This window comes from Collinsella sp. CLA-ER-H7 (genome assembly GCF_040092345.1).
GTDB lineage: Bacteria > Actinomycetota > Coriobacteriia > Coriobacteriales > Coriobacteriaceae > Collinsella.
Window position 1 is genome coordinate 56,543 of sequence record NZ_JBBNLT010000010.1, and the last position, 41,692, is coordinate 98,234.

Annotated in this window: 40 protein-coding genes, 1 tRNA gene and 1 pseudogene; 12 read left to right on the forward strand and 30 right to left on the reverse strand. The window is 62.0% G+C overall.

What is annotated here, in order from left to right:
* Positions 1 to 7: 7 nt before the first annotated feature.
* Positions 8 to 1,408: a glycoside hydrolase family 1 protein gene (locus AAAX75_RS07085; RefSeq protein ID WP_117769925.1), complete on the reverse strand. Its 1,401-nt coding sequence runs from the start codon at positions 1,406 to 1,408 to the stop codon at positions 8 to 10.
* A gap of 303 nt (positions 1,409 to 1,711) precedes the next feature.
* On the opposite strand from AAAX75_RS07085, the gene AAAX75_RS07090 reads away from it, so the two are divergent.
* Positions 1,712 to 2,431, forward strand: a complete 720-nt coding sequence (locus AAAX75_RS07090) for a GntR family transcriptional regulator (RefSeq protein ID WP_156598143.1) — start codon at positions 1,712 to 1,714, stop codon at positions 2,429 to 2,431.
* Between the two features lie 68 nt (positions 2,432 to 2,499).
* Positions 2,500 to 3,438 (forward strand): type I phosphomannose isomerase catalytic subunit, encoded by a 939-nt coding sequence (locus AAAX75_RS07095; RefSeq protein WP_195364164.1) that lies wholly within the window; start codon positions 2,500 to 2,502, stop codon positions 3,436 to 3,438.
* Positions 3,439 to 3,875: 437 nt separating this feature from the next.
* Here the strand turns inward: AAAX75_RS07095 and AAAX75_RS07100 are convergent, their stop codons facing one another.
* Together AAAX75_RS07100 and AAAX75_RS07105 are read right to left on the reverse strand one after the other, a co-directional pair.
* The gene (locus AAAX75_RS07100) at positions 3,876 to 6,776 is read right to left on the reverse strand and encodes a UvrD-helicase domain-containing protein (RefSeq protein ID WP_349091591.1); all 2,901 of its coding nucleotides are present in this window, start codon (positions 6,774 to 6,776) and stop codon (positions 3,876 to 3,878) included.
* Between the two features lie 333 nt (positions 6,777 to 7,109).
* Positions 7,110 to 8,090, reverse strand: coding sequence for an undecaprenyl-diphosphate phosphatase (locus AAAX75_RS07105; protein WP_349070464.1), 981 nt, complete (start codon positions 8,088 to 8,090; stop codon positions 7,110 to 7,112).
* A gap of 248 nt (positions 8,091 to 8,338) precedes the next feature.
* On the opposite strand from AAAX75_RS07105, the gene AAAX75_RS07110 reads away from it, so the two are divergent.
* Entirely contained in the window at positions 8,339 to 8,776 is a 438-nt protein-coding gene (locus AAAX75_RS07110; protein ID WP_349091592.1) for a universal stress protein, read from the forward strand.
* 202 nt (positions 8,777 to 8,978) lie between these two features.
* On the opposite strand, the gene AAAX75_RS07115 is transcribed toward AAAX75_RS07110, so the two are convergent.
* The 4 genes from AAAX75_RS07115 to purH form a co-directional block, all read right to left on the reverse strand.
* On the reverse strand, positions 8,979 to 10,022 hold the full coding sequence (locus AAAX75_RS07115; protein WP_349091593.1) for a sensor histidine kinase: 1,044 nt from the start codon (positions 10,020 to 10,022) through the stop codon (positions 8,979 to 8,981).
* Between the two features lie 9 nt (positions 10,023 to 10,031).
* Entirely contained in the window at positions 10,032 to 10,703 is a 672-nt protein-coding gene (locus tag AAAX75_RS07120) for a response regulator transcription factor (protein WP_349091594.1), read from the reverse strand.
* A gap of 183 nt (positions 10,704 to 10,886) precedes the next feature.
* The gene (locus AAAX75_RS07125) at positions 10,887 to 11,618 is read right to left on the reverse strand and encodes a hypothetical protein (protein WP_349091595.1); all 732 of its coding nucleotides are present in this window, start codon (positions 11,616 to 11,618) and stop codon (positions 10,887 to 10,889) included.
* An 81-nt stretch (positions 11,619 to 11,699) separates the two neighbouring features.
* Positions 11,700 to 13,307 (reverse strand): bifunctional phosphoribosylaminoimidazolecarboxamide formyltransferase/IMP cyclohydrolase, encoded by a 1,608-nt coding sequence (gene purH / locus AAAX75_RS07130; protein ID WP_349091596.1) that lies wholly within the window; start codon positions 13,305 to 13,307, stop codon positions 11,700 to 11,702.
* 277 nt (positions 13,308 to 13,584) lie between these two features.
* On the opposite strand from purH, the gene AAAX75_RS07135 reads away from it, so the two are divergent.
* Positions 13,585 to 14,226, forward strand: coding sequence for a GNAT family N-acetyltransferase (locus AAAX75_RS07135; protein WP_055310399.1), 642 nt, complete (start codon positions 13,585 to 13,587; stop codon positions 14,224 to 14,226).
* A gap of 138 nt (positions 14,227 to 14,364) precedes the next feature.
* Here the strand turns inward: AAAX75_RS07135 and AAAX75_RS07140 are convergent, their stop codons facing one another.
* Positions 14,365 to 16,308, reverse strand: a complete 1,944-nt coding sequence (locus tag AAAX75_RS07140; RefSeq protein ID WP_349091597.1) for a DUF2207 domain-containing protein — start codon at positions 16,306 to 16,308, stop codon at positions 14,365 to 14,367.
* 508 nt (positions 16,309 to 16,816) lie between these two features.
* Here AAAX75_RS07140 and gluQRS point away from each other — a divergent pair.
* Positions 16,817 to 17,827, forward strand: a complete 1,011-nt coding sequence (gluQRS, locus tag AAAX75_RS07145) for a tRNA glutamyl-Q(34) synthetase GluQRS (protein WP_349091598.1) — start codon at positions 16,817 to 16,819, stop codon at positions 17,825 to 17,827.
* Between the two features lie 15 nt (positions 17,828 to 17,842).
* Here the strand turns inward: gluQRS and AAAX75_RS07150 are convergent, their stop codons facing one another.
* On the reverse strand, positions 17,843 to 18,568 hold the full coding sequence (locus AAAX75_RS07150; protein ID WP_349091599.1) for a metallophosphoesterase: 726 nt from the start codon (positions 18,566 to 18,568) through the stop codon (positions 17,843 to 17,845).
* Positions 18,569 to 18,653: 85 nt separating this feature from the next.
* On the reverse strand, positions 18,654 to 18,893 hold the full coding sequence (locus tag AAAX75_RS07155; RefSeq protein ID WP_349091600.1) for a hypothetical protein: 240 nt from the start codon (positions 18,891 to 18,893) through the stop codon (positions 18,654 to 18,656).
* A 353-nt stretch (positions 18,894 to 19,246) separates the two neighbouring features.
* Between AAAX75_RS07155 and AAAX75_RS07160 the strand changes: the two genes are divergently transcribed.
* The 3 genes from AAAX75_RS07160 to AAAX75_RS07170 are packed head-to-tail and all read left to right on the forward strand — an operon-like array spanning position 19,247 to position 21,868.
* Positions 19,247 to 19,789 (forward strand): DUF4342 domain-containing protein, encoded by a 543-nt coding sequence (locus tag AAAX75_RS07160; protein ID WP_161144563.1) that lies wholly within the window; start codon positions 19,247 to 19,249, stop codon positions 19,787 to 19,789.
* A 20-nt stretch (positions 19,790 to 19,809) separates the two neighbouring features.
* Positions 19,810 to 20,589, forward strand: a complete 780-nt coding sequence (locus tag AAAX75_RS07165; RefSeq protein ID WP_349091602.1) for a response regulator transcription factor — start codon at positions 19,810 to 19,812, stop codon at positions 20,587 to 20,589.
* On the forward strand, positions 20,573 to 21,868 hold the full coding sequence (locus AAAX75_RS07170; RefSeq protein WP_349091603.1) for an ATP-binding protein: 1,296 nt from the start codon (positions 20,573 to 20,575) through the stop codon (positions 21,866 to 21,868). The genes AAAX75_RS07165 and AAAX75_RS07170 overlap by 17 nt, the downstream gene beginning before the upstream one ends.
* A gap of 75 nt (positions 21,869 to 21,943) precedes the next feature.
* Here AAAX75_RS07170 and AAAX75_RS07175 read toward each other — a convergent pair whose 3' ends face one another.
* Positions 21,944 to 22,318 carry a VOC family protein gene (locus AAAX75_RS07175; RefSeq protein ID WP_055310391.1) on the reverse strand — a complete coding sequence of 125 codons (375 nt, stop codon included), beginning with the start codon at positions 22,316 to 22,318 and terminating at the stop codon, positions 21,944 to 21,946.
* An 11-nt stretch (positions 22,319 to 22,329) separates the two neighbouring features.
* Positions 22,330 to 22,617: a PTS sugar transporter subunit IIB gene (locus AAAX75_RS07180; protein ID WP_006235903.1), complete on the reverse strand. Its 288-nt coding sequence runs from the start codon at positions 22,615 to 22,617 to the stop codon at positions 22,330 to 22,332.
* A 163-nt stretch (positions 22,618 to 22,780) separates the two neighbouring features.
* Between AAAX75_RS07180 and AAAX75_RS07185 the strand changes: the two genes are divergently transcribed.
* The 3 genes from AAAX75_RS07185 to AAAX75_RS07195 all read left to right on the forward strand — a co-directional run bounded on the left by AAAX75_RS07185 (position 22,781) and on the right by AAAX75_RS07195 (position 25,263).
* Positions 22,781 to 23,404 (forward strand): hypothetical protein, encoded by a 624-nt coding sequence (locus AAAX75_RS07185; protein WP_006235902.1) that lies wholly within the window; start codon positions 22,781 to 22,783, stop codon positions 23,402 to 23,404.
* Positions 23,405 to 23,435: 31 nt separating this feature from the next.
* A tRNA-Leu gene (locus AAAX75_RS07190) sits at positions 23,436 to 23,520 on the forward strand.
* 441 nt (positions 23,521 to 23,961) lie between these two features.
* On the forward strand, positions 23,962 to 25,263 hold the full coding sequence (locus AAAX75_RS07195; protein WP_195521173.1) for an AAA family ATPase: 1,302 nt from the start codon (positions 23,962 to 23,964) through the stop codon (positions 25,261 to 25,263).
* Positions 25,264 to 25,381: 118 nt separating this feature from the next.
* On the opposite strand, the gene AAAX75_RS07200 is transcribed toward AAAX75_RS07195, so the two are convergent.
* The 6 genes from AAAX75_RS07200 to larC form a co-directional block, all read right to left on the reverse strand.
* A complete protein-coding gene (locus AAAX75_RS07200; RefSeq protein WP_349091604.1) occupies positions 25,382 to 26,383 on the reverse strand; it encodes a hypothetical protein in 1,002 nt (333 codons plus the stop codon).
* Between the two features lie 20 nt (positions 26,384 to 26,403).
* The gene (locus tag AAAX75_RS07205) at positions 26,404 to 27,165 is read right to left on the reverse strand and encodes a hypothetical protein (protein WP_349091606.1); all 762 of its coding nucleotides are present in this window, start codon (positions 27,163 to 27,165) and stop codon (positions 26,404 to 26,406) included.
* Positions 27,166 to 27,360: 195 nt separating this feature from the next.
* The gene (gene eno / locus AAAX75_RS07210) at positions 27,361 to 28,650 is read right to left on the reverse strand and encodes a phosphopyruvate hydratase (RefSeq protein WP_349091607.1); all 1,290 of its coding nucleotides are present in this window, start codon (positions 28,648 to 28,650) and stop codon (positions 27,361 to 27,363) included.
* A gap of 188 nt (positions 28,651 to 28,838) precedes the next feature.
* The gene (gene mazG / locus AAAX75_RS07215; RefSeq protein WP_349091609.1) at positions 28,839 to 29,699 is read right to left on the reverse strand and encodes a nucleoside triphosphate pyrophosphohydrolase; all 861 of its coding nucleotides are present in this window, start codon (positions 29,697 to 29,699) and stop codon (positions 28,839 to 28,841) included.
* Positions 29,700 to 29,701: 2 nt separating this feature from the next.
* Positions 29,702 to 30,250 (reverse strand): phosphodiesterase, encoded by a 549-nt coding sequence (gene yfcE / locus AAAX75_RS07220; RefSeq protein WP_349091611.1) that lies wholly within the window; start codon positions 30,248 to 30,250, stop codon positions 29,702 to 29,704.
* A 72-nt stretch (positions 30,251 to 30,322) separates the two neighbouring features.
* Complete coding sequence (larC, locus tag AAAX75_RS07225; protein ID WP_346979707.1) at positions 30,323 to 30,808, reverse strand: nickel insertion protein; 486 nt, start codon at positions 30,806 to 30,808, stop codon at positions 30,323 to 30,325.
* 317 nt (positions 30,809 to 31,125) lie between these two features.
* Here larC and AAAX75_RS07230 point away from each other — a divergent pair, with 317 nt between their 5' ends.
* On the forward strand, positions 31,126 to 32,037 hold the full coding sequence (locus AAAX75_RS07230; RefSeq protein WP_349091612.1) for a PHP domain-containing protein: 912 nt from the start codon (positions 31,126 to 31,128) through the stop codon (positions 32,035 to 32,037).
* 27 nt (positions 32,038 to 32,064) lie between these two features.
* Here AAAX75_RS07230 and hisE read toward each other — a convergent pair whose 3' ends face one another.
* From hisE to AAAX75_RS07290, 12 genes and pseudogenes are all read right to left on the reverse strand, one after another.
* A complete protein-coding gene (hisE, locus tag AAAX75_RS07235) occupies positions 32,065 to 32,382 on the reverse strand; it encodes a phosphoribosyl-ATP diphosphatase (RefSeq protein ID WP_117797555.1) in 318 nt (105 codons plus the stop codon).
* A 15-nt stretch (positions 32,383 to 32,397) separates the two neighbouring features.
* A complete protein-coding gene (locus AAAX75_RS07240; protein ID WP_099432266.1) occupies positions 32,398 to 32,625 on the reverse strand; it encodes a hypothetical protein in 228 nt (75 codons plus the stop codon).
* Entirely contained in the window at positions 32,622 to 32,963 is a 342-nt protein-coding gene (gene hisI / locus AAAX75_RS07245; protein WP_117629975.1) for a phosphoribosyl-AMP cyclohydrolase, read from the reverse strand. The genes AAAX75_RS07240 and hisI overlap by 4 nt, the downstream gene beginning before the upstream one ends.
* A gap of 142 nt (positions 32,964 to 33,105) precedes the next feature.
* On the reverse strand, positions 33,106 to 33,888 hold the full coding sequence (gene hisF / locus AAAX75_RS07250; protein WP_349091615.1) for an imidazole glycerol phosphate synthase subunit HisF: 783 nt from the start codon (positions 33,886 to 33,888) through the stop codon (positions 33,106 to 33,108).
* Positions 33,889 to 33,891: 3 nt separating this feature from the next.
* Entirely contained in the window at positions 33,892 to 34,635 is a 744-nt protein-coding gene (locus tag AAAX75_RS07255) for a HisA/HisF-related TIM barrel protein (RefSeq protein WP_349091616.1), read from the reverse strand.
* The gene (gene hisH / locus AAAX75_RS07260) at positions 34,632 to 35,333 is read right to left on the reverse strand and encodes an imidazole glycerol phosphate synthase subunit HisH (RefSeq protein ID WP_349091617.1); all 702 of its coding nucleotides are present in this window, start codon (positions 35,331 to 35,333) and stop codon (positions 34,632 to 34,634) included. Before hisH ends, AAAX75_RS07255 begins: the two co-directional genes overlap by 4 nt.
* Positions 35,334 to 35,411: 78 nt before the next feature.
* Positions 35,412 to 35,999 (reverse strand): imidazoleglycerol-phosphate dehydratase HisB, encoded by a 588-nt coding sequence (gene hisB, locus AAAX75_RS07265; protein WP_346979703.1) that lies wholly within the window; start codon positions 35,997 to 35,999, stop codon positions 35,412 to 35,414.
* Positions 36,000 to 37,115 (reverse strand): histidinol-phosphate transaminase, encoded by a 1,116-nt coding sequence (gene hisC, locus AAAX75_RS07270; RefSeq protein WP_349091618.1) that lies wholly within the window; start codon positions 37,113 to 37,115, stop codon positions 36,000 to 36,002. It abuts the gene before it with no gap.
* A gap of 1 nt (position 37,116) precedes the next feature.
* Entirely contained in the window at positions 37,117 to 38,553 is a 1,437-nt protein-coding gene (hisD, locus tag AAAX75_RS07275; RefSeq protein WP_349091619.1) for a histidinol dehydrogenase, read from the reverse strand.
* 105 nt (positions 38,554 to 38,658) lie between these two features.
* Positions 38,659 to 40,374 (reverse strand): ATP phosphoribosyltransferase, encoded by a 1,716-nt coding sequence (hisG, locus tag AAAX75_RS07280; protein ID WP_349091620.1) that lies wholly within the window; start codon positions 40,372 to 40,374, stop codon positions 38,659 to 38,661.
* 169 nt (positions 40,375 to 40,543) lie between these two features.
* A complete protein-coding gene (locus tag AAAX75_RS07285; RefSeq protein ID WP_346972715.1) occupies positions 40,544 to 41,380 on the reverse strand; it encodes a sugar phosphate isomerase/epimerase in 837 nt (278 codons plus the stop codon).
* A 73-nt stretch (positions 41,381 to 41,453) separates the two neighbouring features.
* Positions 41,454 to 41,692, reverse strand: a pseudogene (locus AAAX75_RS07290) (SIS domain-containing protein); the annotation flags it as partial.

Sequence of the window (41,692 nt, forward strand, 5' to 3'; positions counted from 1 at the left end):
CCGTTCGCTAATCAACCACGTGAGTCGTGGCGACCTGCTTGAGCCAAGCTGCCGACTTCTTAAGGCGGCGCTTGTAGCCGTCCATAAGGTCGACCTCGACAAAACCGTAACGGTTCTTAAAGGCATTCGCCCAAGACCAGTTATCGATGACGGCCCAATAATGGTATCCACGACACTTGGCGCCCTCGGCAATTGCCTTGGCAACCCACTCCAGGTGCTGGCGTACAAAGTCGACGCGGTAGTCATCCTGGATGGTTCCTTCGGCGTCTCGGTTCTTGTATTCGTCCATGATGCCGATGCCGTTCTCGGAAACGAACCACTCAAGATCGGGGTAGTTCTTAGCGCAGTCCATGCCAAAGTCGTAGAGGCCCTGCGGGTAGATCTCCCAGCCGCGGCTCTCGTTCATAACGGCGTCGGGCCACACGTACTCGTCGGCAAAGTGCGGCAGACCGTACTGGTCGATCTTGCTCGCCGGCGCCTGAACGCGCGTGGGGTGGTAGTAGTTGCAACCGAGCCAGTCGACAACACCCTGCTTAAGAATCTCTTGGTCGCCGGCACGGAACGGAAGCTTAACGCCGCCCTCGGCCAGGCTGTCGAGCACGTCGGCGGGAAGCTCGCCCTTGGTAATGAGGTCGAGCCACCAGCGGTTGTTGATGCCGCTGGTCATACGCACGGCCTCGAGGTCCGCCTCGCTGGGGTTCTCCTTGGTGTAGACCGGGGTAAAGCAGTTGATCATGCCGATCTTGGCATCGCTGCGAACGGCGCCCTCGTCATAGGCGCGACGGTAGTTGGCCACGGCCAGCGCATGTGCCAGCGAGATGTGATACTGCACGGTGCGAGCGCGGCTAAAGTCGTGGAGCTGCGGGAACCACACGCCCTCCTGATAGCGCTGCTCGGGCTCGACGATGGGCTCGTTAAAGGTGAACCAGTACTTGATCTCCTGGCCAAACTCGTGGAAGGCGACGTCGGCGTAATGTGCGTAAGCCTCGACAACCTCACGGCTCTCCCAGCCGCCACGGTTAAAAAGGTAGGTGGGCATGTCAAAGTGGTACAAGTTGACAAACGGCTCCAGGCCGGCTTCGCGAGAGGCGCGGAACAACTCGTGATACCACGCGGCGCCCTCCTCATTAAGGTTGCCGTCGGCATCGAGCAGACGGCTCCACTGGATGGAAGTGCGATAGGTATCCAGGCCCAAGTCCTTCAAAATGCGAAGGTCTTCCTGGTACTTGGCCATAAAGTCATTGCCGGCGTAAGAGCCAACGCAGTTGTAGAACGAGCCCAGATCCTGGATGGACCAGGTGTCCCACAGGTTCTCGAGCTTGCCGCCCTGGTTCCACTGACCCTCAGTCTGCGGGCCGGACATAGCAGCGCCAAAGAAGAAGTCGTTGGGCAGCTGATACTGTGCCATCAAAGTCCTCGCTTTCGTGTTCTAGAGCTTCCGGTTGGAGACGGGTTTGCTTTGGCAGGTTATCCGGCGCGGGCGCGCACCGGTCATACCGATATCCAACCCGCCAAAACAAAACCGTCCCCAAACGGTCGATCCTGTTCTGCGGAAAGATTCCGTTCGTTGCTTAAACTATAGCGCTCTGATTCTAAAAGTAAAGCGTCTTTTTCTTTTTTCTTTCTCGAGCTTCTTAGATAAAGGTTATATGGGTGCCTTGTTAAGGGTTATACTTACTTGCGTATTGATATATGTCGGAAAGGAGGTTCAATGATTCCCAAATACGAGGCGATAGCTGCAGATATTCGTCGAAGCATCGAGGATGGCACTCTTAAACCGGGCGACAAGCTTCCCACCGTCGTTGAGTTCTGCGAGCTCTATAGCGTTTCCAAAATCACCGTCAAACGAGCTATCGAGCAAATCACCGAGGAAGGTCTTATTACCAGCCGACGCGGATCGGGTACCTACGTTAAGGACACGGCGGGACTTCCCGGTCAGGCGTTTTTCCAGGGCAAAAACGACCGTGCCCAGGGCTTTTCGTATGAGCACCGCGGGGAGAAGGTGACCTCGGTGGTCTACGATTTCTCGATTGTTAATCCACCAGCGGACATCGCAGCCCAGCTGGGAATTGCCGAGGATGACTTTGCCTATCACATCGTGCGCGTGCGTCAGGCCGATGAGAAGCCCATCGTTATCGAGTACACCTACATGCCCCTCGAGCTGATTCCAGGCCTTAAAAAGAAGGACCTGTACGGATCGGTCTACCACTTCATCCGCGAGCAATGTGGGCTGAAGATTTCGAGCTTCCACCGTACCATTCGCGCCGTGGCAGCAACCGAGGAAGAAGCCGAGCGCTTGGACACCAAGCCTGGCTCTCCCCTGCTCGAGCTCACCCAGATTGGCTTTTTGGACAGCGGCGCCGCCTTTGAGTATTCGGTCTCGCGCAACGTTGGCGACCGCTTTGAGTTGCACAACGTAACGTTGGCATAGGTTTTTGTAGTCATCCGGGCGCTCGCTTTGAGCTGTTTTGTGCAGCGCCCGCGCAACACAATGGGGGTATGAACATGTCCGATTTGATTAAGCTGACGCCGATCTTCCACGAGAAGATCTGGGGCGGTCGCCAGCTCGAAACCGTATTTGGCTACGACATTCCCGATGGACCCATCGGTGAGTGCTGGGCCATCTCGGCCCACCCCAACGGCGACTGCCAGATTGCGGAAGGCCCGTATGCAGGCCACACGCTGTCGTGGCTGTGGGCCGAGCACCGCGAGCTCTTTGGCAACTGCGAGGGCAAGGAGTTCCCACTGCTCATTAAGATTCTGGACGCCAAGGACGACCTTTCGATCCAGATTCATCCCAACGACGAGTACGCCGCCAAGCACGAGAACGGCAGCCTGGGCAAAACCGAGTGCTGGTATGTGCTGGACTGCGAGCCCGGTGCCACGATCATTGTCGGCCAGCGCGCGCACGACCGCGCCGAGGCCGCGCAGATGATCGAGGACGGCCGCTGGGACGACATGCTCAACGTACTGCCGATCCACAAGGGCGACTTTTTCCAGATTGATTCCGGTACCGTGCACGCCATCAAGACCGGCACGCTCATTTTGGAGACGCAGCAGTCGAGCGACGTGACGTATCGCCTGTACGACTACGACCGTCCCGGCACCGACGGCAAGCTGCGCCCACTGCACATTGAGCAGAGCCTCGACTGCATCGACTTTGATGCCCAGGCTCCGACCGACGGCACGGTGACCGCGCCCGAGGTGAACGGCGTGACCGAGCTCGAGTCTAACTCCTGCTACACCGTCGATCGCGTGCGCGTCGACGGCAGCAAAACCCTCGACCAGCGCTGGCCCTTCATGTGTCTGTCGGTCATCGACGGCGAAGGCACCGTCTGCGGCGACCCCGTCCACAAGGGAAGCCACCTGCTGGCCCCGAGCACCGTCAGCTCCATCGACCTCGAAGGCAAGATGGAACTGATCATCAGCCACCTGTAGGCCACCGGTCCCCAAGCGCTCGCCGGGACGGGGCGCGGGGTTTGGTCGCCTGCTCGGACAGTCCTGCTCGCACGGAGAGCACATTAAGTGCTCTCCGGCTCGTGCGGAACTCGCGATCGACCAAACCCCGCATCCCATCCCGGCGAGCCTCCGACTAGCAACAACAATCAAAAACGCAACAAGGGGCTCCCCCGTTCTTTAACGGGGGAGCCCCTTGCCATGTCTAAGTATTCAGCCCACCCGGCTCTCCAGATCAAAAAGCGAACGAGCAAAGCGACGTTCGCAAGCAGCGTTACCCAAGGACCTGGGCGGGCGTATGGGGCAACATCGATCGCGAGTTCCGCACGCAAAGGAGAGCACTTAATGTGCTCTCCGTCTTGCGCAGGACTGCCCGAGCAGGCGATGTTGCCCCATACGCCCGCCCAGATCCGCCGGGATCACGACAGCTTGACGATCGGTGCAAAACCCTTCATCAGCTTTTTGGTCTGGCCGGTCTTTTCGAATTGGACCTCGATCATGTCTCCGGCGACCGAGATCACGGTACCCGTGCCAAAGGTCTTGTGGCTCACGGTATCGCCCGCGGCAAAGTCCTGCGATGCGCTGGCACGATCGACCTTGCGCTCCACCGTCGGGGACACCTTGGACGACGGCTTTTTGGCTCGCGGCGCGCCCGAGCCAAAGGTCGAGGCAACACGGCCGGCGTCGGGCGAGACCCCACGATGGCGCTCGGTCCCGTAGCTGCTGCCGCCAAAGAAATCGTCAAAGCTCGATCCACCGCGCGAACCGGAACCGCCGGTCGAGCGCGTATGCGAGCCAAACACCTTGCCGCCATACATATCCGAACCCATGCCCGAGCCAAAGGTGCCGTGACGGTCGCCGCGCTTCTCCCAGCCCGTGCCTTCAAAACCGGCAGAACCGATACCGCTAAACTCGATATCCTCAAACGGAATCTCATTGAGGAAGCGCGAGCGCGGGTTGGCAGAGGTCGAGCCGTAGGTGCGACGCGTGGCCGCATAGGTCAGGAACAGGCGCTTGCGGGCGCGCGTGATGGCGACGTAGGCCAGGCGACGCTCCTCCTCAAGCTTACCCGGGTCATCGCTGCCGCCAAAGTCGTGCACGTGCGGGAAGATGCCCTCCTCCATGCCGGCCACGAACACCGCCGGGAACTCCAGGCCCTTGGCGGAGTGGATGGTCATCATGGTGATGGCATGCGTCTCGCCGGCCAGGGAATCCAAGTCGGAGCGCAGGGCCAGCCACTCCATGAGTGCCGGCAGCGCCTTACAGGTGAGCGGACCGTAGGTGCGCTCAATCTCGTCGGCATGCACGGCACCCGCCGGCATCTCCGTCGGCGCGGCATACGCGTTGCCCGCGATGGCAGCAGCCAGGGCATCCTGCGGAGACAGCGCCGGAGCAGCCAGACTATCGAGCGGATTGGAGCCCGCGGCATCGCGCGCGCCGACGAGTGCCTCAAACGAGGATGCCGGGGCAGATGGCCCCGGTTCGGGCGCAGGCGCGCTCACCACGACGGGCTCGGGCTCGGCGCCGGCAGGCACGTCGGCAACACCGGCTGCGCGCAGCTCTTCCAAGCTCTCGAGCGTACCCTCGATGTCCTCGTGCGTCTCCTCAAATTCGGCAGCGACGCCCAGAAATTCCTGGATGTTCTCGGCGCGGCTCTCGGACTCCATGGTGCCCTCGGCGCGGAAAGCCTGCAGTAGGCCCGTCTTATCGACAATCATCTCGACAACGTCCTTGAGCTCGCCGTCCATGCGGCGACCCTCGCGCACCAGCGACACAAAGCTCGACAGGCCGTTGCGCACCTTGGCGCTAAACATGCCGGTTTCGGCACACGCGATCTCGCAAGCCTGGAAGAACGAGCAGCGGTTGTCGCGCGCCAGCTGCTCGATCTTTTGGATCGAGGTGGAACCGATGCCGCGGCGCGGTGTGTTGATGACGCGCTTGACGCTCATCTCGTCGGCCGGGTTCACGATCATCTTAAGGTAGGCCATGACGTCGCGGATCTCGGCACGGTCGAAGAATCGCGTGCCGCCCACGATCTTGTAGGGCACGCCCGCGCGCAGGAACATATCTTCGAGGATACGCGACTGGGCGTTGGTGCGATAGAACACGGCGATGTCGTCGTAGCTCGTGCCTTTGGCATGCAGTTTCTCGATCTCGCCGGCAATCCAGCGACCCTCGTCGCGTTCGTCGCTCGCCTGGAAGGCCTGGATCTTCTCGCCATCGCCCTCGGCCGTAAACAGGCGCTTGTCCTTGCGCTGCGAGTTGTGGCGCACCACGGCGTTGGCGGCGCTCAGGATGTGACCCGTAGAGCGATAGTTCTGCTCCAGCTTGACGGTCTTGCAGTTTTTAAAGTCCTTCTCAAAGTCCAGGATGTTGGTGATGTCGGCGCCACGCCAGCTGTAAATGGACTGGTCATCGTCGCCCACGACCATGAGGTTTTGGTACTTAGCGGCCAGCAGGTTGGCGATTTCGTACTGGACGTGGTTGGTGTCCTGATACTCGTCGACGCTAATGTAGCGGAAGCGCTCTTGGTACTTATCGAGCACCTCGGGACGGGTGCGCAGCAGCTCGAGCGCGCGCACGAGCAGGTCGTCAAAGTCCATCGCATTGGCGGCGCGCAGGCGGCGCTCCAGCTCTAGGTAGACCTGCGCGGCCTTTTTGTCGTTGGGGCTATCGGCGCTCTTGAGCATGTCCTCGGGGCCGATCATGGCGTTTTTGGCCGAGCTAATCTTGCTGCGGATCATGTTGATGGGGAACTGCTTTTGCTCGATGCCGAGCGCCTGCATAATGTCGCGCACCATGCGCTTTGAGTCATCGTCATCGTAGATGGTGAACTGGCCGGTGTAGCCCAACAGGTCGGCGTCCTCGCGCAGCATGCGCACGCACATAGCATGGAAGGTGCACACCCACATGCCACGGGTGCCGCTGGGAATGAGTGCCGCCAGACGCTCGCGCATCTCTGCCGCGGCCTTGTTGGTAAACGTAATGGCAAGAACCTGCCAAGGCTTAACACCCAGGTCGCCGAGCATATGTGCGATGCGGAAGGTCAAGACGCGGGTCTTGCCCGAGCCGGCGCCGGCGAGCACCAGCAACGGGCCCTCGGTGGACAGGACCGCCTCGCGCTGGGCGGGATTAAGGCTGTCGATGTCGACGAGCGGTTTGGCGGGCTTGGGCGCCGGCGCGGGAGCGTCGTAGATGTCGAGCGGAACGAGCTCGGGCTCCGGCGCAGCGGGGGCGGTGTATGCATCGAGCGGCACGGGTTCCGGCGCGGGCGGTACGGGTACCGCGGCGTTCTTTTCCCAGGGCAGGGGCTGGGTCATGGGCGACTCCTCATCTGACGGACGGCGCGCCTGCGGGCGGCGCCATAGTTTGAGCCGTACCAGTATACCGAGCCGCGCGGACACCGACGCAAATCACACCACGACTCCGTGCGCCACCGTCAGGCCCGCCCCAGCGAATTTGGTGCATTGGGGTCAGGTTGCTTTGCACCAATCTATTGACAATCACGAAACCGCCGATGTCATGGCAGCAGCAGCGAGCGGCGGCCAGGGCGAACAAATTGGCATGAAAAGAGGGCGGCATAGACCTTTTGGTCATGCCACCCTCTTTGAATAACAAGTTGTCGCCCTGGCCGCCGCGCAGCGTCAACCAAGTTACAGGCCGAGCATAGGCTCCAGAACGAAGAAGTATGCGAGCACTACGATGCCCAGGATGATGCGGTAAACACCGAAGCACTTAAAGTCGTGACGGCGGACGAAGCCCATGAGCCACTTGATGGCGATGAGCGAAACCACAAAGGCCACAACGCAGCCCACGCCCAAGATAGCGACCTCGTTGGCGCCGAACGTGCCGCCCTTGATGAAGTACTTGACCAGCTTGAGCGCACTTGCGCCAAACATAACGGGAATAGCCAGGAAGAACGTAAACTTGGACGCCACCGAACGCGTGCAGCCCAAAAGCAGGCCACCGATGATGGTAGAACCGGAACGAGACGTACCAGGCACCAGCGAAAGCACCTGGAAGCAGCCGATACCCAGCGCAGTCTTCCAGCTCAGGTCCTCGAGCGTGGCGATGGAGCCAAAGTCCAGATTCTCGTCATCGTCCTCATCCTCAGCGGTAGCCGCGGCGGGCGCCGCAAAGTGCGCACCGGCGGGACGTCCGCCCGCCACCACAGCACGCGAACCAAACGAACCGGCAACGGCCATTTCCTCGCGCTTGCTCGCGCGCCAGTTCTCAATCACGATAAACAGTACGCCATACACAATGAGCGCCAGCGCCACGACGGGAGCATTGTAGAAATGCTCCTCCATCCAGTCGTTGAGCGGCAGACCGATCGCCGCGGCGGGAATGCAGCCGAGCACAATCTTGCCCCACAGTACCCAGGTGTCGCGACGGCCCTCCTTGCCCTTGCTGGGCGAGAACGGGTTGAGCTCATGGAAGAACAGGACGCAGACGGCCAAAATGGCGCCAAGCTGAATCACGACCAGGAACATATTCCAGAACGTCTCGCTCACGTTCATCTTGACGAACTCGTCCACCAAGATCATGTGACCGGTCGACGAAACGGGCAGCCATTCGGTGATGCCCTCGACCAGGCCCATGAAGGCAGATTTTAGAAGCTCGATGATATCCAAAGGGACCCCCTCGTTAGACACCCGCCGATATTGTTCTGCGGACGGTGCGGGCGATGTCCCATTATCAACCGTTGGCGGCGCGCCTGTGCCTACCCTTACCAAAAAACTCGCCCGTTCACAGAATTGCGAGCGGTCAAACCGAAATCCTTGGGTATAACTGCAACAAGATAAAGTGTCCGGCGGCCAACGCGCCCGCGCCCGCCCGACGCACGAGCCCCGCGCCCGTGCGATAGACCAAGGAGGAAACCATGAACGAGGGCTATGCCAAGGTATTTGTTTCACTCGACGGTACTGAGCAGCAGGATTTTGTGCTCGCACGCGCCATCAAGGTCGCCGCGAACAACGGCGCTAAGCTGATCATCGGCCACGTTATCGACTCCACGGCGCTCGAGAGCGCCGGTTCCTATCCGGTCGATCTGGTCAACGGCCTAGAGGAGGCATTTAAGAACTCCATCGCCAAGCAGCTCGAAGAGGCCAAGGCCAATCCCGACATTCCCGAGGTCGAGGTCATGATTCGCGCCGGCCGCATTCGCGAGACGCTCAAGGACGAGATGCTCGACGTGGTTAAGCCCGACCTGGTGCTCTGCGGCGCACGCGGCCTGTCCTCGATCAAGTATGCGCTCCTGGGCTCGATTTCGACGTTCCTGCTACGCAATACGGACTGCGACATCTTGGTCGTGAAGTAGCGTTGCTCCCACCGGCCGCGGGGCCTGCGGGGTTTCCACGGGCACGTCCTCGCCGCGTTGCGGCTGCGGGATGTGCCCGTGGAAACCCCTCCCGGCCCCGCGGCCTTCGCAGCCTTACTTCAACGAGTTGTCTGATAGAAAAATGGTGTGCCGCCCCGTTTGGGGCGGCACGTTTTGTTTGGACGGGCGTTTGCCGTGTGCGTTACTCGAAGTATTGGAACTTGTTGGTTGAGAAGGCGAATGTTACGACGAAGCCTTTGCCGGAGTCGGATGCCGCGGTAACATCGATGCCCATCTTGGAGCACAGGCGCGCCACCAGGTAGAGGCCAATACCTGTTGCACGTTTGGTGGTGCGGCCGTTGTCGCCGGTAAAGCCCTTCTCGAACACGCGCGGCAGGTCGGCCGCGCTCACGCCGCAGCCGTTGTCCGCGACGGTGAGCTCGATGCGTTCGCTCGCCAGGCCCTCGTCCAGCAACGCGCCCGAAAACACGATCTTCGCGCCGTCCTCGCGCGCATATTTAATACTGTTCTGAATAAGCTGGCCCAGAATAAACTCGAGCCACTTCTCGTCGGTAAAGACCTCGAAGTCGAGGTTCTCGCACACCGGGGCCACGTGCGCCGCGATGAGCTCGCGCGCGTTGGCTTTAATCGCGCCCGTCACCAAGGTCTTGAGATCCCAGCGGCGAATCAGGTAGTCCCGCTCCACGACTTCCGAGCGCGCGTAGTACAGCGCCTGGTCGATATAGCGCTCCACGCGAGTCAGCTCACGGCCCAGGTCATCCACGCGCGACAGGTCGTCTTCGCTGCCATCCAGGTTTTCCAAAATCAGGTGAGCCGCCGCCAGGGGCAGCTTGGCCTCGTGGACCCAGCTCTCGATATAGTCGCGATAGTCATCGGTCTGACGCCGGCCTTCGGCAACCTCGTCGCAAGCGGCTTTGCCCACCCGGCGCAAGACCTCGTACTCGAGCTCGCCCTCGGCATAGGTCGGGCATTGCACCATCTCCTGCACCCATGCGGGACTCTCGAGCTCCTCTGCCGCACGCTCCAGCTGGCGCAGAAAACGGCGACGGCGCGCGTATTCGATCACGATGCCGAGCATACCAAAGATAAAGGACACGCCGACCGCCACGACCACGATGGATGCCGAAGCACCGGCGACCGTCAGCACAAAGCAGCTCAGCAGCACGCCGCACGTCCACACGGCGACGGGAAGCAGCGCATCTTTAAAGAACTTGCCAAACGACATAGCCGGCCCCTAGACCGAATAGCCTTGGCCGCGATGCGTAGTCAAATACCCCTTGATGCCGATTTTTTCGAGCGTGGTGCGCAGGCGGTTGATGTTGACGGTGAGCGTATTGTCGTCCACGAAGGCGTCGGAGTCCCACAGATCCTGCATGATAGCCGAGCGCGAAACGATCTTGCCCGCGCGGCTCAGAAGCAGCGAGAGGATACGCAGCTCGTTTTTGGTAAGCTCGGTGCTGGTGCCGGTTGCCGTGTTGGTGACCGTAGAGCGGGCGAGGTCGAGCTCCAGTCCCTTGTGGACGAGTGTGCTGCGCTCGCCTGCCGCCGTGGTGCGGCGCAGCAGGGCATTGATGCGGGCCACGAGCACGCGCGCGCTGTAGGGCTTGGGAACAAAGTCGTCCGCGCCGAGCGTCATGGCCATGACCTCGTCGATCTCGGTCGTGCGCGACGTGAGGACGATGATGGGGACCTCGGATTCGCGGCGAACCTCGTGGCAGATATGCTGGCCGTCCTTGACGGGAAGCGTGAGGTCGAGCAGCACCAGGTCGGGCGCGGCGGCGAGAATATCGCGCGAGACATGCTCAAACGATTCGCAGGCCTCGATTTCAAACCCGGCGCGGGCAAGGATGTCGATAAGCTCACGACGAATGGGCTCGTCGTCCTCAACGACATAGATCAGCGCCATGTGTCCTCCCATTTCGCGTAACTTGCACCTTTCACACCATTATGCCCACAGCGTCGCGAGTACACGCCTCGCGCGGTGCCAGGTGACAGAACTGTTCGCGAGCGGGGCCGTTTTGTCCGCCTCGCACTCGCAGCGGTGGCGGGGACCAAAATGATTCTTTAATCCCCGTCCCAGAAACATCATTTAGCGGCGGGCACGGAGCTTTTCGTAGCCTTCGGCGAAGAAGGCGACCGTGGCGGCGTCGGAGTCGGCGGCGTCGGAGTCGGCGGCGGCAACCACACCGTGCTCGTCGCTCACCAGGAACAGGGCACCCTTGAGCTGCGCGGGAATATCTACGCGCGTGACCGGGATGCCCTTGGTCTGGGCCAGCTGCTCAATGAGCGTCGCCGTGCCGCACAGGCACTCGTCCTCCGGCGCCACAAAGGCCAGCTCACCGTCGTTGACGGCAGCGAGCAGCTCAGGCGCCACGCCGGTCTCGTCGGCCTCGGAGCGGGCCTCGGCGGAGCGGGCACGCAGCGCCTTGGCCGAGGTGTCAGCCAGCGGCTCGTACTCCCCCACCGTCATGGCGGCATTGCCGTTGACATCGATCACCAGCATGAGCACGCCGTCGTGCGCAGTGTAATCGCCCTCGGCAAGCGACCACTCAACGTGCTGCTTGGCCCAGCTGAGCATGTTATGGGTAAGCGGCTCGCCCTGCACCAGGCGCTCGGACAGTGCGCGAATGTGGCGGTTGAGCATGGGCACCTTTTTGTTGGACATGCGCCAACGGCAGACAAGCGCGGGCTTGTCGAGCGTAAACTTCTCGACCGCCTCCTGATTGGCGCAAAAGTCCTCGTACGCACGCTGATCCTCGGCATTGCCAAACAGCTCGGCATCATCAATCTGGGGCATGGTCATACCTTTCGTGTTAGTCATTCCGTCCTCTTATACCAAAAAGACGGCCCTCCAAACGGAGCGACCGTCTTTTGCAGAGATTATTTTGTTTCGGGGCGAAACTTAGTGCCTAAAGTGGCGGGCGCCGGTAAAGACCATAGCAATATTGTGCTCGTTGCAGGCCTGGATGCTTTCGTCGTCGCGCTTGGAGCCGCCGGGCTGGATGATGCAAGTCACACCGTGCTCGGCAAGCACGTCGACGTTGTCGCGGAACGGGAAGAACGCGTCGCTTGCGCAGGCAAAGCCGCCCTTCTCCACGCCCTCGCGCTCGCAGAAGTCCTCGGCGCGCTCGCAGGCCAGCAGCGCAGAATCCACCCGGTTAGGCTGACCCGGGCCCATGCCAATGCCGGCCTTGCCCTTGGAGACCAGGATGGCGTTGGACTTAACGCCCTTGCAGACCTTCCAGGCAAACTCGAGCTCGGCCATCTCGGCATCGGTGGGCTTGCGGTCGGTGGGGAACGTAAAGGTCGCGGGATCCTCGGTCACGTGGTCGACCTCCTGCACCAGCATACCGCCGTCGACGGAGCGCAGCTCCACCTGGGCGCCGTGGTCCACGCCGCCGGTTGCCAACACGCGTAGGTTGGGGCGCTTGGCCATGCGCTCGAGCGCCTCGTCGGTGTAGCTCGGGGCGATGATAACCTCGACGAACTGCTTGTTCTGATCGGCAAAGTGCTCGACCAGCTCATAGGGAACCTCGCGGTTGCAGGCGATGATGCCGCCAAAGGCGCTCTTGGGATCGCAGGCGAAGGCGCGGTCGTAGGCGGCCGTAATGTCCTCGGCAACGGCGGAACCGCAGGGGTTCTGGTGCTTGAGGATTACGCAGGCCGGCTCGTCGAACTCGCGGACCAGGTTCCAGGCGGCGTCGGCATCCAGATAGTTGTTGTAGCTGAGCGGCTTGCCCTGGATCTGCTCGGAGCCCACGAGCGGGAACTGCGAGCTCGCGGTGTTCTCGCAGCCCTCGGCAAAGCGGTAGACCGTAGCCTTCTGCTGAGGATTCTCGCCATAGCGCAGGTCGTCGACCTTCTCCAGCGAGATCTCGAGCTTGGCAGAGGTGTCCGCCACGTCGCTTGCCTGGGCGGCAAGCCAACGGGAGATAGCCGTGTCGTAGGCGGCGGTGGTCTGGTAGACCTTCACCTGCAGGCGACGACGGGTGGAAAGCGTGGTGCAGCCACCGGTCTCGTGCATCTCGGCCAGGACGGCATCATAGTCGGCCGGGTCGGAGATGACGGTAACGCTTGCGGCGTTCTTGGCAGCAGAGCGCAGCATAGAGGGGCCACCGATGTCGATGTGCTCGATAGCGTCCGCGAAGGTGACCTCGGGGTTGGCAACGGTCTTCTCGAACTCGTACAGGTTGACGACGACCAGGTCGATCAACTTAATGCCGTGCTGAGCCGCCTCCTGCATGTGCTGCTCGGAATCGCGGCGGGCCAGCAGCGCGCCATGAACCTTGGGGTGCAGGGTCTTAACGCGGCCGTCCATCATCTCGGGATAGCCCGTGAACTCCTCGATGGGGGTTACGGGAATGCCCGCGTCCTCGATGGCACGAGCCGTGCCGCCCGTAGAGATGATCTCGACGCCAAAGTCGTCAACCAGCGTCCGTGCGAAATCGACGACGCCCGTCTTATCGGTAACCGAGATCAACGCGCGTGCGATCTTCACATCAGATCCCATGCAGTCCTCCTGTCTGGTACGCCGCCGTGCTCTGTGAGTCGGTGATACGTCGATCTGCAGCGCTCGCGCAGCGGCATTGAAAATACTGATTTAATGTAGCGCATCGAGCGCATCGATGCACCCCGCAACGGGCGCATGTGCAGAAAAAGTTTGCGAGCGGAGGGGATGGGCATGGCACCGGGCACGGTGAGTTCATGGAACACAGGGGCACCATAATTAGATGCCAATGGCGTGGTAGAACTGTGCTCGATATGCATCCGCAAAAGAAAGAGGCACCATGGTCTCGCGGGTTCTCTACCGACCGTTTGATACCGAAGACTTCGACGCCATCGCGCTGATTCTGCAGCAGCTTTGGCATAACAATTCGGATAATGATGAGTACAACCGCCTTGAGGCCGCGTGCGACCTCGCCTATTGCCTTTCGTCGTCGACGTTTTCACAGGTTGCCGTAATCGACGGTCAGGCGCGTGGCATTTCGCTCGCGCGTGCGGGACAGAGCTCCGGCGCCACTATCAACGAGCATTGGATGGATACCGAACGCGCGCTGCTATCGCAGATGCGTGAGCTAGAGCCCGATGCGTGCGCCGAGTATCTCTCGTTTGTGCGCGCAACCATCCGAACCAACAACCGCCTGCTCGAGAGCAGCCCGTTGCCGCACGACAACGAGGTCACGCTGCTTGCCGTGGATCGCGATGTCCATGGCCTGGGCGTTGGCACGGTTCTGCTCGATGCCGCCGTCTCGCACCTGTCCTCGCTTGGAGCGACGAGGGCGCACCTGTACACCGACTCCAACTGCTCGTGGAAGTTCTACGAGCTGCACGGCTTTAAGCGCACGGCCACGCACCGCGCCAACCGCGAAGAGCGCCGTCACGACATGCCGCGCGAAAGCTTCCTCTACGAACTCGATCTAACAGCCTAAACCCAGCAGCCATACCTAGTCATTTAGGGATGTTCCCAGTGATTAGTCGTTGGGGACAGCCTTCGTAGGTAGCGCATAAAAATGGGATGGATCCGTCGGCAGTCGCCGGAGAAGATCCATCCCAAAAATCAGAGCGCGCTAGAACGTTCCGCCGCCGCCTCCGCCGACGCCGCCGCCTCCGCCGCCAGAGAAGCCGCCGCCTCCGCCGCCGCCCGAGCTGTCGGAGCTCGACGCCAGCTCACGGATACTCTCGTGATACACGTCATCGAACGAATCGAGCGGAGACTCGATACCGTAATGATGGTAGTACCACCAGTAGCAGGGGTAATTGTCGTAGAAGCCGTCGGCCTCGCGCACCTCGGGAGGAACAGCCTCGGCAAGCTGACGCAGGACTTCCTTCGAAACGCCCAGCGCCACGCCCATCACCAGAAGTTTATTCCACAGGACCAGATCGCCGGGGACGGCTTCCTTTAGGCGCGTGAAGTCCTCGAGCCAATGCTTGAGCGCCTTGCAGCGAGCCGCCACCTCGGCGCCCTCCGGCGTAAAGCGGCGGAAGGTGAGACTCACGCCAATGCCCACAAGCACGATGGGCACCGAGATAATCGCAGCGATAACGTTTGCCTGCGCGCCATCGGTAAAGAAAATGGATCCAATAGGAATAAAGGCAATTAGAATGCCCAGGACCAGGCCAAACACCATTGCGACAATGCCGTCCGAGGCAACGTACTCGCTATCGGCCAGCTTGCCCTTAACGGTGTTCTGATAGTCCTCGAGCTTGTCGCCCACGGGTGTAGAGTGCTGCTTGACGTAGTGCTGCAGCTCGTCGAACGTGCGCGAGCGATCGCCGTTCTCGTCAGGCTTAGCACCGGCAAAGAAGACCTTGAGCACCATGTGGTCAATGCCCTTGGCCGACTTCCAGCCCGCATCACTCACCGTCACGCGATACGTCTGCTCTTCTTTTTCACGCCCCAACAGACCCTTCTTGGCCTTGGTCACGGTCGCCTGCTCCAGCTTGATCACACGGTCGTCAGTGAGCTTCATGAGCGTGGCGATATATGCCTGATCGGGCACCTCGTTCCAGCTCATGAGGGCCGAAAGCACGGCGGGATGGTCGGCCGAAGGCACATCGCGGAAATAATCGTCCTGGAAAAACGGCTTGGGCTTGCGCTTGCGCAGCTTGAGCATAACGATTGTGCCGGTAAAGGCCACCGCCGCAACAACACTTAGCACGGCAAGTGCATTGGCAATCATGCGAGCGTGAGCGCGGCGGGCGTTAGCTTCGTCGGCCCATTCCTTCTCTTCGCTCAGGATCGTTGACATGCGCTCTTCGCCCGAAGCGGCAAGCTGCGGCACCCAGTCGCTAGGGAAGGCGATGCGTGCCTCGGCGAATTCGCCCTGATGCACGCAGGGAATGGTATAGGTGACCATGGGTTCGTCCTCATCGAGTGACACGTCGCCCGTCAGCGGACCGTGGCCCCATGCGCGGAAGTTATCGCCCTTGACGGCCGCCGTCCCGGCAGCGGCATTTGCGAAGCGCACTTCCATCTCGACATCGTCGGAATCCGCAGACCAGCCGTCGCCCACAAACTTCCAGTAGAGCTCGGCGGTATCGGCCCAGTTCATAACCGCACCGGTCATGGTATAGCTCACGTAATAGGTCGCGCTGTCGCCGCTCTCGTGAGAACTGAATACCTTAATCTTTACGCCGTCACCGGTCTGCTCGACCGTATAGACGCCAGAGTCACCCTTGTTCGCGCTATCGACTTTGTTAAACGCGGTGTCCTCTTCCTCGACACTCAGCACGTCGACGGCCGCCGAGCCACCCTGCTGGTTGGAGCCCGTATTGATCTCCCAAAACACGCCGTTGATGTCGTCGTCGAAATCAAACTGGCGTCCCTCGACAACGGTCAGCGATCCGTCGGCTTCGACCGTGGCGCTGATGTAGGTTTGGGTCATGGAATAACCGTCGGCGTGTGCGGCGGCGGGCAGTAGCAGCAATGCAAGCGCGACGAGTGCGCAGACGGAAGCAAATCGCGCAAACGGGCGGCGCTGCCGACAGGTTTTGGCAACGGGGGCGTTCATAGGCACATCCTTTGTCTGTGATACCAGCAACGCCATTGTCCCACGTTTACGGGCGCACATGACGAACATCTAGGCCAGCGGAGTATCAAACGGGACGAAAGTCACGCCCGCGGCCGGCACCTGGGGACGTTCCTTATCTGCCGGCAATCTGGGACACTCCTTGGCATGGCCTGCGCCAGCAATAGATACCACTTCACAGCTCTGTCACAGGTGTAGCGGCTTTGTGTGGGTGCGGCACGCGCTGATTGAGCCGCCAGCCGAGGGGCATAAAGCAGTTGAGCGAAAACGGTTTGCCCCTTTGCCGTTCGCTCGAGGATCATGTCCCCCTTTTCCGCGGAAACCCCGGCAGTTGCGAAGAGCTGCCGGGGTTTCTGTCGTTTGTGAGGCTAAGTCGGTACGCAGCGATCGAGACCTTGAGCCGCAAACCCACCGTGCGCAATGCGCACCGCCGCCAACTTGTGAGCGCGGCAACGCCTTCCCTGCCAAGCCCCGCGCTATACTCATCCGCATGGATATCAAAACACGCAACATAGCAACGCCCGCCGCGGACGCGCCAGCGACGCCACCCGCCTCCGCCCCCGCGCCCGTCGTGGGCCGTTTCGCCCCGTCGCCCTCGGGCCGCATGCACCTGGGCAACGTGTTCAGCTGCCTGTGCTCGTGGCTTTCGGCCCGCAGCCAGGGCGGCAGCATCGTGCTGCGCATCGAGGACCTGGACGATCGCTGCAAGCGCCCGGAACTTGCCGCTCAACTGATTGACGATCTGACCTGGCTGGGGCTCGAGTGGGACGAAGGCCCCTACTACCAGCACGATCGCCTGGATCTGTACGAGGACGCCCTGCGCCAGCTGCAAGACGCCGGCCTCACCTATCCCTGTTTTTGCACGCGTGCCGAACTCCACGCCGCGAGCGCGCCGCACGCCAGCGACGGCACGCCCATCTACCGCGGCGCCTGCAGAGGTCTTTCTGCTGAAGAAATCACCCGCCGCAGTGCCCTGCGTGCTCCGGCCACGCGCCTGCGCGTGCCCACCGTCGACGACCTCGCCAGCGACGTGATCGAATTCATGGACCGCACGTACGGAGCCCAATGCGAAGCACTCGCCACCGAGTGCGGTGACTTTTTGGTGCGCCGCAGCGACGGCGTTTTTGCCTACCAGCTAGCCGTGGTGGTCGACGACGCTGCCATGGGCGTCACCGAGGTCGTGCGCGGATGCGATCTGCTGGGCTCCACGCCCCGCCAAATCTACCTGCAGCATCTGCTGGGACTTCCCACACCGCACTACGCGCACATTCCGCTGCTCATGTCGCCGGACGGCCGCCGCCTTTCCAAGCGCGACCGCGACCTGGACCTGGGCGAGCTCCGCACCCGCTTTGGCGCGCCCGAGGCACTGCTGGGCTGGCTCGCCGGGCAAACAGGCATCGCGCCGGACGCCACACCGCGCTCTGCCGAGCAGCTGGTCGAGCACTTTAGCTGGGATGTTATCCGTACGCATCGGGAAAACATCACTGTAATGGTCGAGTAGCCAGCCACCCCGCCCCTACGCGACATCCCAGGGCTGGAGTTCGTCGCCCAGGCGGACGATACAGTCGTAGAGCACGGTATGGCGCTCGGCCGGGTTGGCATCCCGATGAAAATGCCCGTAATACCAGCGTTTGTAGTCCAAGCGATCTTCCAGCTCATCGAAAAATGCCGTAAGTCGGTCAACGTCGGGGCAATTCCAGCCGGGCGCTGGATAAAGCGTGGGCGAAAGCATATGCGTAGAGCAGGTGTGGGTGACCACGTAGTCGACCTTCCAGCCCACGCTGTCGAGTTTTGTCCGTGCCTCCTCAAAGTTGCGCTCGTCCGGCAGCTCCTGCGGCCACCAGCTGGAATACGGAATGCGGTATTCCCTGTCCACGCTCGTGGCGCCGCCCATGGTAAAGACCGTTGAGCCGTCGAGCTCAAAAACCTCGCCGCGCGTCAGGCGCCGTATGGGCGAGGTATCCGACAGGCGCTGCGTCAGCCCACCGTGCCACAACTCCATGGGGCGCTCCGCCCAGTGATCGAAACGCTCGTGGTTGCCGTCGACAAACAGCACGGTGTAGGGCCGCGACTCCAGCCAGGCGATGTCGGCGCATTCCTCGGCAGAGAAATCCCACGGAAAGCCAAAGTCGCCCGCGACAATCAGATAGTCGTCGCTCGTCAAACTATCCCCAAGATCCCAGTCGCGCAGCTTTTGCATGTCGGGGCCGCCGTGAATATCGCCCGTCACATAGACCGTCATCGGATCACCACTTCCCTGTAAGTCGCTAGCCCACATTCTGCACGATCACTAAGTCAACCGTTCCAGCCCTTCCATCCTTTGGGACCTACCCCTCGCTCTTCCATCCAAACGGGTCAAACACCCAAAAGATCAGATCGAGCACGCCGCCGGTCATCATGGCGCCGGCAAGAGCCATGCAAACGCGCAGAGAACTGGCACTTCGGAGCACATCAAACGGCCCCAGAACAGCCAGCAGCGCGACCGCTGCGCCGGCAAGGCACAGCGCGAGGCACGGCCCCGCGTCCTTGACGCACTTCTTTGCGAGATGCTTTGCGTTGTCACTCATCAATATCGAACTCCTTAGAGGACCGTTGTTTGGGTACATGCCGCCGCGGCAGAGCAGGGCGGCAGGGTAAGTGTCACATGTCGTGCGGACATCAATGGAGAAACCGCCTGCTCGACCAACCCTTGGCGCCGTTTTGTACCGGCACCACATCCCCCGCTATCGAGGTCTAATACTTTTCCCACCGCTACCCAAAAACTCATCCAACATTAATCTTGGCTCAAGAATCGCTTAATCTATAACCTGCACTATAGAGTTCGACCAAGGGCGGGGCGGCGCCACACAGGCCGCCGAACGCAACGCTCGCTCCCGGGCAGATCGCCCGGCGTCGCGCCCATCGAACGAAAGGACAGGTCATGGACGACCTCGAAAAAGTTGAAACCATCCGCACCAAGTGCAACGTGAGCTACACCGATGCCAAAGCCGCGCTCGACGCCGCCGACGGCAACGTTTTGGACGCCATCATTTGGCTCGAGTCGCAAGGCAAGACCCAGACCACGTCGGCGCACGCCGCCACCGAGTCCGCGCCGGTCGACGAACCCTCGGCCGAGATGGTCGCCGCGCAGGCCGCCTACGAGAAGTCGAGCGAAAAGACCGACTTCTCCAAGAAGATGGACAGCGTGTGGGAGTACCTCAAAAAGCTCTTCCGCCTGAGCCTGGACACCAAGTTTATCGCCACGCGCCGCGATGCAATCATCCTCAACATCCCCATCCTGATCCCCATCATCGCCCTGTTTGCCTGGGGCGCCACGATATGGCTGATGCTGATCGGCCTGTTCTTTGGCATGCGTTACCGCATCGATAGCGACGGCGACGTGCCCGGCAGCATCAACAACCTTATGGATCACGCCGCCGACGCCGCGGACGACATCAAGCAAAATCTCAACGACGACAAGTAATCGCAGACGGGGGGGCACGTATGGCACGGATCCTGATCGTAGAGGACGAGGAGAAAATCGCCCGCTTTGTGACGCTCGAGCTGGAGCACGAGGGCTACCAGGTGGAACATGCCGCCGACGGCCGCACCGCCGTGGACCTGGCACTGGAACGCGACTACGATTTGATTCTGCTCGATGTACTGCTGCCGCAGCTCAACGGCATGGAGGTCCTGCGGCGCGTACGCAAGCACAAGGATGTGCCGGTGATTATGGTCACCGCGCGAGACGCCGTGATGGACAAGGTGGCCGGGCTCGATGCAGGTGCTGACGATTACCTGACCAAGCCGTTTGCCATTGAGGAGCTGTTCGCACGGATCCGCGTTGCGCTGAAGCGCTCGGAGGCCGTGCGGACGGCTTCGGGCGTTGGCGGCATCGGGACGGGCGCGGCGAGCGACGCGGGCGGGAGCGACGCTGCGATACCCCCGGTCAGCGACTCGGCCCAGGCTTCCGCCTCGCCCTCCCCCGCTACGCTCACCGTTGGCTCGGTTGTGCTCGATCCCGACCGCCGCGAAGTCACGGTCGGAGGCTCGCCCATCGCGCTCACGGCCCGCGAGTTCGACGTTCTCGCCCTGCTTATGGCGCATGCCGAAACCGTGCTCACGCGCGAGCGCATCGCGCACGAGGCGCTGGGCTACGAATACGTGGGCGACACCAACAACGTCGACGTGCACATTGCGCACCTGCGCGCCAAGATCGAAGACGCCGGCGGCGCCCGCATCATCCAAACCGTGCGCGGGGTGGGCTATGTCTGCCGTGCGTAACGCCGAGACCAAGCGCGTCACCTCCATCGCCCGCGCCATCAACTGGAGCTATATGTGGCGCCGCCTGATGAGCTACGTCTGGCTCGATCTGTTGCTGTTGGTTATTGCGGTGGCGATCCTCGTCTATGGATACAACCAGACGCTGCCCGACGGCGCGTTTACCGCAGGATGGATCCCCGGCGCCACCGTTCACGGCATGTCGCTGACGCCCGCGCGCGGCTGGGACCTGACAACGCTCACCTATACCGTCGAGCTTGTGCGTACCATCAAGACCTTCCCCCTCGCGCAGGACCTCGTCGCGCTGTGGCCTCTCTACCTTGTCGTTGTAGGTTGGCAGGTCATCAGCGTGCTCAACATGCTCGGCGGCGCCCGACGCGTACGCCGCACCATGGCGCCGCTCAACGATCTGGCCCTGCGCGTGGACGAACTCGGCCGCATGCAGCTCTCCGGCGGCAAGATGGAAACGCTGGAGCAGGCCATCGAGCGCGCAAGCGTCGACTCGCCGAGCGTCACTACCGGCGACGCCGACCTGGCAAGCATCGAGGTTGCACTCAACCGCCTACTGCGCCAGATGCAAGAGGCCAAGCTGCAGCAGATGCGCTTTGTCAACGATGCGAGCCACGAGCTGCGCACGCCCATCGCGGTGATTCAGGGCTACGTAAACATGCTCGACCGCTGGGGCAAAGACGACCCGGACGTGCTGGCGGAGTCTATCGCGTCCCTCAAGGCCGAAAGCGAGCACATGCAAGAGCTCGTGGAGCAGCTGCTGTTTTTGGCGCGCGGCGATGCCGGGCGCACGGTCCTACGGCGCGCGAATACCAACCTGGCCGCACTGGTCGGCGAGGTATGCGAGGAATCGCAGATGATCGATACCGAGCACACGTATCGACTGGCCTTTGACGCTGTGCTTGTCAGCGACCCGCGCTGCGACGCGCCCGTTGACGTGGCGCTCGTGAAGCAGGCTCTGCGCGTGATCGTGCAAAACGCCGCCAAGTACTCGGATGCGGGAACGACCGTCACATTTGGCATAACGCCGGATGCGGGCGCGGGCACGATCGACATAAGTGTTGAGGACGAGGGCATCGGCATGAACCAGGAATCCGCAGCTCACGCGTTCGAGCGGTTCTACCGTGCCGACAACGCGCGCGATGCCGGCGCACAGGGTTCGGGTCTGGGGCTTGCGATCGCCAAGTGGATCGTCGACAGCCACGACGGCGTCATCGGTGTGACCTCGGTCGAAGGGGTCGGCAGCCGCTTTACGATTCGCCTGCCACGATAGGAAGCCCCTCGGCATAAATAAAGGGATAGGGCCACGCGGCCCTATCCCTTTTTGCCAGCTATGGCAGCTTGTGCGCTACTCGCGGCACAGGTGCACGGCGAAACCGGCGAACTCGCGCTTAAAATACACGAGCTTGGTGCCGCCGTCGGGCAGCAGCGCGCGCGACTCTTCGTTGACCTCGAGCCCGCGCTCGGCAAACCACTTCTCAGCTGCATCGATGTCGTTAACGGCAAAGCCGATGTGGCCCTTGGTGCCACGACCGTTCTGCTTCATGATCTCGACCAGCGAATCGTTGAAGTACGAAACCGGGGTCTCGATGACGGGCAGGCCCATCATCGTCGAGAACAGCTCCGCGATCTCCAGGGCGTCTGCCGGGTCGGTGGCGTTAATGCCCACATGGGCAACGCGCATACCAAAGAGCTCTACCGGGTTGGCGTTCTGCTCACTCATGCAGTCAGCGCCTACTGAGCCATGACGTCGAGAACGGCCTTCTCGGCGGCAACGCGGTTCATGCCGGTCATGAAGGGCACGCCACTCACGTACGGGCAGGTGAGGCCCTCGGGGGCAACGGTGGTGGCGATCAGCAGGTCAGCGCCCTCGTCGCAGTAATCCTTGGCCTCGGAGATGGCGCACTGCACGATCTCGTACTTGTCGGCATAACCGTTGGCGTCGAGCAGGGTAGCGACCTTCTGGGCAACGAGCGTGGAAGTAGCAGCGCCAGCACCGCAAGCCAAAACGATCTTTTTCATAGGTAATGTCTCCCTTCATGGTTTACTTTAGGTAAGTGTACCGCAGCGAGCGATGGCACTCGGCCTCGATGAGCTTTTATGCCAGTTTGCTTGTGCGCTGCGTATAATACATCTAGTACGTGTTGTCATACCGCTCGCTTTATGAGCGACTAAGGACCCTAATATGCCCGATTCCCGCACCCTCTGGACCGCCGTCGTTATCATCTGCATCGCCGTGTCGGTGTTCTTTAGCGTCAAAAAACGCACCACGTTTAAACGCCTGCAGCAATTGATGGCCGCCAAGCAGTGGGACGAGTTCGATCGTTTGCTCGACGGCAAACTCACCAGCATGCTGTACCCACGCTACAACCGCGACTACCTGCGCCTGAACTCCTATCTGCTGCGCGAGGACCACGAGCGTGCCAGCGAGATGTTCGATCTGCTGCTGGGGCTCAACCTCCCCAAGATGCAGCGCGTCGACCTGGTGATCAAAGCCTTTAACTACTATGTTGGCCAGGAGGACCGCAAAAAGTCCAAAGAGCTGTTGCACGAGATCAAGGGCTTTGAGGGCGGTCAGGCCGAGGCAGTCGCGCACGAATGCCAACTGATGTACGACACGATGATCCTCAAGCGCCACAACGACATTCCCGAGCTGGAGCGCATGCTCGAGGATGTCGGCGACGACCCGGTCAAGCGCTGCCGACTGGAGTACCTGCTGGCCCTGCAGTATCAAAACAAGGGCGACGAGGCAAAGTTCCAAGAGTTCCTGGAGAAGTCGGGCCAACACTCGATGGCCGTCAACGCGTAACGGACGGCTTGTGCTAGACTTCTAGTCTCACGGGGGCGTGGCGGAATTGGCATACGCAGGAGACTTAAAATCTCTCGCCGCAAGGATTGTGGGTTCGAGTCCCACCGCCCCTACCATATGGAGCTTTCGAGCCCGTGTTCCTCAGGGATGCGGGCTCGCTTCTTTTAGATGCCGGTGGGACTCGAACCCGCGAGGGGGCGAGCGTTAAGCGGACGCGCAGCGTCCGAAGCCGGTGCGTATTTGCGCAGCAAATGCGCGGACGTCCCACCGCCCCTACCATATGATTGCTTGCGAGCCCGTGTTCCCCAGGGATGCGGGCTCGCTTCTTTTAGATGCCGGCGGGGCTCTAAGTTGCGGTGGAATAGTTCCTGTTTTGGTAGTTTACCAGCCCATTTAGGAACTATTCCACCGCAACTTAGGTTGGTGTTCCCACATTTTCCGATGGAAAAACGTGGTTGTCTCCCACATTTTCCGATGGAAAAACGTGGTTGTCTCCCACATTTTCCGATGGAAACTCCCAAATGGCCTTATACTAGCCGAGAGGGTTGGGAGGCAATATGCAGCGACAGCTTATGAGTGAACTTATCGCTTGGAAATCAAGGGCGAATCGCAAACCTCTCTTGCTTAAGGGAGCCCGCCAGACAGGAAAGACTTGGCTTCTTAACGAATTCGCAAGCCAGCAGTATCGAAACGTCATTCGTTTTGACTTTATGCTCGAGCCGAGCACACGCTCGCTGTTCGATGGGAACCTCGACCCCAAGCGCATCATCTCCCAGATAGAACTCCTACGTGGCCAAACCGTAACGCCGGAAGACACGCTCATCATCTTCGACGAGATCCAAGAGGCGCCACGCGGGATCACCTCGCTCAAGTACTTCAACGAGCTTGCACCCGAATACCACATCGTAGCAGCCGGTTCCTATATGGGCCTCGCGCTCCGACGCGAAAACGAGTCATTTCCCGTCGGCAAAATCGACCAGCTCACCATGCGTCCCATGGGGTTTGCTGAGTTCGTTCGTGCCGTCGACGGCAACCCGCTCGCCGACGCCATCCTTGCCGCAGACATGAACCTTCTAGCAAACGTTACCGAAAAGCTCGAGCACTTGCTCAAGGAATACCTTGTTGTCGGCGGTATGCCCGAAGTTGTCTCCACTTTCGCCGAGACACGCGACTTCATCGAAGCCCGAAGGCTTCAACAGCAAATCATCGAGGCTTACGAATCCGATTTTGGCAAACATGCACCCGCCCGCATCGTCGAGCGCATGAGGTTGGTTTGGAAATCCCTTCCCGGCCAGCTTGCAAAGGAGAACAAGAAGTTTGTCTATGGCGCCCTTCGTCCCGGAGCGCGCGCACGCGATTTCGAGGAAAGCCTCCAGTGGCTCACGGACTACGGAATCGTTCATAAGGTGCCACGTGTTTCCGCTCTAAAGGCGCCGCTCTCGAGCTATGAAGACCTCTCGGGCTTCAAACTGTTCTGCATCGACACCGGTATCCTCGGAGCGCTCTCCGGTCTCTCTCCGGCCATCGTTCTTAACGGATCCGCTGTTTTTACCGAGTTCAAAGGTTCGCTGACCGAACAATACGTCGCGCAGGAGCTTTTGCTCCAGGACAAAACTCCCGCGTATTGGTCCTCTACCTCCGGCAATGCCGAAACCGACTTTGCCATCGACCATGCGGGAACCGTGCTTCCGCTTGAGGTCAAGGCGGCAGAGAACCTTAAAGCGAAGAGTCTGAAAATAGCCTGCGAAAAATTCAAACTCGAGCGTTGCGTGAGGAGCTCCCTGGCGGCATATAGAGACGAGGGCATGCTCATCAATATTCCGCTTTGGGAGATTGGGCAGATCGACAAGCTGGCATAGGCGCTGTGGGGACGCCCCGCAAGGACTGTCCCCAGGTGCCGGCTGTTGAGTTGCGGTGGAATAGGGACTGTTTGGTGCCCGAAAGGGCGATTTTAGTCCGTATTTCACCGCAACTTATTTAAAGGGCGCTGAGGTTGGGAGTCCAGCCGATGGTGGGGGTTGTGCCGTCGAGAGTCTCGTTGATGGTGGCGGCCATGCCAGCGAGTAGGCTGTTCTCGCTTACAGTGAGCGTGTCGTAGCCGCCGGCTCGCATGAGCTCGCGAATCACCACGGCGCCAGCGAGAATCACGCCTGCACGCTTGGGCTGCACGCCTGGCAGCGCAGCGATACCCTCCACATCCAGCGTAGACATACGATCGATGGCGGCCGAGATCTGCTCCATCGAAAGCTCGCGCAGGTGCACAAAGCTCGAGTCGTACGGCTCCAGTTCGTGGACCAGCGCCACGAGCGTAGTAACGGTACCGCCCACCGCAACGAGGCGCTCGGCGCGCTCAAAGTCGACAGGCAGGCCCTCAAAGTAAGCCCCGAACTGCTCGCCCGCCCATACGCCAGCGGCGGCAAGTTCACTGTCCGTTGGCGGCAGCGCCGAGAAAAACCGCTCCGTCACACGGCGGCAGCCAATGTCCAGCGAGCGCGTCCCTTCTAGCGCAAAGACGCCACGCTCCGGCGCATAGACGCCCGTCGCGAGCTCCGTGGATCCGCCACCCGAATCGGCAACAATAATGCGCTCGCCGGCAAAGTCGTGCGCCACGCCAAAAAACGTCAGGCGTGCCTCGACCTCGCCCGGAATCACCTGCGGTTCGAGCCCCAGCTCGCGCAGGCCGTCCAGCAGCAGGGCGGCATTGGACGCATCGCGCGCGGCACTCGTGCACGTGGTGCAGATGCACACGGCCCCAAAGGCACGGGCCTCGTCCACAAACATCCGGCACGCAGCGAGCACACGCTCAACGGCCGCCTCGCAAAAGCGACCTGTCGCGTCGACGCCCTCGCCCAGATCGGTAATCTCGGTATGCTTGGACGATTCCACGATCGCCCCGCCCTCGACCTGGGCCAACACCAGTCGCGACGACACCGTTCCCAGGTCGATCGCCGCCACCTTATAGCGTTTGCAATTTGTCATTGCGGGCTCCCCTCCGGGCGCTATTTGCCGTTGGACACGACCGTCTGGCCCTCGACACCGTTAAACCCAAACAGCATGTCGAGCGCCTGGATGTACCACGGCGCGTCCTTACCGACGTCTTCGATTTCCTTGGCAACTTCGCTGGCCTTCTTGGCGTTCGACGACTTCTTGCTCGAAGACGAATCCGAATCGTCGTCCAGGCCCTGCACTTCAATTCTCTTCTCACCGGGCATCACCAGGCCCAAGTCCTCGGATGCCGCGTCCTTGATACCCTCCTCCGAGAGCAGCTTGTCGACGCTTTTCTGCAGCTCATCATTGTATTGCTGACGAATCTCGACCTGCTTGGCCAAGATATCGCTCGAACGCTTTGCCACGTACAGATCGCGCACGGGGAAATACAGGCTCACGAGCACCAGGGCAACGACAATGCCGATGAATAGCCCTCGCTGAGGACCGTGGGTAAAGTCGTAAATTGCCTTGACCACTGCGTTGTCGTTGGCGTAGTGCATAAAGTCCGAGCCGGAAAGACGGCTTGAGGGACGGCGCGGCTTGTCGGACGCCTGGGCCGAAGGGCGCGACGCTTGCTTGGAACGCGATGGGCGCACCGGACTGTCCGAGGAACTATTTGGCTGAGCATTGAGATGCGAAGTCGCCGGCGAGCTATACCTGGAGCGATCGGCGCCAGCATAACCAGACCCGCCAAGCTGCACCGAATGTGCACGGCGAGGTGACGGTTCGCGCGAACCGGCGGAATAGTACCTGTTGTCGTAAATCTGATCCATGTGCGCCTTGTGCGGTTGAGGTTTGTTTGCGCTAAGTCCTTTAGTTATAGCACGAGCGCCCGCACCGCCTTCGCCAGCCTTTGCTCGACATAAAAAAGGCGCTGAGCCGTATGGCCCAGCGCCCATAGTGCTTTGCGGCATCCAGCCAAGGCGAGGAGGAACCGAGTCAGCCTCCCCCTCGCCAAATTCGCCCGTTTAGCGAATGTTGTAGAACGCGGCCTTGCCGGCGTAGCGCGCGCTGCCTTCGAGCTCGTCCTCGATGCGGATGAGCTGGTTGTACTTGGCAATACGGTCGCTGCGGCACGGGGCACCCGACTTAATCTGGCCGGCGTTGACGCCCACGACCAGGTCGGCAATCGTGGAGTCCTCGGTCTCGCCAGAACGGTGACTCACGATGCAGGCGTAGCCGGCCTCCTTGGCGGTTTCGATGGCCTCGAGTGACTCGGTGAGCGTGCCAATCTGGTTGACCTTGACCAGAATCGCGTTGGCGGCGCCCAGCTCGATGCCCTTCTTGAGGCGCTCGGTGTTGGTGACGAACAGGTCGTCACCCACCAGCTGCACCTTGTTGCCAATGCGCTGGGTAAGCTCGACCCAACCGTCCCAGTCCTCCTCGGCCATGCCGTCCTCGATGGAGATGATGGGGTAGGTGTCGACAAGCTTCTCCCAGTAATCGACCATCTGGGCGCTCGTGTACTCAACACCCTCGCCCTTGAGCTCGTACATGCCGGTCTCGGCGTTGTAGAACTCGGTCGAGGCCGGATCCATAGCGTACATGAAGTCGACGCCGGGCTTAAAGCCGGCCTTCTCGACGGCCTTGGTGATGTACTCGAATGGCTCGGCATTGGTCTTGAGGTTGGGCGCAAAGCCGCCCTCGTCGCCCACGCCGCCGCCCAAGCCGGCCTCGTGCAGCACGCCCTTGAGGGTGTGGTAGACCTCGGCACACCAGCGCAGACCCTCGGCAAAGCTCGGGGCGCCCACCGGCATGATCATAAACTCCTGGAAGTCGACGTTGTTGTCGGCGTGCACGCCGCCGTTGAGGATGTTCATCATGGGCGTGGGCAGCAGATGGGCGTTGACACCGCCCAGGTACTGGTACAGCGACAGGCCCGCCGACTCGGCTGCGGCGCGGGCAACGGCCAGCGACACGCCCAGAATGGCGTTGGCGCCGAGCTTGGTCTTGTTGGGCGTACCGTCCGCGGCGATTAGCGCGGCATCGACGGCGCGCTGATCGAAGGCGTCGAGGCCCACGACGGCATCGGCACACTCGTTGTTGACGTGCTCGACGGCCTGCGAGACACCCTTGCCCAGATAGCGGCCCTTGTCGCCGTCGCGCAGCTCACATGCCTCAAAGGCGCCGGTCGAAGCGCCCGAAGGCACCATCGCGCGGCCGAAGCTGCCGTCCTCGAGCACGACCTCGACCTCGACGGTGGGGTTGCCGCGGCTGTCGAGCACCTCGCGACCGTAGACATCCAAAATATCGCTCATGTTGTCTCCCTCTCACTTGGAAACGGGTTGAATGCTTGGCGACACGGCTTGCACGCTACAGCGGCGCGTAGGTTCATAAGTTAGCCTTATCGCACTTTTTGCATTATGCCCTAAGTTAGCCAAGGGATACAATCTTTTTAAAAATAATGGGAGCGACGGGACAAGCCCGTCCCGTCGCTCCCGCAGTCTTACTCCTCTGCCTTTGCGGCATCCCAGAGGTCATTGAGGCCGTGGGTCGAAAGCTCGGCCAGATCCACGTGGACGTCGGCCGCCATCCGCTCCATCGCGGCCCAGCGGCGGCGGAACTTTGCCGTGCTGGCACGCAGGGCGCTCTCGGCGTCGATTCCCTCCTTGCGCGCAACGTTGACCAGGGCAAAGAGCAGGTCGCCAAACTCCATCTCGCGCTCGGGCGAGCCGGGAGCCTCGGCCTCAAACTCGGCACGCTCCTCGGCGACCTCGTCCCACACGTCCTGGACCGTCTCCCACTCAAAGCCCACGGCAGCCGCCTTGCGCGACACCTTCTGAGCCTGCATCAGCGCCGGCAGGTGCGTAGGCACGCCGTCGAGCAGACCCTCGGGCGCGGCCTCGCCTGCCGCCACGGCCTGGTCTTTGGCGGCCTTCTCGGCAAGCTTGACCTCGTCCCAAATCTTGAGCACCTCGTCGGAGTTGTCGGCATCCGCATCACCAAACACGTGCGGATGACGGCGAATGAGCTTGGCGTCGATATCGCGCGCCACGTCGGCCAGCGTAAACTCGCCGGCGTCCGCCGCGATCTGCGCATGCAACACTACCTGCATGAGCACGTCGCCCAGCTCCTCGCGCAGGTGCGCCGCATCATCGGCCTCGATGCAGTCGAGCGCCTCGTAGGCTTCCTCGATCATGTTCTTGCCAATGCTCTGATGCGTCTGTTCGCGGTCCCACGGGCAGCCATCGGGCTGACGCAGGCGCCAGATGGTCTGCACCAGATGCTGCAGCTCGGCCGACGCGTCGACCAGCGTGGACAGGTCGCGCGAACCCTCGTCATTTTGCTGAGCCATATGCTCGGCCATGGTTAGTCCTCCTCCAGGATCACATGGCGGAACGCGTCGTTCTCGTAGATGCCGTAGCTGTGCGTGCCGTCCTTGGGAATGCTCACGCTGCCGGGGTTGAAGAGCCACAGGCCCGGGTGCGCGGCGCTTTCCTCGTTAACTTTGATGTGCGTGTGGCCGTAGACGAGCGCGGAACCCTCGGGCAGCGCGGGCGCGTGGTCGACGCTGTTGTGCATACCGGCGCCAAAAACGTGGCCGTGCGTCAGGAACAGTTCACGTCCGGTCTCGTCGAATAGTGTGGCGTAGTCGGCCATGACGGGGAAGTCGAGGACCATCTGGTCGACCTCGGCGTCGCAGTTGCCGCGCACCGCGATGATGCGGTCGGCCAGGGCGTTGAGCAGCGGAATCACGCGCTTGGGGGCATAGTCGCGCGGCAGGTCGTTACGCGGGCCGTGGTAGAGCAGGTCGCCCAGCAGCACAATGCGGTCGGGCTGTTCGGATTCGATGGCAGTGCAGAGGCGCTCGGCCCAGTATGCCGAGCCATGGATGTCGGAAGCGATGAGGTATTTCATGGGGAGTCCTTTCGAAGCGGAGTTGATGGGGCTGAAAACGGGGCCCGACGGATGTGGAGCCCATCTACCGTGTTACTCGAATCGCAGCGCCGCGCTCTGAGCCGCCTGCATCACGCGTTGGAGCGGCACGTCATGTTCGCGGGCAAGACGGGCGCAATCCTCGTACTCGGGAGCCGCGCGCTCGCTGCCGTCGGGCAGAGTCGCCACCTTAACGGATACCTCGCCCCAAGGCGTTGTCACCTGCTCGAATCGGCGCGGCAGGCAAACGCGTTCCATCACCTGGCAACGAACGGCGTTGGTCGTGGTCTCCAAAAAGATAATCGTCTGTAGGCGCTCGATATCCTCGTGCGAGCAGATCACCTGCAACTGCCATCCGGGGCGGCCCTTTTTGCAGTAGAGGGGCAGCCAGTGCACCTCGCGGGCGCCGGCCTCGCGCAGGCGGTCAGCGGCGTAGGCGAGCACCTCGGGCGACGCATCGTCGATGTCGCACTCCAGCTTGACGATGGTCTCGGGCGCATCGGTCTCGCGGGACAGCGGAGATGTACTTCCACGTTGCATACGGTCCGGATCCTTTCCGCACGGGCTCGTTTTATTCACCCAAACGCTAGCACATCGCGAGCTGTACGAGTGTGACGGCGCGTGATGAGCGCGATTTTCCTTGTCGGAAAGAAAGCGACATCCCACCGCCTCAGCTAAACATGTACATCAGCCTCCAAACATGTCATTATTTGCAGCTTTTGAAGGCTGATGTACATGTATTGGAGCGGGGCCGCGCCGCGCAGCCTTTCCAATCGATTTCGAGCTCCGGCGTGCGCGGCGTATTGAGAGCTGCAACATTACAATGGAGCGGATTCGCCAAATGCAAAGGAGTCGCCATGCCCGCATGCCCGCTGGTCGATTGCCACACCCACACCTCGTTTTCGGACGGACATGCCTCGTTTGAGGACAACGTTCGCGCCGCTGCTGCGGCCGGCTGCCGCGTCATGGTCTCGACCGATCACCTCACCCTGCCCGCCAGCATGGACGCCAGCTGCGAAGTACAGGTTGTCGAGGGTGACCTGACGGCACATCGTCTGGCCTTTGAGGACGCCCGCAAACTCGCCGCGCAGATTGCGCCGGAGCTCACCTTTATCTACGGTTTTGAATGCGATTGGTACGAGGGTTGCGAGCCCTTGGTAGAGCGCTGGTCCCAGGGCGCCGTCGTACGCCTTGGCAGCGTGCATTGGATTGGCAACCCAGGCGATATCATGGCCGGTGCCGCGGGTACGGCGAAAACGGAAAACGTCGCTCGCCCCGATACACCCGATTCCCTTTGCGGTTGGATCGACGACGACACCGACCTGCACGTTTGGGAAAACCTGGGCGTGCGCGGCGTGTGGGAGCGCTATGTCGATGACTGGTGCCGCGCCTGCGAAAGCTCGCTCAGCTTTGATGCGATGGCTCACCCCGACCTGGTCATGCGCTTTTCGAAGGAAGGCTTTGCGCCCGATTTTGACCCCGCGCCGTTCTGGGAACAGATGGCCGAGTGCGCTCACGACATGGGTCGCCGTGTCGAGGTCTCGACCGCCGCGCCGCGCAAGGGCCTCGACGACTATTACCCCTCGACGGGGCTGTTGCGCTGCTTCGCCCACGCCGAGGTGCCCATTACCTTTGGTTCGGACGCGCACCGAGCCTGCGACATCTGCTGGAACATCCGCGAGGCCCAGGCCCACGCTTACGACTGCGGTTACCGAACCTTCGACATCCCCCACCCCACCGGCGAATGGGAGCCCACGCCCCTCGCCTAACTAGTCATTGGGGACGTTCTTAAACGACTAGTGGCGGCGAGCGTTGAGTTCGCCGGCCAGCTCGTCGAGGGTGATGCCGTAGCGCTCGAGCGTCACGAGCAGGTGGTAGACCAGGTCGCCGGCCTCATAGCGAATGTGGTCATGGTCGTTATCCTTGCAGGCCATGATCACCTCGCTCGCCTCCTCGGCAAGCTTCTTGAGCAGCTCATCCTCGACGTCGGTCAACAGACGCGCGGTATAGCTCTCCTGCGGCGACGCGTCGCGACGACCGTGAATCACCTCGGCCAGTCCCGTCAGCGTCTCGCCGATATTTCCCGGCTGCACGTTAGCTGTTCTGACTCCCATGGTTATTTCCTCTCGTTACTGCAGCGTAAAGTAGGTACCGGTCTCATCGAACCGAGGCTTTGCGCCCTTTTTCTCAAAGAACTCGACGATGACGGCATGGGCCTCATCGAGCCTTTCTTTCTCGGCCTCGAGCCAAAGCGACTGCGCCCCGCAGGCATCAGTCAGGTGCACGCGGCATGGCACGCCCGCGCGGAGGAGCTCGGTGTTGCAGTCGGCGACCTCGAACGGCGTCACGACTTTCATCGCACTCCCCCTTCCACGCGCTTAAAGAAGCAGGTACGGTTGCCGGTGTGGCAGGCCGGACCCGGCGAGTCGACCTTGACCAGCAGCGTATCGCTATCGCAGTCGGCCCAGAGCTCCTTGACCTCCTGCATATTGCCGCTCGTCGCGCCCTTATTCCAGAGCTCCTGGCGACTGCGGCTCCAAAACCACGTGGTCCCGGTCTTGAGCGTCAGCCCCACCGATTCCTCGTTCATCCAAGCAACCATAAGCACCTCACCGGTGTCATACTGCTGAACCACACAAGGAATCAATCCTTTGGCGTCGTATTTAAGATCCGCTGGAGTAGTAATTTCTCTCATTTCAATTCCCCAATTTAAACATCGCCGGTCGGCGAGGGTTGTCCAGGTGCCCGAGATTCCGAGCGACAAGCCCGACGACGCGTACTTAAGTACGCGAGGAGGGTTGGAGCCGGAAGGTCGGGTGCCTGGGCAAGCCGCAGCATTAGAAGTCCAGCCTCACAGGAATACCTTGAGAGGCCATATACTCTTTGACTTCGCGAATGCTGAAGGTTCCAAAGTGAAAGACGCTCGCCGCCAGCACGGCGTCGGCCTCGCCCTCGATCACGCCCTCGGCAAAATGCTCGAGTGTGCCCACGCCGCCGCTCGCGATGACGGGAATCGGCACCGCGCGCGCCACGGCGCGGGTGAGCGCCAAATCAAAGCCGGCCTTGGTGCCGTCGCGATCCATGCTGGTCAGCAGGATTTCGCCGGCGCCGCGACGAGCCGCCTCCTCGGCCCACGCCACCGCGTCGATACCCGTAGCGTTGCGGCCGCCCGCCGTAAAGACCCCCCACTTATCGGCGCCCGGCTCCCCGGGCAGCCCCACGCGCTTGGCATCGATCGCCACGACCACGGCCTGGTTGCCAAACGCCGCGGCAGCCTGGCTGATCAACGACGGGTCGCGCACAGCGGCAGAGTTAAGCGACACCTTGTCGGCGCCGGCGGCAACCATGGTCCGCATGCCCGCCAAGTCGCGAAAGCCGCCGCCCACGGTATAGGGAATGGCGAGCTCCTCGGCCGCATGCGCCGCCATCTCGATAGTCGTCGCGCGGTTGTCACTCGTGGCGGTAATATCCAGGAAGACGACCTCGTCCGCACCCTCGCGATCGTAGGCACGCGCTAGCTCCACCGGGTCGCCCGCATCGCGCAAGCTCACAAAGTTGACGCCCTTGACCACGCGGCCGTCCTTAACATCCAGACAGGGAATTACGCGTTTGGTAAGCATGGGCTACTCCTCCCCTCGGGCGGCGGCCAACGCCTGTGCCAGCGTAAAGTTGCCTTCGTAGAGCGCACGGCCGGTAATGGCGCCTTCAATCGCGACCTCGCCCACCGCGGCCAGTGCGCGGATGTCGTCGAGCGTCGAAATACCGCCCGAAGCCACGACGGGAAAGCCCGCGACCTCGGCCACATGGCGATACGCCGCCACATCGATGCCCGTCTGCATGCCATCGCGCGCGATGTCGGTATACACCAGATGCTTAAAGCCCAGCTCGGTAAGCTGCGCCACGGCATCGTCGAGCGCCACGCCCGCGCCGTCGCGCCAGCCGTTCACCTTAACCTGGCCGTCGCGCGCGGCAATGTCGGCGACCAGCAGCTCGCCAAAGCCTTGGGCTGCCACCTCAGCAAAACCCGGCTCGGTCACGAGCACGGTGCCCAGCGCAATGCGGCGAGCACCATAGCCTGCCAGCTCATCGATGCGCGCGAGTGAGCGAACGCCGCCGCCCACGTCCACGGACAGACCGCCGACGCCGCAGATGGCCTTAATCGCCGCCGAGTTGGCAGCGCATGTGTCCTCGTCCTCGCCAAAGGCAGCGGACAGGTCGACGACATGCACCCAGCTTGCGCCCTGCTCGGCAAACGAGCGGGCGACGGCCACGGGGTCATCGGAATACACCTTGCAGCGGTTGCGGTCACCGCGCTCCAGGCGCACAACCTTGCCGCCGATCAGATCGATTGCGGGAAACAGGATCATCGGCCAACCTCCTCGACGATGCTGACGAAGTTCTTAAGGATGCACTGACCCAGCGCGGAGGATTTCTCGGGATGGAACTGGCAGCCCCACACGTTACCGTGGCGCACGATGCACGGGAAGCTCCGTGTATAGTGCGTGCGTGCCAACACATCGGCGGCATCGACGTCGTCGGCCACCGCGTAGCTGTGAGTGAAATACATGTTGGCGCCCTCGGCAAAACCGGCAAGCAACGAATCGGCCGCACCGGCGGGCGTCATGTGCACCTGGTCCCAGCCCACGTGCGGGACCTTCAGACGGCTCGACTCCAGGTGCGTGCACGAGCCACGCATGATGCCCAGGCCATCGACCCAGGGACCGCCAGCCTGCTCGGGAGCGTTTCCGTCCGCGACCGTGCCCTCGTCCGCCGGCACGCCCTCGTTGCCGCGCTCAAAAAATAGCTGAAGGCCCAGGCAGATGCCGAGCAGCGGAGTTCCGGCGGCAACGGCATCGAGCACGGCCACCTCCTCGCCGCTCTGGCGCATAAAGGCGATTGCGTCATAGAACGCGCCCACGCCCGGGATGACCAGGCCGTCGGCGTTGCGGATCTGCTCCGGATCGTCCGATGTGCAGGCGGCGGCACCGGCGCGCGCAAGCCCGCGCACGACGCTCGACAAGTTGCCCTTGTGGTAGTCGACCACCACAATCTTTGGTTCGCCCACGCGACCCTCCACTTCTCATCATCCAAAACCACCACAAAGGGGACAGGCACCTTCGTGGTGGTTTTACCCTTGTGACGGTTACAGTGAGCCCTTGGTGCTGGGGATGCCCTGCACGCGGGGATCGAGCTCACAGGCGTGGCGCATCGTGCGGCCCACGGCCTTAAAGGCGGCCTCGATAATGTGGTGCGAGTTGCCGCCCGCCAGCTCGCGCACGTGCAGCGTGAGCTTGGCATCGCGTGCAAAGGCATAGAAGAACTCGACGGCCAGCTCGGTATCAAAGCTGCCCACGCGCTCGGTCGGCACGGGCAGCTCGCAGTAGGCCTGGCCGCGACCCGAAATGTCCACGGCAGCCATCACGAGTGTCTCGTCCATGGCAATCGCTGCATCGGCAAAGCGTGTAATGCCCGCCTTGTCGCCCAACGCTTGGCAAAACGCCTCGCCCAGCACAATGCCCGTATCCTCGACGGTGTGGTGCGCGTCGACCTCAACGTCGCCTACCGCATGCACCGTCAAATCAAACAGGCCATGGCGACCAAAGGCGTTGAGCATATGGTCGAAAAACGGTACGCCCGTCGAGATATCGCACACGCCGCATCCGTCTAGGTCGAGCTTGACGACAATGTCGGTCTCACCCGTCTTGCGGGTCACCTCGGCATAACGGCCCATCTACATCTCCTCCTTCACCAGCGCGGCAAACGCGGCCAGCACCTCATCGTTTTCCTGCGGCGTGCCAACAGTGATGCGCAGGCAGTCCGCAAGGCCCGGCGCGTAGCTAAAGTCGCGCACCAAAATCGAATACTCGTCGCGCAGGCGCTCACGCACGCGCGTGGCATGCGGCGTGCGCACGAGCACAAAGTTCGCCGCGCTCGGCCATGCCTCCACGGGCAGGCCCTCGGCAGCCATTGCGCGCAGGGCGCACAGCTCGCGCTCGCGCTCGGATGCGACCTGCGCCACCACGGGCGTGTACGCATCGCGGGCACGCACGCAGGCAAGCGCGGTTGCCTGACTCAGCACATTAACCGAATAGATCTGGCGAATCGCCGCGAACACGTCGATGACTTCGGGCGCCGCAATCACATAGCCCAGACGCGTGCCGGCAGCGCCAAACGCCTTGGACAACGTATGCAGAATCACCAGGTTGGGATGCTCGGCGATAAGGCCTTGCGCCGTGGTGGCCGCGCCAAACGAATCGTCGGCAAACTCAACGTAGGCCTCGTCGACCATTACCATGCCGGGGCACGCATCGCACAGGGCCGCGACAAAGCCGAGCGAAGCCACGTCGCCCGTGGGATTGTTGGGCGAGGTCACGATCGCCAGGCTGCACTCGGGCGCCGCCGCAAGCACGGCAGCCTGGTCGAGCTCAAAGGTCGCCGGGTCGCGCCACACGTCGCGCACCTCGGTCTGGCAGAGCGACGCAAAGAACGCGTACTCGCTAAAGCACGGCGGGCAGTTGAGCAGGGTCCGTCCCGCGCCGCCAAACGCCAACAGGTAGTTATAGAGCAGCTCGTCGCCGCCGTTGCCCACGCAGACATTCTCGCGCGTCACACCATGCCAAGCGGCAAGCTCGTCGCGCAGATCGTTGGACATGGGATCGGGATAGCGGTTGAGCGGTGTAGCGGCCAGGGCGGCGTCGACCGCCTCGCGCACGCCAGCCGGCACGGGATAGGTGTTCTCGTTGGCCGAAAGGTTGATGCGCGTGGGCGTAAAGTTGGGATCGTAGGGCTCAATGCCGGCCAAGTAGGGCTGGACGAGCTCCTTCATGCGCGGCGTGAGTTCGGACATATTAGGCCTCCTTGCCAGTCGCGCCGGCGCCATCAGCGCTTGCAGCCGCCAGGTCCACGCCCTCGGCAACCGTCGCCACGGCGTCGCCCGGCCAGGCAACCTTGGTCAGGTCGGCCGCGGCGAGCGACTCGGCGCTCACGGCATCCTCGCCCTGCTCCAACACGCGGCGGCGCAGCGCGGCAGAAAGCGCGTGTGCCCACAGACCCTCGGCCTCGGCGAGGCGCTGCGTGGCAGGAGCATCGGAGAGCAGACCCTCGGGTGTATAGCAAATGACACTCGAGCGCTTGACGAACTCCTCCACCGAAAGCGGGTTGGAGAACATGGCCGTGCCGCCGGTCGGTAGCGTGTGATTGGGGCCGGCAACGTAATCGCCGAGCGGCTCCGAGCTCCAAGCGCCCACAAAGATAGCGCCGGCGTTGCGAATGCCGCCGAGCAGGCCCATCGCGTCCTTGCAGTGCAGCTCAAGGTGCTCAGGCGCCACCGTGTTCACGGCCTCGACGGCGGCGGCCATGTCGGCGGCCACCACGATGGTGCCCTCATTGTCGAGCGAAGCGCGCGTAATCTCGGCACGCGGGGACTGCGCCACCAGGATGTCGATACCCGCCTCGACCTCACACGCAAACTGCTCGTCGCAGGTCACCAGATAGCAGGCCGCCAGCGGATCGTGCTCGGCCTGGGCCATCAGGTCGGCCGCGACCACCATGGGCTTGGCCGTGGCGTCGGCCAGCACGCAGACCTCGGAGGGACCAGCAACCATATCGATACCCACGTCACCCGAGACAATCTGCTTGGCAGCGGCGACAAAGGCGTTACCCGGGCCGGTGATTTTGTCGACGCGCGGAATGGTCTCGGTACCGTACGCCAGCGCGGCCACGGCCTGGGCGCCACCCACCATATAGATCTCGTCCACGCCGCCGAGCTTTGCCGCGGCGAGCGTGTAGGGGCTGATCAGGCCGTCCTTTTGCGGCGGGGTCACCATGACCACGCGCTCAACGCCGGCGACCTTGGCGGGAATGGCATTCATGAGCACCGTGGAGGGATACTGCGCACGGCCGCCCGGCACGTAGATGCCAGCCGCGGCAAGCGGGGTCACCTTAACGCCGAGCATCGTGCCGTCCGGGCGCGTGGTAAACCAGCTCTGCTCGAGCTCGCGCTGGTGGAACTCACGAATCTGGCGTGCGGCCTTTTCGAGAGCCGCGACAAAGGCAGGATCGAGGCCTTCGAGTGCAGCATCAATCTGCTCCTGCGGCAGGCGAAAACTCTGCAGCTCAACGCCGTCAAAACGCTGGCAGTAATCGCGCACCGCGGCATCGCCGTTGGCGCGTACGTTGGCCACGATATCGCGGGCGGCGTCGACGATGTTTTGCGGCAGCACGCCCTTACGGTTGAGCTGGTTGGTAACGAGGCGCTCGCCGGGAGCAAGCTTGATGGTCTTCATATCGGTATCCCCTATCGGTCGAGGTTTTGTTCGAAAAACGAGAGACCGGGCGGCGGCGCCAGTCGGCCCGCAGCCCGGACGTTGGGACGCCCGTGCGTGCTCGCGCTATTGTGCCGAGCCCGCAACGGGCTCAAAATGCTTGTCCTTCACGGCTGCCGCCAAGCGATCTGCCAGATTGCGCACGCGCGGATCCAGACGTGCGGCACCCGGATTGACAAAGAAGCGGGCCGTGCAGTCCATAATGCGACCAGTAATAACGAGGTCGTTATCGCGCAGCGTGGCGCCCGTGGCGGTGATGTCTACGATACGGTCGGTCATGCCGACAATGGGGCCCAGCTCGATGTTGCCATGCAGCGAGACGATGTCGGCGTTCACGCCGCGCTCGGCATACCAGGCACTCGCGATGCGCGGGTACTTGGTTGCCACGCGAAGCGACCCACGGCGGGCATAGTTGCGCTCGGCCTGGCCGGCGCGCCACGCAGGCTCCGCCTCGATAAACGTGCACAGGCCGTAGCCCAGGTCGACCAGCTGCAGCAGGTTGAGGTCTGCCTCGATAAGCGAGTCCCAGCCGCAGATGCCGCAGTCGGCACCGCCGCAGCCCACAAAGGCGGGCGCGTCGCTGGGACGCACGATGACAAATTCGATATCGCCGATCGTGCCCTCACCAGCACGCGTGTCGCGGCCGCGCACGATGAGGTGACGGCCGGGGTCGCGCAGCTCAGAGACGTCCAAGCCCGCGGCCTCGAGCACGTCGAGCGTGTCGGCCTTGAGCGAGCCCTTGGGCACGGCGATGCGCAGTGGACCCTCGGCGCCGCGGCCCACGGCATGGTCACCATCGGAAGCAGCGTCCTCGGCCGAGGTATGCGCGGCCTCCAGACGCTCGAGCGAAAAGGCAAAGCCCGCCGCCGGCACCTCGATGCCGTCGCCAAATGCGCCAGTAAAGATGGAGTCGTAGCGTCCGCCTGAACCGACCGGATCGGGCAGTCCGCCGGCATAGGCCTTAAAGACCAGGCCCGTGTAGTAATCAAACGAGTTCATGATGGAGAAGTCGAAGGACAGCACCCGGGCGTCCTCGGGAGCCAGGCCATCGACCAGGGCACGCAGCTCGCGCGTGAGCGGCGCAACAATGCCCGCCGCCGCCAGCAGCGCGTCGACGCGGTCGAGCACCTCGGCACCACCGTGCAGGCGCGGCAGCTCGCTAATGGCGACCTTAACGGCCTCGGACTCTGCGCTTTCCGCCACGCGGGCATCGAGGCCCACGAAGTCGTTGGCGTGCACGTAGCGCAGTGCCTCGGCAGCCAGCTCGCGATCTTCGCACGCCGCAAGCAGTTCCTTAAACGGACGCACACTGCCCGCGATAATGCGCGCACCGGGAAGTGCCAGCTTGCGCACGGCCTCGGCGACCAGTGAGACAATCTCGACATCGCCCGCGGTGTCGCCCGCGCCGATGAGCTCAAAACCTAGTTGCGTAAACTGACGCGAGCCGCCGGCATTGCGCTGACACTCGCGAACCACCGGCGCCTCATAGCGCAGGCGCAGCGGCAGATCGGCCGCACGCATGCGAGTCGAAACCAAGCGCACGATCGGCAATGTGTTGTCGGGACGGACCACCAGCAGGCGGCCGTCGTCATCAAAGAGCTTAAACGGCGTATCCGCAATGCGGCCGCCCTCCTCGAGCGAACCCTTGTCCTCGAGCAGCGGCGTCTCGACCGGAAGGTAATGATGCTCCCTGAAGCAGCCCTTCACCGTACATGCGATCTCCTCGCGCGCCTGAGCCTCCTCGGGCAATATGTCCCGGAATCCCCACGGTGTGGCCGTCATCTGGTGAGCCTCCTCATGCTGTGTTTCATATAGAACAGAAGACCGGCATAGCTCCGCCGGTCTTCTGGGTACTTTAGCATACTAGAGTGCTTGCGGGGAGAATCATCCTTCACGGCTCACAGCGTATTCATTTGGAAACATAGGGCAGGTTGCCGCAACCCAACCCCACCTAGGCGCCAATTGCGCGTCGGTACTCCGCCATAACCTGAGCGTCGGCTGCCGCGGGATTGGCGAAATAGCGCCAATCATAGGTCTCGGCCGAAACAACTCCGCGATAGCCGCGCGCCACCAGCCTATCCAGGTCGGCGCGCATATCGCGGTCGCCGTCACCCCAAGCAAGATGCGTCGTGCCGTCTGCCGCAACATCGACAAAATGCACGTGGGCGACATCATCGCCAAGCAGATCGAAATAATCGTCGATGGTATCCCCTGCCACCGCCATAGCGCCCAAATCCAGACACGCCTTAAGTGCCGGATGATCAACTGCCTCGATCATGCGCTTCGTGTCGGCCGCCGAGTTCACAATCATCGACTCAACCGGCTGTAGGGCCTCGAGCACCAGTCGCACGCCGCGCTCTCCCGCATGCTCGGCAATCGCACGCAGCATCGAGGCGCTGCGACCCCACGCGTCCTCGATCGGCTCGTTCAAAAATGCCCAGCCGCTCGAGACCATGACCTGCTCGGCTCCAAGTTCCGCCGCGATATCTACAACGTTCTTAAAGTACGCGAGCGTGCGGGCACGCGCCTCATTCCCGCGCGCCGCGATATTCCACGGCTTGGGGTTGTTCTGTTCGGGACAAAGCCCCACAATCCGAACCCCATACCGCTGCGACAGCTCCCGTACCCGCTCGAGCGAATCGTATCCATGGCAATCGACATACAGATGCATCGCCCCGGTCCAAAGCTCGCAACACGTGTAGCCCGAAGCCGACGCCGAAGAAAAGAACTCCTCAAGATCAAAGTAGCGATGGCTGATATTCATAACGGCAAGCTGGGGGTAGCTCATAATTACTCTCCAACCCAAACGGGGCCCCGTTCCATATAGGAGCGGGGCCCAATTACACAAACGTTATTTGCTCTTAGTAATCGAACTGGTGATAGTAACGACGGTAGTTGAGGTTGTGCTTGGTGACCGTCTCGTAGTAAGCGGCAAGGCGATCGGTAATCAGCGAGGAGAGGATCCACGGAGACACGATGACGCGGAACTCGTCGTCAAGGCCGGGGATCGCGAACTCGGCGGTGTCGATGATGTTGATGTCGGTGTCGCCGGTCACACCGCGGGTCAGGAAGGCGCGGACGCGCTCGTCGAGCTTGCGGT

Coding starts and splice junctions, on each gene's coding strand:
- AAAX75_RS07230 (WP_349091612.1), top strand. CDS start 31,126: ATGCCCGCATGCCCGCTGGTCGATTGCCACACCCACACCTCGTTTTCG.
- hisC (WP_349091618.1), bottom strand. CDS start 37,115: ATGTCCGAACTCACGCCGCGCATGAAGGAGCTCGTCCAGCCCTACTTG.
- gluQRS (WP_349091598.1), top strand. CDS start 16,817: ATGGATATCAAAACACGCAACATAGCAACGCCCGCCGCGGACGCGCCA.
- hisB (WP_346979703.1), bottom strand. CDS start 35,999: ATGGGCCGTTATGCCGAGGTGACCCGCAAGACGGGTGAGACCGACATT.
- AAAX75_RS07140 (WP_349091597.1), bottom strand. CDS start 16,308: ATGAACGCCCCCGTTGCCAAAACCTGTCGGCAGCGCCGCCCGTTTGCG.
- AAAX75_RS07135 (WP_055310399.1), top strand. CDS start 13,585: ATGGTCTCGCGGGTTCTCTACCGACCGTTTGATACCGAAGACTTCGAC.
- AAAX75_RS07200 (WP_349091604.1), bottom strand. CDS start 26,383: ATGACAAATTGCAAACGCTATAAGGTGGCGGCGATCGACCTGGGAACG.
- AAAX75_RS07175 (WP_055310391.1), bottom strand. CDS start 22,318: ATGAGTGAGCAGAACGCCAACCCGGTAGAGCTCTTTGGTATGCGCGTT.
- AAAX75_RS07090 (WP_156598143.1), top strand. CDS start 1,712: ATGATTCCCAAATACGAGGCGATAGCTGCAGATATTCGTCGAAGCATC.
- hisF (WP_349091615.1), bottom strand. CDS start 33,888: ATGCTTACCAAACGCGTAATTCCCTGTCTGGATGTTAAGGACGGCCGC.
- AAAX75_RS07095 (WP_195364164.1), top strand. CDS start 2,500: ATGAACATGTCCGATTTGATTAAGCTGACGCCGATCTTCCACGAGAAG.
- AAAX75_RS07195 (WP_195521173.1), top strand. CDS start 23,962: ATGCAGCGACAGCTTATGAGTGAACTTATCGCTTGGAAATCAAGGGCG.
- AAAX75_RS07100 (WP_349091591.1), bottom strand. CDS start 6,776: ATGACCCAGCCCCTGCCCTGGGAAAAGAACGCCGCGGTACCCGTACCG.
- eno (WP_349091607.1), bottom strand. CDS start 28,650: ATGAGCGATATTTTGGATGTCTACGGTCGCGAGGTGCTCGACAGCCGC.
- AAAX75_RS07150 (WP_349091599.1), bottom strand. CDS start 18,568: ATGACGGTCTATGTGACGGGCGATATTCACGGCGGCCCCGACATGCAA.
- AAAX75_RS07205 (WP_349091606.1), bottom strand. CDS start 27,165: ATGGATCAGATTTACGACAACAGGTACTATTCCGCCGGTTCGCGCGAA.
- AAAX75_RS07115 (WP_349091593.1), bottom strand. CDS start 10,022: ATGTCGTTTGGCAAGTTCTTTAAAGATGCGCTGCTTCCCGTCGCCGTG.
- AAAX75_RS07170 (WP_349091603.1), top strand. CDS start 20,573: ATGTCTGCCGTGCGTAACGCCGAGACCAAGCGCGTCACCTCCATCGCC.
- AAAX75_RS07155 (WP_349091600.1), bottom strand. CDS start 18,893: ATGAGTGACAACGCAAAGCATCTCGCAAAGAAGTGCGTCAAGGACGCG.
- AAAX75_RS07110 (WP_349091592.1), top strand. CDS start 8,339: ATGAACGAGGGCTATGCCAAGGTATTTGTTTCACTCGACGGTACTGAG.
- mazG (WP_349091609.1), bottom strand. CDS start 29,699: ATGGCCGAGCATATGGCTCAGCAAAATGACGAGGGTTCGCGCGACCTG.
- hisG (WP_349091620.1), bottom strand. CDS start 40,374: ATGACGGCCACACCGTGGGGATTCCGGGACATATTGCCCGAGGAGGCT.
- AAAX75_RS07085 (WP_117769925.1), bottom strand. CDS start 1,408: ATGGCACAGTATCAGCTGCCCAACGACTTCTTCTTTGGCGCTGCTATG.
- AAAX75_RS07285 (WP_346972715.1), bottom strand. CDS start 41,380: ATGAGCTACCCCCAGCTTGCCGTTATGAATATCAGCCATCGCTACTTT.
- AAAX75_RS07165 (WP_349091602.1), top strand. CDS start 19,810: ATGGCACGGATCCTGATCGTAGAGGACGAGGAGAAAATCGCCCGCTTT.
- AAAX75_RS07125 (WP_349091595.1), bottom strand. CDS start 11,618: ATGACTAACACGAAAGGTATGACCATGCCCCAGATTGATGATGCCGAG.
- AAAX75_RS07120 (WP_349091594.1), bottom strand. CDS start 10,703: ATGGCGCTGATCTATGTCGTTGAGGACGACGAGCCCATTCGTCGTGAG.
- hisE (WP_117797555.1), bottom strand. CDS start 32,382: ATGGGAGTCAGAACAGCTAACGTGCAGCCGGGAAATATCGGCGAGACG.
- AAAX75_RS07160 (WP_161144563.1), top strand. CDS start 19,247: ATGGACGACCTCGAAAAAGTTGAAACCATCCGCACCAAGTGCAACGTG.
- larC (WP_346979707.1), bottom strand. CDS start 30,808: ATGCAACGTGGAAGTACATCTCCGCTGTCCCGCGAGACCGATGCGCCC.
- yfcE (WP_349091611.1), bottom strand. CDS start 30,250: ATGAAATACCTCATCGCTTCCGACATCCATGGCTCGGCATACTGGGCC.
- AAAX75_RS07255 (WP_349091616.1), bottom strand. CDS start 34,635: ATGATCCTGTTTCCCGCAATCGATCTGATCGGCGGCAAGGTTGTGCGC.
- hisD (WP_349091619.1), bottom strand. CDS start 38,553: ATGAAGACCATCAAGCTTGCTCCCGGCGAGCGCCTCGTTACCAACCAG.
- AAAX75_RS07180 (WP_006235903.1), bottom strand. CDS start 22,617: ATGAAAAAGATCGTTTTGGCTTGCGGTGCTGGCGCTGCTACTTCCACG.
- purH (WP_349091596.1), bottom strand. CDS start 13,307: ATGGGATCTGATGTGAAGATCGCACGCGCGTTGATCTCGGTTACCGAT.
- AAAX75_RS07240 (WP_099432266.1), bottom strand. CDS start 32,625: ATGAAAGTCGTGACGCCGTTCGAGGTCGCCGACTGCAACACCGAGCTC.
- hisI (WP_117629975.1), bottom strand. CDS start 32,963: ATGAGAGAAATTACTACTCCAGCGGATCTTAAATACGACGCCAAAGGA.
- AAAX75_RS07185 (WP_006235902.1), top strand. CDS start 22,781: ATGCCCGATTCCCGCACCCTCTGGACCGCCGTCGTTATCATCTGCATC.